Here is a 57,671-nt window from a genome sequence, read left to right on the forward strand (position 1 = left end):
ACCACTTCGCGCGCAATAACATCCGCGTCGATAATGGGTACGCCAAGCGCCGCAAAAGCATTGGCGATGGTGCTCTTTCCACTGCCGATTCCACCGGTCAGCGCCACGGTATAAGGCATATCACTCTCTCAGGCGCGCTACACAGCCAGGCAAGCCGAAGCGCAGAACTGTGTGCGCGATCACAATGAAAATTCTCAGCTAAATTTATGGGATTGTAGCTTAAATAAAGTGAAATTCGCAGTCTTGTCGGCAGGCGTATGGCGCGTATGATTATGCCACTGGAGCCGTGCGCGCTACCCGAACTGCGGTTCGTTGCCACTTACCAGGACATTTTTTATGCGTATTGAAGAAGATTTAAAGCTGGGTTTTAAAGATGTACTGATCCGTCCTAAACGCTCCACGCTGAAAAGCCGCTCTGAAGTCGAACTGGAACGTCAATTTACCTTTAAGCATTCCGGGCTGAGCTGGAGCGGCGTACCCGTGATCGCGGCGAACATGGACACCGTCGGTACTTTCAGCATGGCGGAAGCGCTGGCGAGCTTTGATATTCTTACGGCTGTGCACAAGCACTACAGCGTCGAAGAGTGGCGCGCCTTTATTCAGCGCTCGTCTGTTGCAGTGCTGAACCACGTTATGGTGTCGACGGGCACCTCCGATGCCGATTTGCAAAAGCTGACCGCCATTCTGGCGCTCTCCGCCGATCTTAAATTCATCTGTATTGACGTGGCTAACGGCTATTCCGAGCACTTTGTCACCTTCCTGCAGCGCGCGCGTGAAATCTTCCCGGATCGCACCATTTGCGCAGGCAATGTGGTCACTGGCGAGATGGTGGAAGAGCTTATCCTTTCCGGCGCGGATATCGTTAAGGTGGGCATTGGTCCAGGCTCAGTGTGCACAACGCGCGTCAAAACGGGCGTCGGCTATCCTCAGCTCTCCGCCGTTATCGAATGTGCGGATGCGGCGCACGGCTTGGGTGGTCAGATTGTCAGCGACGGCGGCTGCGCGGTGCCGGGTGATATCGCCAAGGCATTCGGCGGCGGTGCCGATTTCGTAATGCTGGGCGGCATGCTCGCCGCGCATGATGAGTGCGAGGGAACGGTGATCGACGAGAACGGCGAGCAGTTTATGCTGTTCTATGGCATGAGCTCTGAATCGGCGATGAAGCGTCACGTTGGCGGCGTCGCGCAGTATCGTGCAGCGGAAGGCAAAACGGTGAAGCTGCCGCTGCGTGGTCCGGTTGCCGAAACGGCGCGCGATATTCTTGGCGGTTTGCGCTCAGCCTGTACCTATGTCGGCGCTGAGCGGCTCAAGGAGCTGACCAAGCGAACCACCTTTATTCGCGTTGCCGAGCAGGAAAACCGCGTTTTCAACCGTTAACGGTGTCTATGCATTAGGGTGCCGCGCGCACCCTAATGCATCACGTTTCCCAGTCCAAATACCGGCAGATACATCGCGATCACCAGCGTGCCGACAATAGCGCCGATAATCACCATCATTACTGGCTCCAGCGAGGCGGCGAGCGCATCGGCAAGCGCCAGCGTTCGGGCCTCATGCCACTCCGCTAGCTGCGCCAGCATGGTATCCAGCGCACCAGCCTCTTCCCCGACCAGCACCAGCTGCATACAGAGCGGCGTAAACAGCGGATGCGCCCGCATCGCCTGATGCAGCGGCTCTCCCCGCGTAATATGCTGCTGAAGCGCAATGACGGCGTCGCGCCATAACCGCGTCGTCAGCGTCGCTTCAGCCGCCTGTAAACCCTGCAGCAGCGTAATGCCTGCCTGTTGCGTCAGCTGCAGAATGGCGTAAATCTGGCTGAGCTGGCTGCCGCGCCACAGATCTGAGAAAAGCGGCAGGCGCAGCATCAGACGCTGTTCCCACCGTTGCCATGCTGACGAGCGTTGTTGTAGCGCTCGCCAGCCCGCTGCGGCGAACAGCAGCGCGACCGCGAGCCAGCCGCCCCAGCGCTGCAGGCCCACTGAGAACGCCAACACCGCCGCCGTAAAGGCGGGGAGCGGCGCGTTGAACGAGGCGTAGACCGAGACGAACTCCGGCAGCACAAACAGCAGCATGCCGCCGCTTACCGCGACTGCCACCATTAAAATAAAGAGTGGGTAGCGCAGCGCCTTGATGACTTTATTCCTCAGATGTTGCTGACGTGCCTGTTGATCGGCCAGCTGCGCGCAGCAGACGTCAAGCTGGCCGGTCAGTTCGCCCACCTGCATTATGGCGGCGAACAGGGGTGGAAAAATTTGCGGCCACTGGCTTAACGCCTGGGAGAAGGGGACGCCGCTTAAGACGCGCAGCCGCAGCGCATGCAATAGTAACCGCCAGCCAGGATGGGGATGACCTTGCGACAGCAGCTCCAGGCCTTGCGCCAGCGGCAGACCCGCTTTAAGCAAGGTTGCCAGTTGCCTGACAAGGTCTGTTTTGTGCTGCCACTTCCAGTCACGTGCCCGCCACACTTTACGACGCTGCCAGCTAACCGGTAGCAGATCCTGTTCGGCCAGCTGGCGCAGCAGGTTCTCTTCATCAACCGCCAGGCTCTGCCCCTCGTGCAGCTGCTGCTGGCTGTTGAGCGCTTGCCAGCGGTAGAGGCTAAGCCTGGACATCTTCCAGACCGGTAACGCGCTGCATCTCCTCCAGCGAGGTTTCGCCGCGGCTGACCGCCTCCAGGCCAGCGCTGAACAGGGTGCGCATACCCTGCTTTTTTGCCAGCGCCAGCACACTGTCGAGCGGCATCTCGGCGGCGATGGCATTTTGCAGTTTGTTGCCGACCGGCAGGATTTCAAACAGCGCCAGCCGCCCGAAATAGCCGGAAAAACAGTGGTCGCAGCCGGGCGCGCGCCAGGTTTGCAGCGTGCCGGGCCAGATGTCGGGCGGGAAGTGCGCTATCGCCTGCGCCGGCTGTCGACAGTGGGGGCAGAGGCGGCGCACCAGCCGCTGCGCCACAATCAGCCGTAACGCCGGGCCGAGCAGATAGCCAGGAATGCCCATCTGCCGCAGCCGCGTCAGGGTCTCCGCCGTTGAGTTGGTATGCAGCGTCGATAAGACCAGATGGCCGGTCTGCGCCGCTTTGACCGCAATTTCTGCCGTTTCCGCATCGCGTATCTCGCCCACCATAATGACGTCCGGGTCCTGGCGCAGCAGGGCACGCAGCACCCGGTTAAAATCGAGGCCGCATTTCGGGTTGATCTGCGTCTGGTTAATGCCGGCCAGTGGAATTTCGACCGGATCCTCTACGCTGCTGACGTTCATTTCCGGTCGGTTCAGCGTGCTCAGGCAGCTGTAGAGCGTAAAGGTTTTTCCGCTGCCGGTGGGGCCAGTCACCAGAATTAGCCCCTGCGGCTGCGCCAGCGCGGCATCCAGCAGACGCCGCTGCGCAGCGGGCAGGCCGAGCTTATCCAGCGCCAGGGCGCTATCCTCGCTTTGCAGCAGACGAATGACCGCTTTTTCACCGTACTGCACACCGGCAGCGTCGCCAGGCGGAAAGCGGCGGGCTTGCCCTCCAGCGTCAGAGTAAACTGACCATCCTGCGGCAGTCGTCGCTCGGCAATATCCAGACCGCCCAGAATTTTCAACCTGGCGAGCAGCGCGGCGGGCGGCGCTTCGCTCAGGAGCGTCAGCGGCTGCAGCACGCCGTCTATGCGCAGCCGTATCCGCACGCCGTCCCGCTGCGGTTCAATATGAATATCGGACGCCCGTCGCCGCAGCGCCTGCTGCAACATCTGGTTAACGGCCTCGATAGCCGACTCCGGCAGGGCGTCGCGCGGCGCATCCGTAGCGGCACTGCCGTGCTGGTGAAGCTCAAGGCGCGCCAGAGGCCAGCACTCAACTTCAACCTGGCACTGGCTGGCGAAGGAGAGCGCCTCGCTTAAGCCCTCCGGCACCTGTTCCGCAACGGCGACGCGCAGCAGCGTCGCATCATGATGCAGTAAGACGGCGCGATAGCGCTGGCACAGCGCGCGAATAGCGGAATCAGCCATTGCCATCGCTGGCTCCTTTGTCATCGAAGCGGAACTGTTCCAGACAGTTATCACGCAGGCTGTCGCTGGTGCTGGTACAGCTACGCTGCCACCTCAGGCTGCCTTCCGCACTGTCCCATACCGGCGTCATCTCGACACTCAGTCCAGTCAGGCTCTCCTGACCGGTTAAGGTGATCGCGCCGTTTACGACGCTGAGCGTCGAAACGTAACGTGAGCCTTTTGCCGCCGGTATGCCTTTTTCGCCCGCCTGGCACTGCGCAGGGCCGCCTCGCTCCATAGCGCATAGCTCAACGGCCGTTTTGTAGGGCACCATCGTTTGCAGCATGTCGGTGAGCGCTGCGCGTTGCAGGTAGTTTTGATAGGCTGGTAAGCCGATAGCGCTAAGGATCGCCACGATCCCCACCACAATCATCAGCTCGACCAGGGTAAAACCCTGTTGATGAGTCATTACATCGCCTCCTGAGTAGATTAAGAGGCGGCAGAATAAAAAAGCGCAGGCGTTAAACCCAGCCGCGGATTTTCAGGCCGGGAAAGGGAACGCAATAAAGCGACGGAGTTGCAGCGTTCTGAACAACGAAGCGGAAGCGGGCGCGCAAAAAAGCCGTGTGCAGCGCCACGGCATAGTTGGTTTACAGGGAAGTGAAGCGCATCGAGAGATCGAGCGCACGGACATGCTTGGTGAGCGCGCCGACAGAGACGTAGTCGACGCCGGTCTGCGCAATTTGCGGCAGCGTCGTCTCCGTGACGTTGCCCGAAACCTCAAGCTGCGCGCGCCCCTGCGTGCGCGCGACGGCCTCTCGCATCTCGTCGAGGGTGAAATTATCCAGCATGATAATGTCAGCCCCCGCCGCAAGCGCCTGTTCCAGCTCATCCAGCGATTCCACTTCCACCTCTACCGGCACATCCGGATGCATCCAGAACGCTTTTTCCACCGCCTGCTGAATCGAACCGCTGGCGATAATATGGTTCTCTTTAATCAGGAAGGCGTCAGAAAGGCCGAGACGGTGATTTGCGCCGCCGCCGCACAGCACGGCATATTTCAGCGCCGTGCGCAGGCCCGGCAGAGTTTTGCGCGTATCCAGCAGCTGCGTGTCGCTGCCTGCAAGCAGTTGCACATAACGGCGCGTTTCGGTTGCCACGCCTGACAGCGTTTGAACGAAATTGAGAGCGGTGCGTTCAGCGGTCAGCAGGCGACGAGAAGGGCCGCTCAGGGTAAACAGCTGCTGGTCAGGCGTCACGTTGTCGCCATCTTCGACCTGCCAGCTCAGCGTCACATGACCGCCAAGCTGATTAAACACCTCTTCCACCCAGCGTTTACCACAGAAAACACCCGCTTCCCGCGTGATCACCTGGGCTTGTGCCTGGCTCTCTTCGGGAAGCAGCTGGGCGGTGATGTCACGGTCGGCATCGATCTCGCCGCCCAAATCCTCCTGCAAAGCGCGCGCGACCGTGGCGGGAATATCCTGTTCAATACGGGCGATCAGCGCCTGTCGGCGGCTATCGGCATTATAACGGCGGGTTGGCATAACGAATTCGCTCCTGATGACCTGAAACAGTGAGGCAGCCACAATAGATCGAAAAGGCCAAATTCACCAGCCGAAGTCTGAGTTTTGTTTAGTATACTTAACATGGTTGCGTCACCGCCGTAGCGCAGCACCTTTAGGCTGCCGAAAATCAGTGGAAATCATGCTATTCTCAGCCCGACTCTGCTAAGGAAAAACCGGCATGAAACTGGAACAGGGCTGGCTGACCGACATTCGTCAGGTGCCGTCGCCGCATTTTAATCAACGTCCCAACGACGAGGCGCCCTCGCTGTTGGTCATCCACAATATCAGCCTGCCGCCGGGCGAATTCGGTGGGCCGTGGATCGATCGGCTGTTCACCGGCACTTTGCCGCCCGACGCCCATCCCTATTTTGCCGATATCGCCCACCTGCAGGTCGCCGCGCATTGCCTGATTCGTCGCGACGGTGAAATCGTGCAGTATGTCTCTTTCGAAAATCGCGCCTGGCACGCCGGGGTTTCCTGCTATCAGGGCCGCGAAAACTGCAACGATTTTTCTATCGGCATCGAGCTGGAAGGCACCGACGATCTGCCTTATACCGATGCGCAGTACCAGGCGCTGGCCGCAGTGACGCGACTACTGCTGCAGCACTATCCTTTGACGCCTTCGCGCATTACCGGACACAGTGATATTGCCCCGACACGTAAGACCGATCCGGGTCCTGCTTTTGACTGGGCGCAGTATCAGCGACTGTTGGCGCAGACTTCTTGTTGATTTTCCCGGAGTGGGTATGACGTTGTTTTCCTTGTTACTGGTTTTAGGTTGGGAACGCCTGTTTAAGCTGGGTGAGCACTGGCAACTCGACCATCGGCTGGAGCCTCTCTTCCGCCGTCGCCGTCATTTTTCGCTGCTGCGCACGCTGGGCATGACCCTGCTGGCGATGGCGCTAACGGCGCTGGCGATCTGGTGCGTAAAAGGCCTGCTGTTCGGCGTCGTGCAGCTGCTTTTCTGGATCCTGGTCGGTCTGCTCTGCATCGGCGCCGGCTCGGCACGCCTGCACTATCACGCCTATCTGAAGGCGGCGAGCCACGACCATGTGGCGGCCCATCAGATGATGGCCGCCGAACTGACGATGATCCACGGCGTGCCGGTGGAGTGCAGCGAGCGTGAGTTTCTGCGCGAGCTGCAAAACGCGCTGATCTGGATTAATTTCCGCTTCTATCTGGCGCCGATGTTCTGGTTTGTGGCGGGCGGCCCCTATGGGCCGGTGCTGCTGGTGGGATATGCTTTCCTGCGCGCATGGCAGAGCTGGCTGGCGAAGCATAAGTCACCCCTTGAGCGCGCGCAGTCAGGCGTTGACGGCCTGCTGCACGTTATCGACTGGATCCCGGCGCGGCTGGCTGGCGTCGCCTACGCGTTGCTGGGGCACGGCGAGAAGGCATTGCCCGCCTGGTTCGCCGCGCTGACCGACTTCCATCGTTCGCAATATCAGGTGCTGACCAGTCTGGCGCAATTTTCGCTGGAGCGCGATCCGCACATGGATAAAGTCGAAACGCCGCGCATCGCTGTTGCCCTGGCGAAACGCATTTCGCTGGTGCTGGTGGTCGTGGTGGCGTTGCTGACCATCTACGGCACGCTGGTCTGATCCGCAGGCGGCACGCCGAAATCGGGCGTGCCGTCGTCGCGCCAGTGAAAATTCTTCAGCCGCGTATGACGATTGGGGTCCCACAGCGGATCCCCTTCAATTTCCGTATAGTTGCGTGCGTGATAGACCAGCACATCCTCGCCGTTCTCATCCTGAGTGAAACAGTTATGGCCTGGTCCATACTGATGGTTATCCCAGTTTGAGGTGAAAACCGGCCGCGCCGACTTATGCCAGTTGGCGGGGTTAAGCAAATCCTGCTCGCTGTCGATCGACAGCAGTCCCAGGCAGTAGTTTTCATCCGTCGCGCTCGCGGAGTAGGTGACGAAGAGCCGGTCGCCGTGCTTAATCATCGCCGGCCCCTCATTCACGCTGAATCCCGCGCACTCCCACTCATATTCAGGTCGACTCAGCATCGTTGGCGCGCCTGTCAGCGTCCAGGGATTAAGCAGTTCCGCCAGATAGAGGTTAGAGTTGCCGGGAATCGCCGGATCCTTCTGCGCCCACAGATACCAGTTTTTGCCTTGATGCACGAAGTGCGTGGCGTCCAGCGCAAAGGTGTCGAACTGGCTAAAGACCCGACGCGGCGCCTGCCAGCGTCCGCTCAGCGGATCGGCGTCGTCGCTCACCAGCGCATACATGCGGTGCTGAAACAGGCCCTCTTTAATATCGCGCGTCGGCGCGGCGGCGAAATAGATCACCCACTGGTTGTCGATGCGGTGCAGCTCCGGCGCCCAGATTAGCTCGCTGCACGGACCGCTCTCCGGTTTGCGCCAGACTACTACCGGTTCGGCGTCGCGCAATCCCAGCAGCGTGCTGGCACGACGCAGTTCCAGCCGGTCATAGGCGGGTACGGAGGCGATAAAGTAGTAGTGCTGCTCATGGCGCAGAATAAAAGGGTCGGCCCGTTGTTCAATAAAAGGATTCGGCCAGTGTAGGGTCATTTCACTTCTCCTGGTTGGGTGACGGCGCCGTCGCGCTGACGCAGTTCATGCAGTTCGCGGAAGTTGGCGCGGCGCAGCGCGAGATCGTCCTGAATAGTGCGCATGAGCGCGCGGTCGACCTTCAGCAGACGGACAACGCCTGCGGTAATCAGATAGCCCACGCCGGGGATGACGGTGAACAGCAGCATAATGCCGTTTACCGCCTGCGAAGACTGCTGTTTCGCACCTGCGTCGTAGCCGTAAATTGAGAGAAGAAAGCCGACCATCGCGCCCGCCACCGCCAGCCCAACCTTAAGGAAAAACAGGTTGCCGGAGAAGCTGATGCCGGTGATGCGCTTGCCGGTTTTCCACTCACCGTAATCATCGACGTCGGCCATCAGCGACCAGTGCAGCGGCGACGGGATTTGATGCAGCACGTTCAGCAGGAAGTAGGCGATCACTATCGCGACGGTGGCGTGCGGATCGATCCAGTAAAAGCCGCAGGAGAAGAACGCCAGCGCGATATTGGTCCAGAAAAAGACTTTCAGTTTACACCAGCGGTCAGTAAGCAGCTTCGCCAGCGTACTGCCGAACATCATGCCCACGACGCCGAGGCTGATAAACAGCGTAGCGAAGTGGGTCGACTGGCCCATTACCCAGGTAACGTAGTACATGGTGGCGGCCATACGGATAAAGCCGGGACAGACGTTGCAAAAGGTAAGCAGCAGGATGCGCACCCACTGGTCGTTTTTCCAGACGTCGCGCAGATCGTTTTTCAAATCGTCATGGGTCGGCACCGCCGGGCGAATACGCTCGCGCACTGTGGCGAAGCAGAACAGAAACATCCCCAGCCCAATCAGCGCCAGTACGCTCATCGCCAGCTGATAGCCGCGCGCCTTGTCATCGCCGCCGAACCATTCCGCCATGGGCAACAGCGACAGAGAGAGGATCAGCGTCGCGATGCCGACCATAACAAAGCGGTAAGACTGGCAAGAGACGCGTTCGCCAGGATCGTTGGTGATAACGCCGCCCAGCGAGCAGTAGGGGATATTGATGGCGGTGTAGGTCAGAGACATGAAAAAGTAAGTAACGAAGGCCCAGATAACTTTGTTTTCGTAGCTCCAGTCTGGCGTGGTGAACATCAGCACGCTGAACAGCACGTAGGGCACTGAGACCCACAGCAGCCAGGGGCGAAAACGGCCCCAGCGGCTTTGCGTACGATCGGCGATGGCGCCCATAATCGGGTCGGTAACGGCATCAAGCACGCGCACCGAGAGCAACAGCGTACCCACCAGCGCAGGCGCCAGGCCAAAGACATCGGTATAGAAGTAATTAAGAAACAGCATGATGGCGCCGCCAATCATATTGCAGCCCGCATCGCCCATGCCGTAACCCAACTTTTCGCGAAAAGAGAGGGCGGAATCCTTCATGGTTATTATCCTGCGCATTTGGTATGAGCAGAGAAGTATCGTTGCTGAGTCAGCAGGATGGCTGGGAGCAAATAGTCAGTAAGATGGACAAAACAGGCGCGGCGGGAAAAATGTGAGCTGGATCCAGAGGAAAAGAGCCCGCCGACCTGAATCGGCGGGATGAAGATCGCATCAGGCGCGCTGCGTTCTGTTTTTAACGGTGTAGCCAATGGCGAGGATGACCAGCCAGACCGGGATCAGCCAGACGGAGATCGCCATGCCGGGGGTCATCAGCATAATCACCAGGATAGCCACCATAAACGCCAGGCAGAGCCAGTTGCCGAAGGGATAGAGCAGGGCTTTAAAGCGCGTGGTGACGCCCTGCTGATCTTTCTTACGGCGGAACTTCAGATGCGCCATGCTAATCATTGCCCAGTTGATCACCAGCGCGGAGACCACCAGCGACATCAGCAGGCCAAAGGCTTCGCCCGGCATCAGATAGTTGATTAGCACGCAGAGCGCGGTCGCCACGGCAGAGACCAGAATCGTAGCCACCGGCACGCCGCGGCGGTCTACCTTCAGCAGCGCTTTCGGCGCGTTGCCCTGTTGCGCCAGGCCGAACAGCATGCGGCTGTTGCAGTAGACGCAGCTGTTATAGACCGACAGCGCCGCGGTCAGGATGACCACATTCAGCGCGTTCGCCACCAGCGCGTCGCCCAGATCGTGGAAAATCAGCACAAAAGGGCTGGTGTCTGCGGTCACGCGCGTCCAGGGCATCAGCGACAGCAGCACCGCCAGCGAACCGATATAGAAGATCAGGATGCGGTAGATAACCTGATTGGTGGCTTTGGGGATGCTCTGCTCCGGATTATCAGCTTCCGCAGCGGTAATGCCCACCAGCTCCAGACCGCCGAAGGAGAACATAATTATCGCCATCATCATCACCAGCCCGCTGAAGCCGTGCGGCAGAAAACCGCCCTGCGCCCAGAGATTGCTGACGCTGGCCTGCGGGCCGCCTGTGCCGCTGAACAGCAGCCAGCCGCCGAACAGGATCATGCCGATGACCGCAACCACTTTTATGATAGAGAACCAGAACTCCATTTCACCGTAGACTTTTACATTGGTCAGGTTAATGGCGTTGATCAGCACAAAGAATACCGCGGCGGTAATCCAGGTCGGCACATCTGGCCACCAGAACTGAATATATTTGCCCACGGCGGTCAGCTCGGCCATGGCTACCAGCACATAGAGCACCCAGTAGTTCCAGCCTGACGCGAAGCCGGCAAAGTTGCCCCAGTATTTGTAGGCGAAGTGGCTAAAGCTGCCGGCAACCGGCTCCTCGACCACCATCTCTCCCAACTGACGCATAATCAGAAAAGCGATAAAGCCAGCAATGGCGTAGCCCAGAATAACACCCGGACCGGCAGCCTGAATGACCGATGCGCTGCCCAGAAACAGGCCGGTACCCACCGCCCCGCCCAGCGCGATCAACTGAATATGACGGTTTTTCAGGCCGCGCTTCAGCGTATCGCCGTGCTGTTGTTCCATACAAACCTCGTGTTGTTTTAATTCTTCTTTTGCAGCGCGCGATGGCTGTCAGGAAGTGGTTACAATAACGTACTGTTTTATTTACGGTATCAGGCGCCTTCTCTGTAAGCGGATGCTACCCTGGCGACAAGAATAGTGATATGCGGTGCGCTTTGCACCTGCTTTCTCTTTTCGTGCTGGGAGTTAACTGAAAATCATCGTTGCCATCACACTGCCGCCTGCGTCTGTTCTGCCACGAACGAGCGGCAAAGACGAATAAGGTTGTCTTATGACCCGACGGAAAATTGTCCTTAACGCTGTGTAAGGTTTGGTAAAAATCCCGGCATCTCACTTTTTTCGTACAGCGCCGTTTCTGGTTTTCCGGCGGTAACTTAACCCTGTGCAGCCTGTTGTCTGGCAAGGATTGTGACGGGCGTCATATAGACACAAGGTGAATACTTTGTTACTTTACGGCCAACTTTTTGGAATTGGTATTACCAATTTACTCCGGACGACGGCTTGATAAGAAGGGAAGATGGCTTACAGTAAGATTCGCCAACCCAAGCTCTCTGATGCCATTGAGCAGCAGCTGGAATCTCTGATTATGGAAGGGACGCTACGTCCTGGCGAGAAGCTGTTGCCCGAGCGCGAACTCGCCAAACAATTCGATGTCTCACGTCCATCCCTTCGCGAAGCCATACAGCGTCTGGAAGCGAAAGGTCTGCTGCTGCGCCGTCAGGGCGGCGGCACCTTCGTCCAGCAGAATCTCTGGCAAAGCCTGAGCGATCCGCTCGTCAGCCTGATCACTAAACATCCAGAATCTCAGTTCGATTTACTGGAAACGCGCCATGCGCTGGAAGGGATCGCCGCCTACTATGCGGCGCTGCGTGGCACCGAAGAGGATATCGAGCGTATCCGCCACTGCCACGTACAGATTCAGCAGGCTCAGGAGAGCGGTGACCTCGACGCGGAAGCGGATGCGGTGATGCAGTATCAGATCGCTGTCACAGAAGCCGCCCATAATGTGGTGCTTTTGCATTTGCTGCGGTCGATGGGCCCTATGCTGGAACAAAACGTTCGACAGAATTTTGAATTGCTCTACTCGCGCCGGGAAATGCTGGCGAAAGTGAGCGGTCACCGCGCCAGTATTTTCGAGGCGATTGTGGCTCGCGAGCCAGAACAGGCACGCGAGGCCTCGCATCGTCACCTGGCGTTCATAGAGGAAATCTTGCTGGACAGAAGTCGGGAGCAGACTCGTCGTGAACGCTCCCTGCGTCGTTTACAGCAACGTAAGGAATAACGCGCGACAAAGAACGCGCGACATCAACGACGGGCCTGTCTCCTTGTGCTCTGGCAAATGAAGCAAGCAGAGCACATGGAGACAGGCTCCAGACAATTCAACGTATTAGACACAGATAAGGAATACCCCCCATGTCAGAACGTTTACAGAATGACGTGGATCCGATCGAAACTCGTGACTGGCTACAGGCGATCGAATCGGTCATCCGTGAAGAAGGTGTTGAGCGTGCGCAGTATCTGATCGATCAGGTGCTGAGCGCAGCCCGCAAAGGCGGCGTAAAAGTGGCGGCAGGTGGTAACGCCGTCAGCAACTATATCAACTCTATTGCCGTTGAAGACGAGCCGGAGTATCCGGGCAACACGTCTCTGGAGCGTCGTATCCGTTCCGCAATTCGCTGGAACGCCATCGTAGCGGTGCTGCGCGCCTCGAAGAAAGATCTGGAGCTGGGCGGCCATCTCTCCTCATTCCAGTCTTCTGCGACCATCTATGAAGTGTGCTTTAACCACTTCTTCCGCGCGCGCAGCGACAAGGACGGCGGCGATCTGGTTTACTTCCAGGGTCATATCTCGCCGGGTATCTACTCGCGCGCGTTCCTTGAAGGCCGTCTGACCGAAGAGCAGATGAATAACTTCCGTCAGGAAGTGCACGGCAACGGTCTGTCATCTTACCCGCACCCGAAACTGATGCCGGACTTCTGGCAGTTCCCGACCGTTTCTATGGGCCTGGGGCCGTTGAACGCTATTTATCAGGCGAAGTTCCTGAAATATCTGGAACACCGCGGCCTGAAAGATACCTCTAACCAGACCGTTTACGCCTTCCTCGGCGATGGCGAGATGGACGAGCCGGAATCCAAAGGCGCGATCACCATCGCGACCCGCGAGAAGCTGGACAACCTGGTGTTCATCATCAACTGTAACCTGCAGCGTCTGGACGGCCCGGTTACCGGCAACGGCAAGATCATCAACGAACTGGAAGGCATCTTCGCAGGCGCCGGCTGGAACGTGATCAAAGTCATCTGGGGCGGTCGCTGGGATGAGCTGCTGCAGAAAGACACCAGCGGTAAACTGATCCAGCTGATGAATGAAACCGTCGACGGCGACTACCAGACCTTTAAATCCCGCGACGGCGCCTATGTGCGCGAACACTTCTTCGGTAAATACCCGGAGACGGCGGCGCTGGTTAAAGACTGGTCAGACGAAGAGATCTTCGCCCTGAACCGCGGCGGCCACGATCCGAAGAAAATCTACGCGGCACTGAAGAAAGCACAGGAGACCAAAGGTCAACCGACGCTGATTCTGGCGCATACCATTAAAGGCTATGGTATGGGCGACACCGCTGAAGGTAAAAACATCGCGCACCAGGTCAAGAAGATGAACATGGATGGCGTTCGCTACATCCGCGATCGCTTCAATGTGCCGGTTGCCGACGACAAGATCGAAGAGCTGCCGTACGTGACCTTTGAGAAAGGTTCCGAAGAGTACAACTACCTGCACGGCCAGCGCGAGAAGCTGGGTGGCTACCTGCCGTCCCGTCAGGCGGAGTTTACTGAAAAACTGGACATGCCGAAGCTGGAAGAGTTCAAAGCGCTGCTGGAAGAGCAGAGCAAAGAGATCTCAACCACCATCGCCTTCGTGCGCGCCCTGAACGTGATGCTGAAGAACAAGTCGATCAAAGATCGTCTGGTGCCGATCCTGGCGGACGAGGCCCGTACCTTCGGTATGGAAGGTCTGTTCCGTCAGATTGGTATCTACAGCCCGAACGGCCAGCAGTACACGCCGCAGGACCGCGAGCAGGTTGCTTACTACAAAGAAGATGAGAAAGGCCAGATTCTGCAGGAAGGGATCAACGAGCTGGGCGCAGGTTCATCCTGGCTGGCAGCGGCGACCTCTTACAGCACCAACAACCTGCCGATGATCCCGTTCTATATCTACTACTCCATGTTCGGTTTCCAGCGTATCGGCGATCTGATGTGGCTGGCGGGCGACCAGCAGGCGCGCGGCTTCCTGATCGGCGGCACTTCCGGTCGTACCACGCTGAACGGCGAAGGTCTGCAGCACGAAGATGGTCACAGCCACATTCAGGCGCTGACTATCCCGAACTGTATCTCTTACGATCCGGCGTATGCGTATGAAGTAGCGGTCATCATGCATGACGGCCTGGTACGTATGTACGGCGAAGCGCAGGAGAACGTTTACTATTACATCACCACGCTGAACGAAAACTACCACATGCCAGCGATGCCGGAAGGCGCCGAAGAGGGTATCCGTAAGGGTATCTACAAGCTGGAAACCGTGGAAGGCAGCAAAGGCAAAGTGCAGCTGCTGGGTTCAGGCTCTATCCTGCGTCACGTGCGTGACGCGGCGCAGATCCTGGCGAAAGAGTACGGCATCGGTTCCGACGTCTACAGCGTGACCTCGTTCACCGAACTGGCGCGCGACGGCCAGGACTGCGAACGCTGGAACATGCTGCATCCGACCGAGGAAGCGCGCGTGCCTTACATCGCTCAGGTGATGAACGACGCGCCGGCGGTGGCATCGACCGATTACATGAAGCTGTTCGCTGAACAGGTTCGCAGCTACATTCCGGCCAGCGATTACCGCGTGCTGGGCACCGACGGCTTTGGCCGTTCTGACAGCCGCGAAAACCTGCGTCACCACTTTGAAGTGGACGCCTCCTACGTGGTGGTGGCTGCGCTGGGCGAGCTGGCTAAACGTGGCGAAATCGACAAGAAAGTGGTGGCGGACGCGATCGCTAAGTTCGACATCGATGCCGATAAAGTTAACCCGCGTCTGGCTTAAGAGGTAAGAGAGTAATGGCTACTGAAATTAAGGTACCGGATATCGGGTCTGATGAAGTTGAAGTCACCGAGATCCTGGTGAAGGTTGGCGACAAGGTGGAAGCCGAGCAGTCGCTGATCACCGTAGAAGGCGACAAAGCCTCTATGGAAGTTCCCTCGCCGCAGGCGGGCGTAGTGAAAGAGATCAAAATCGCGACCGGCGACAAAGTCGAAACCGGCTCGCTGATTATGATTTTTGACGCAGAAGGCGCGGCGGCAGACGCGGCGCCAGCGGCGGAAGAGAAGAAAGCCGAAGCCGCTCCGGCGCCGGCTGCTGCCGCCACCGCAGCAAAAGACGTCAATGTGCCCGATATCGGCGGCGACGAAGTGGAAGTCACCGAGATCCTGGTGAAAGTCGGCGACAAAGTTGAAGCCGAACAGTCGCTGATCGTCGTTGAAGGCGATAAAGCCTCAATGGAAGTGCCTGCGCCGTTCGCGGGTACCGTGAAAGAGATCAAAATCGAAACCGGCGCGAAAGTCAGCACCGGCTCGCTGATCATGGTCTTCGAAGCAGAAGGCGCGGCGCCGGCAGCGGCGGCGAAGCCGGAAGTGAAAGAAGCGGCGACCTCCGCACCTGCGGCTACCGCTGGCGCGAAAGAGGTCAAGGTGCCGGATATCGGCGGCGACGAAGTGGAAGTCACCGAAGTGCTGGTGAAGGTCGGCGATAAAGTGGAAGCCGAACAGTCGCTGATTGTTGTTGAAGGCGACAAGGCTTCAATGGAAGTGCCTGCGCCGTTCGCTGGCACCGTCAAAGAGCTGAAAGTCTCAACCGGCGATAAAGTGAGCACCGGCTCGCTGATCATGATCTTCGAAGTAGAAGGCGCGGCGAAAGCCGAAGCGCCGAAGCAGGAAGCTGCGCCCGCACAGGCTCCGGCGAAAGCCGCTGCGCCTGCCGCACCGGCCGCGCCTAAAGCTGACGCGAAGAGCGACTTTGCCGAAAATGACGCCTATGTGCACGCGACCCCGGTTATCCGTCGTCTGGCGCGCGAATTTGGCGTGAACCTGGCGAAGGTGAAAGGTACCGGCCGTAAAGGCCGTATCCTGAAAGAAGACGTTCAGAGCTACGTGAAAGACGCGGTGAAACGCGCTGAGGCGGCTCCGGCTGCCGCCAGCGGCGGAAGCCTGCCAGGCCTGCTGCCGTGGCCGAAAGTGGACTTCAGCAAGTTCGGCGAAGTTGAAGAAGTGGAGCTGGGTCGCATCCAGAAAATCTCTGGCGCTAACCTGAGCCGTAACTGGGTAGTTATCCCGCACGTTACGCACTTCGATAAAACTGATATCACCGATCTGGAAGCGTTCCGTAAACAGCAGAACGCGGAAGCCGAGAAGCGTAAGCTGGATGTGAAATACACCCCGGTGGTGTTTATCATGAAAGCGGTCGCTGCCGCGCTGGAACAGATGCCGCGCTTCAACAGCTCGCTGTCTGAAGACGCGCAGCGCCTGACGCTGAAAAAGTACATCAACATCGGTGTGGCGGTCGATACGCCGAACGGCCTGGTGGTTCCGGTCTTTAAAGACGTGAACAAGAAAGGCATCACCGAGCTCTCTCGCGAGCTGATGGCGACCTCGAAGAAAGCGCGCGACGGCAAGCTGACCGCGAGCGACATGCAGGGCGGATGCTTCACCATCTCCAGCCTTGGCGGTCTTGGCACCACGCACTTCGCGCCGATCGTCAACGCGCCGGAAGTGGCTATCCTCGGCGTGTCTAAATCGGCGATGGAGCCGGTCTGGAACGGTAAAGAGTTTGTGCCGCGTCTGATGATGCCGATCTCGCTTTCCTTCGATCACCGCGTGATTGACGGCGCTGATGGTGCGCGTTTCATCACCATCATCGGCAATATGTTGTCCGACATCCGCCGTCTGGTGATGTAAGTACAATCAAGGCCGGCAATCGCCGGCCTTGTTGTAAAGATTCGTGGCATCGCGGTTTGCAGTTTGTTAACAATTCTGTAAACTCTTGCGGTGAAAAATGTCCCGGTGGAGCAAAGGACATCGTGAGCCTGTTTCGTCAGGCGTACCTGGCGCAGTCAGTTGTTGACGCCCAGCGCGCAGAACCTGCAGCGTACTTAAGATACGCAAGGCGTCGCGCACTGCCCGGATGCAAGTGGCCTCCCAGCCTGATGAAAAACGCTCTACGTCTGACCCGCCGGATCACAACTAAGAGGTCATGATGAGTACAGAGATTAAAACCCAGGTCGTGGTACTTGGGGCTGGTCCTGCAGGTTACTCTGCAGCCTTCCGTTGCGCTGATTTAGGTCTGGAAACCGTACTGGTAGAGCGTTACAGCACCCTGGGCGGTGTCTGTCTGAACGTGGGCTGTATCCCGTCAAAAGCGCTGCTGCACGTTGCTAAAGTGATCGAAGAGGCGAAAGCCCTGGAAGAGCACGGCATTGTGTTTGGTCAGCCCTCTACGGACATCAACAAAGTCCGCACCTGGAAAGAGAAAGTCATTAACCAGCTGACCGGTGGTCTGGCTGGCATGGCGAAAGGCCGTAAAGTCAAAGTCGTTAACGGCCTGGGCAAATTCACCGGTGCAAATACTCTGGTTGTGGAAGGAGAAGGCGGCGCGACCACCATCAACTTCGACAACGCTATTATCGCGGCCGGTTCTCGTCCGATCACGCTGCCGTTTATTCCGCATGACGACCCGCGCGTATGGGACTCTACCGATGCGCTGGAGCTGAAAGAAGTGCCGGAGCGTATGCTGGTTATGGGCGGCGGTATTATCGGTCTCGAGATGGGTACCGTTTACCATGCGCTGGGTTCGCAGATTGACGTGGTTGAGATGTTCGACCAGGTTATCCCGGCTGCCGACAAAGATGTGGTGAAAGTGTTCACCAAGCGCATCGCTAAGCAGTTCAACCTGATGCTGGAAACCAAAGTCACCGCGGTTGAAGCGAAAGAAGACGGCATCTACGTTACGATGGAAGGCAAGAAAGCGCCGGCCGAACCGCAGCGTTACGACGCGGTGCTGGTCGCGATCGGCCGTGTGCCGAACGGTAAAGGTCTGGATGCAGGTAAAGCGGGCGTGGAAGTGGACGATCGCGGTTTTATCCGCGTCGACAAGCAGATGCGCACCAACGTTCCGCACATCTATGCTATCGGCGATATCGTCGGTCAGCCGATGCTGGCGCATAAAGGCGTGCACGAAGGCCACGTAGCGGCCGAAGTTATCGCTGGCATGAAGCACTACTTCGATCCGAAAGTGATCCCGTCTATCGCTTACACCGAGCCGGAAGTTGCATGGGTCGGCCTGACTGAGAAAGAAGCGAAAGAGAAGGGCATCAGCTACGAAGTCTCTACCTTCCCGTGGGCCGCCTCAGGCCGCGCTATCGCGTCTGACTGCGCAGACGGCATGACCAAGCTGATTTTCGACAAAGAGACGCATCGCGTTATCGGCGGCGCGGTTGTCGGCACCAACGGCGGCGAGCTGCTGGGCGAAATCGGTCTGGCGATCGAGATGGGTTGCGATGCAGAAGATATCGCGCTGACTATCCACGCGCACCCGACGCTGCACGAGTCGGTTGGCCTGGCGGCAGAGATCTTCGAAGGCAGCATCACCGACCTGCCAAACCCGAAAGCGAAGAAAAAGTAATTTTCTCTGCTGATAAAGAGAAGCTCCCGCAAGGGGGCTTTTTTTTGCGCCCGATCCACGATGAGCGTCGCGGGCAAAACAGAGGCGCCAGACGCCTTTATTCATAACCCAGAAGTGCATCAATACGGAAAAAGTTGGTGTAAAAGTTATACCTGCCTCCTGAATGCCGCCGTGCCGCTTCACCAGATAGCCGCCTGACGAAAGCACATTTTGCAAACAACCTCTGACGCCACGCCGTTCCCCGCCAGCTAGCCCAAAAATTCAAAAAGCGCACTTTTTTACCCTGTTAATTATGTTGTGTTTTTGTAAACAGATTAACAAACAGCCTGAACCCTGCTATGCTGCCCCACGCGGAACCGGGCACCTTACCCTACTCATGGAATGCTTTGTCACCAGGGTGCACCGGAAACCCATACAATGTGAGCGAGGAGAACGTCGTGCTAGTAGAATACCGTAAGCACGTTGCTGAGCGTGCAGCCCAGGGGATCGTACCTAAGCCGTTAGATGCTTCCCAGATGGCCGCGCTGGTTGAACTGCTGAAAAACCCGCCAGCGGGTGAAGAAGAATTCCTGACCGATCTGTTGGTCAACCGTGTCCCACCCGGCGTTGATGAAGCCGCCTACGTTAAAGCGGGTTTCCTTGCCGCGGTGGCTAAAGGCGAAACGACCTCTCCTCTGGTATCCCCCGAAAAAGCGATTGAACTGCTGGGCACCATGCAAGGCGGTTACAACATCCATCCGCTGATTGACGCGCTGGATGACGCGAAGCTGGCACCGATTGCCGCGAAAGCGCTGTCGCACACGCTGCTGATGTTTGACAGCTTTTACGACGTTGAAGAGAAAGCGAAAGCGGGCAATCCCCATGCGCAGCAGGTGATGCAATCCTGGGCAGATGCTGAGTGGTACCTGTCACGCCCTGAGCTGGCAGAAAAAATTACCGTCACCGTGTTCAAAGTGACCGGCGAAACCAATACCGACGACCTCTCTCCGGCGCCGGATGCATGGTCACGTCCGGATATTCCACTGCACGCGCTGGCGATGCTGAAAAACGCTCGTGAAGGCATCAACCCGGATGAGCCTGGCAACGTCGGCCCGATCAAGCAGATTGAAGCGCTGCAGGCTAAAGGCTATCCGCTGGCTTATGTCGGCGACGTCGTTGGCACCGGCTCTTCTCGTAAATCAGCGACCAACTCCGTTCTGTGGTTCATGGGCGACGATATCCCGAACGTCCCGAACAAAAAAGGCGGCGGTCTGGTGCTGGGCAGCAAAATCGCGCCGATCTTCTTCAACACCATGGAAGATGCGGGCGCGCTGCCGATCGAAGTGGACGTTGGCGAGCTGAATATGGGCGACGTGATTGACGTCTATCCCTATAAAGGCGAAGTACGCAACCACGAAACCGGCGAGCTGCTTGCCAGCTTTACGCTGAAAACCGACGTGCTGATCGACGAAGTGCGCGCGGGCGGTCGTATTCCGCTGATTATCGGCCGCGGCCTGACCAGCAAAGCGCGCGAATCGCTGGGTCTGCCGCACAGCGACGTGTTCCGCCAGGCGAAAGACGTTGCTGAAAGCACGCGCGGCTACTCGCTGGCGCAGAAAATGGTCGGTCGCGCCTGCGGCCTCGACGGCGTCCGTCCAGGCGCCTACTGCGAACCGAAGATGACCTCGGTAGGTTCTCAGGACACCACCGGTCCAATGACGCGCGACGAGCTGAAAGATCTGGCGTGCCTCGGCTTCTCCGCCGATCTGGTGATGCAGTCATTCTGCCACACCGCCGCCTATCCGAAGCCGGTTGACGTCAATACGCACCATACGCTGCCCGACTTCATTATGAACCGCGGCGGCGTATCGCTGCGTCCGGGCGACGGCGTGATCCACTCCTGGCTGAACCGCATGCTGCTGCCTGACACCGTCGGCACCGGCGGCGACTCGCATACCCGCTTCCCGATCGGCATCTCGTTCCCGGCAGGCTCTGGCCTGGTGGCCTTTGCCGCCGCGACCGGCGTGATGCCGCTCGATATGCCGGAATCGGTGCTGGTGCGCTTTAAAGGCAAAATGCAGCCGGGCATCACGCTGCGCGATCTGGTGCATGCGATCCCGCTGTACGCGATCAAACAGGGTCTGCTGACCGTTGAGAAGAAAGGCAAAAAGAACATCTTCTCTGGCCGTATCCTGGAAATCGAAGGTCTGCCGGATCTGAAAGTTGAGCAGGCGTTTGAGCTTACCGATGCCTCGGCTGAGCGCTCGGCGGCGGGCTGTACGATCAAGCTGGATAAAGCGCCGATTATCGAATACCTCAACTCCAACATCGTGCTGCTGAAGTGGATGATCGCAGAAGGCTACGGCGATCGCCGCACGCTGGAGCGTCGTATTCAGGGTATGGAAAAATGGCTGGCGGATCCGCAGCTGCTGGAAGCGGACGCCGATGCCGAATACGCTGCGGTAATCGAGATCGACCTGGCTGATATCAAAGAGCCGATTCTGTGCGCGCCGAACGATCCGGACGACGCGCGTCTGCTCTCTGACGTACAGGGCGAGAAGATCGACGAAGTCTTTATCGGTTCGTGCATGACCAACATCGGTCACTTCCGTGCGGCAGGTAAACTGCTCGACAGCCATAAAGGCCAGCTGCCGACCCGCCTGTGGGTTGCGCCGCCGACCAAAATGGATGCGGCTCAGCTGACTGAAGAGGGCTACTACAGCGTCTTCGGCAAAAGCGGCGCGCGTATCGAGATCCCGGGCTGCTCGCTCTGCATGGGTAACCAGGCGCGCGTGCAGGACGGCGCGACGGTGGTCTCCACCTCAACCCGTAACTTCCCGAACCGTCTTGGCACTGGCGCGAACGTCTACCTGGCATCGGCTGAACTGGCTGCGGTCTCTTCGCTGCTTGGCAAACTGCCGACGCCGGAAGAGTATCAGCAGTTTATGGTGCAGGTGGATAAAACCGCCAGCGACACCTACCGCTATCTCAACTTTGATCAGCTGAATCAATACACCGATAAAGCGGACAATGTGATTTTCCAGACTGCGGTCTGAGTGACTCACTAAAATACAAAGGGGCGATAATCGCCCCTTTTTCTTTTGCCTTTTCCTCGCAATAATGTCGCCCCGATCTCACTTTAGCGTTGATGATGCGCACACTCTATTTTGGTGCGGATTACTCGCGTCATTAACCAAAGGGTTAGCCCATGGAATACGAATTTTTACGCGATCTCACCGGGCAGGTGAAAGTACGCATGTCGATGGATCACGAGGCGGTGGGCCACTGGTTCAACGATGAGGTCAAAGAGGATCTGGCGCTACTCGATGAAGTAGAAGCCGCCATGCGCGCTATCAAGGGCAGCGAGCGCCAGTGGCAGCGCATCGGCCATGAATATACGCTGTGGATGGATGACGAAGAGGTCATGATCCGCGCCAACCATCTCGCATTAGAGGATGACGGGCTGGAAGAGGGGATGAATTATTACGATGAAGAGAGCCTGTCGTTCTGCGGCGTTGAAGACTTTCTGGCCGTTATAAATGCCTACCGTCAGTTTTTGCAGGGACGCTGAGTCAGCGCGCCCATGCCCAGGGTTAACCCGCTGCGCGCCCATAAATTAAGGACGACCCTCATGTTTTCTCTGTTAAAACTTACCGCTGTTTCCCTGCTGCTTAGCGCTGTGGCCGCTCACGCCTCGATAAATGACGACGCCGCGCTGGCGACCGTCGCGAAGCAGGAGGAGCAGGCGCTGAAGGCGCGTATCGGCATCGCCGTAATCGATACCGCCACAGGAAGCGTCGCGCGCTATCGCGGCGATGAGCGCTTCCCGCTCAACAGTACGCATAAAGCGCTGCTGTGCGGCGCGCTGCTTAGCCAACAGGATAAGGGCAGGCTGATGCTTTCGGAACGTACGCAGTTCGATCGCGCTGCGCTGGTCACCTGGTCACCGGTGACTGAAAAATCTGTCGCGCCCGCCACCATGAGCTGGCAGCAGCTCTGCCATGCAGCCATCGCTTACAGCGATAATACGGCGGCGAATCTGATTGCGAAAAAGCTGGGCGGTCAGGCGGCGGTTACCCGCTTTTTCGCTGATCTTGGCGACAAGGTGACGCGACTGGACCGCTTTGAGCCAGAGCTAAACAGCGCCATACCCGGCGATATGCGCGATACCACGACGCCGGTCGCCGTCAGCGAGACGCTGCAAAAGCTGACGCTGGGAGAGGCGCTGAAGCCCGCCTCGCGCGCGCAGCTGGTGCAATGGATGCGCGACGATCGGGTCGCAGGGGCCTTGCTACGTTCGGTTTTACCGGCGGGCTGGTCAATTGCTGACAAAACCGGGGCGGGGGAATATGGCTCGCGGTCGATTATCAGCGTGGTCTGGTCGGAAAACGGCAAGCCGGTGATTATCGCTATCTATGTGACGCAAACAGAGGCGACGCTCGCGCAGAGCAATGCGGCTATCGCCCGTATCGGCAAAGCGATTTTCGCCGTGGCGCGCTAGTTTGATGCAAAACGAGAAAAGGCTCTGAACATGGTCAGAGCCTTTTTTGCAGGCCACCCTCAGACGCCGCTGGTGACCGCCCGAGGCTGATGAGCCTTCTCTTCATCGACGATAGGCTCAACCTTGCCCATCAGGAACAGGTAGTTGATGATCCCGATCACCACCAGCACGGCGGAAAAGACCAGCGCCCAGGTAAAGTTGCCGGTCGCGCCGACAATCGCGCCGGTAATAATTGGGCCGACCGCACCGCCCATATTCGACACCGTATTCTGCAAACCAGCGACGATAGAGACGCTGTTCTTCGGCGCGACGTCGCCCGGCAGCGCCCAGACCTGCGAGGCGGCCACGGTGGTGCCTGACTTGGCGATACAGAGCAGCAGCACGGTCATAAACACCGAGTCGGTAAAGGGCGCGAAGCCGATGCACAGCGCCATTAGCAGACCGATGGTAAGGAACAGCTTGCGTGTGGCGGTCAGCGACAGCACCTTTTTATGCACCATACGATCCGACGCCCAGCCCGCCAGCACCTCAATCAGCATGCCGCAGATCAACGGCAGCGCGGCGACAAAGCCCATCTTCAGGAAATCCATACCCTTATCTTTCACCAGATAGGTCGGCAGCCAGGTAATAAAAAAGTAAGAGGTGTAGTTAATGGTGAAAAAGCCGATGCACATCGCCCAGATATTGCGGTAGCGCAGCAGTCGGTACCACCTCATCGGGCGCACCCCTTTTTCGCCATGATTTTGCGCCTGGCCGTCGCGGATCAGGCGAACTTCACTTTGATCGATCTTTTTATGATCTTCCGGATTCTCGGCATAAACAAAATACCAGGCGATCACCCAGAACAGGCCGATCGCGCCGATCGCCAGGAAGGTGATGCGCCAGTCCACCATGGCGATCATCCAGACAATGAGCGGCATCGCCACTGCGCCGCCGAACTTCGAGGCGCTGTCGAACAGGCCCGACACGGTGGCGCGCTCGCGATCCGGGAACCAGCGCGCGGCGATACCCGCATTGCTGGGGTAGGCGGCCGCTTCGCCGACGCCCAGCGCCAGACGCAACGCCAGCAGCGACTTGAAGCCGGTCGCCAGTCCCATCGCCATGGTGGCGATCGACCACCAGCCGACCGCGATGCCGAGGCCTTTTTTCTGGCCGAAGCGGTCGGCGAACCAGCCCGCAGGAATTTGCAGCAGCGCATAAGACCAGAAGAAGGCGGCCATAATCAGGCCCATCATTTCTGGATCGATCTCCAGTTCGGTGATCAGGTGCGGTGCGGCGGCAGAAAGAACGGTTCGGTCAATATAGTTAATAGCGACCGCCAGCCACATCAGGCCAGCGATCCACCAGCGGATCCTGGTCGAGCGCGTCGTAGGGTTCATTGTTGTTTTCCACTCGAATCGGTTTGCAGATCAAGGCGGCGCTTACGCCAGCCCGTTCATTACGTTTACTGGCCGCTCTTCCTGCCTGACGCACTGCACAATCTGCGCCACGCAGCGTTCGCCAATGGCGCTGATAGCGCCATCGGTATAACCGGCGATATGCGAGGTCGGGATAAAACTGGGCAGGCTAAAGAGCGGGTGCGTCGTCAGCGGCTCCTGCACAAACACATCAGCCGCCGCTCCGGCGATCGTCTGGTCCTGTAGCGCATGGAACAGATCCGCTTCATTCACTACGCCGCCGCGCGAGACATTGATCAGAAAGGCGCTTTTCTTCATGCGGCGCAGGCGCGCGGCGTCGAACAGATCGCGCGTCTCGTTGGTCAGTGGCGTATGCAGCGTGATGAAATCGCTCTCCTCCGTCAGCCGATCGAGGCTGACAAAAGTAACGCCCTGTTCGGCGGCAAAGGTCTCGTCAGGGTAGAAATCAAAGGCGATGACGCGCATGTTGAAGCCTTTCGCGCGCAGCGCCACCTGCTTGCCGATATTGCCCAGCCCGATAATGCCCAGCGTTTTGCCGTAAACGTCGGTGGCGAAAATGCGTGGCCAGCCGCCCGCGCGCGTTTCTGTCGCTGCCTGCGTCACCTGACGCGCACTGTTGAGGATCAGCGCAAAGGCGAAATCGGCGACGGCATGCTTGTTGGCGTCCGGCACGTTAGTGACATAAATTCCACGCGCGCGCGTGGCGTCAAGATCGATATTGTCGACGCCGACGCCGTGCTTGCAGACAATTTTTAACCCTGGCGCCTGGTTAAGCAGCGCTTCGTTCACCTCGGTGAAGGCGACAATCATCGCCACGGTCTCCGGCAGATGCGGAGCCAGTGCTTCCGGCGGCGCGTCGGCGGGCAGGGATATCAGTTCAAAGCCGTGCTGTTTCAGGGTTTCAATCGGCGTCGTGTCATATCTGGCGAACGACGGCGAGGTGCAGATTACTTTCATCACGTTTCCCGGTGCTTAAGTGATACAGGCAAGGGCAGCAACGGCCGCCCTGACGGCCTTACTTCAGGTACTGATTGACGACCTGACGAATTTTTTGCTCTTCGTCGGCGCTGAAACGCACCGCATAGCGGCTTTCGCCAACGTCGTAGCCAAGCAGAGAGACCGCTTTCTTCACCGCGGCCGGTGAGAAGCCGATGCTGTAGAGGTCGGTACGCAGGCCGGTCACGTTTTCCTGCGCCGCGCGCGAACCGTCAATGTCGCCTGCGCTGAAGCGCGCCCAGATCGCGTTGATCTCTTTCGGCGCGGCGTTGGCCAGGCCGGAGATACAGGCGGAACAGCCATCAACGAAGCCCTGATGGATCAGCGAGTCCGGGCCGTTGAGGACGTTAAAGTTATCGATGCCTTCCGCTGCTTTAATAAAGCCGCTCAGGCTTTCATAGCTGCCCGCCGAATCTTTAATGCCGATAATATTGGGATGCGACGCCAGGGTGCGTACGGTTTCGGGCTGCAGGGTATTGCCGGTGCGCGCCGGGATGTTATAGAGGAACAGCGGCACGTCGAGCGCGTCAGCCACGGTCTGATAGTGATAAATCAGCTCTTCCTGCCTGAGCGGCACGAAGTAAGGGGTGATCGCCGATACCGCATCCACGCCCAGCTTTGCAATCTGTTTGCCGAGGCGGATGGTTTCGCGCGTCGAGATTTCGCCGATATGCGCCACCACCGGCGCGCGGCCGTTGACCTCATCGACGCAGGTCTCCGTGACCGCGATTTTTTCCTGCTCGTTCAGCACAAAGAATTCGCCGTTGGTGCCGCCGCAGAAGATGCCGTTGCCTGCCGCCAGCTGACGCTTAATCTGCTCGCGCTGTGCGGTGGGATTCAGGGCGCCTTCCTGATCAAAGCAGGTGACGATAGCGGTCAATACGCCGGTTATTTTCTGACTCATACAATCCTCTTTATTCCTGGTGTGACGGGAACAGCGTCAGGTAGACGTCACGGACGTCGCTGGCGCTGACGGCAGCGGGCACGTTCTTCATCAGACGTTGAACGTCGAGCGCGGCCTCCACTAAGTAGGGCAGGTGATCCGGGCCGATGCCAAGCTCTTCAAGGCTGGCTGGCAGCTTCAGACGTTTAACCAGCGCGATGAAATAGTCCACCAGCGCGTGCGATTTGGCCTCGTCATCCAGCGCCGGATTGGCATCGGGCAGCAGATCGTAGGCCTGCGCAAATTTGCTCACCGCGGCAGGGCGCACAAAAGCCATGCAGGGCGCCAGCAGAATGGCGTTGGCGACGCCGTGCGGCAGGTGATATTTGCCACCCAGCGGATAGGACATGGCGTGCACCAGGTGCGTGCCCGCATGGGCGATCGCCGCGCCGCCGTAATAAGAGGCCCAGAGCATATCCAGGCGTGCACGCAGGTTATGCGGCTCTGCAACGGCGGTTTCGAGGCTGGCGAACAGCTTTTTCATACCAATCAGCGCGTAGTTGTCGCTTACCGGATTCGAAACCGTGGCGGTGAAGCATTCGATAAGATGACAAAGCGCATCGATACCGGTTGAAGAGGCGATATGCGCCGGCATGCTGGTGGTCAGTTCCGGCACCAGCGCCACGAAATCGGGTAGCATCACCGGCGAGATAATACCGACTTTCGTTTCGCGCTCCGGGATCGCCAGAATCGCATTCGGCGTCGCTTCTGAACCGGTGCCTGCGGTGGTCGGGATTAACAGTGAGGTGGTGCGCGTGGTCGGCTTTTCGCCCGCCAGCAGCGCCTCCAGAGATGGCGCGTTAACCACGCACAGTACCGACAGCAGCTTGGCGACATCCAGCACGCTGCCGCCGCCGACGCCAATCACCAGATCCACCTCACGCATGGGCAGCGCCGCCAGAATCGCCGCGACATCGTGCTGGCTCGGCTCCGGCGGCACGCTGTTGATCACGCTCACGCTGGCGATATGCTGTTTCAGCTGGGCGATTAGCGCCTGCACAGCCGGAATGGTTTCAATGTTCTTGTCAGTGACCAGCAGCGCGCTGGCTTTTCCTTTCAGCAAATAGCTAATGTCGTTCAGCGCCTGATAGCCGCTAATTACCGTGCTGTTGATCGTCATTTCACACCCTTATTACTGCGAAGTCGGACTGAATGATTGTTTTTGCTCACTACAGTGCGATATCTGTCACTTACTGTGCCTCAATTTATAGGGCATATCGATTTCAATTAATTTGATCTTGCTCACATATAATCAATCGTGATTGAATATAATCATACACAGCGGCATGCAGCCGAATCAGGAGAGAAGATGACGCAAAGGTCATGGAAAACGCCGGTGCTGGTTATCGCCGACGATTTCACCGGCGCTAACGACGCGGGCAGCGGCCTGGCGCAGGCGGGCGCACGCGTCCATGTGCTGTTCAGCAGCGAGACGCCGCTGGATGCCGCCGCCGCCGACGTCTGGGTGATCAGCACTGACAGCCGCGCCATCAGCGCACAGGATGCGGCGGCACGCACTGAGGCTGTAGTGCATCGGCACCAGGCATTTATTACGCAGGGCTGGCTGTTTAAAAAGATCGATTCCACGCTGCGCGGCAATGTCGGCGCTGAAGTGCGCGCCGCGCTGGCCGCCAGCGGTAAAAAACGCGCGCTGATTGTGCCCGCCGTGCCCCGACTGGGACGCGTTACGCGCAACGGCGAGGTGCAGGTAAACGGCGTGCCGCTGACCGAGACCGAATACGCCAGCGATCCAAAAACGCCGGTGGTCAGCGCCCACGTATTAACGCAGCTGGGGATCGACGGCAGCGAGATCGATCTCGCCACGCTGCGCAGCGATCGCTTTGCTGCGCTGCTGGCCGAACAGCAGGGCGCAGTGGTGATCGATGCGGAGCAAGAGAGCGATATTGCACGCATCCTGGCCGCCGCCGCGCAGCTGGACGAAACGCCGCTGCTGGTCGGCGCCGCCGGACTGAGCGATGCGCTCGGCGCGCAGCTTGCCGCACGCGCCGCCGCGCCGGTTCTGGCGGTGATCGGCTCGATGAGCACCAGCGCGCAGCAGCAGATCGCCCGGCTGGCAGCACAGCGCGATATTGCGCTGGTGGATGTCGATATTCGTCAGCTGTTTGCGCAACCTCGCTGGCCGGAGAGCCCACACTGGGCGGCGCAGGCGCTTGCCGCGCTGCGTGCGGGTCGGCATACGGTGATTCGGACCTGCCAGCGCGCCGATCAGCGCCACGAGATTGACGCGCTCTGTCTGCAGCATCAGCTAACGCGCCAGCAACTCGGCGAGGCGATTTGCCACTTTTTAGGCGAGCTGACCCTGACGCTCTGCCGCACGCAGCGGCCCGCCGGGCTCTATCTTTCCGGCGGCGACGTGGCGATTGCGGTGGCGCAGGCGCTGGGCGCCAGCGGTTTTCAGATTCAGGGCATCGTGGCGGGCTGTGTGCCGCACGGCGTCCTGCTTAACAGTGAATTTACCCTGCCGGTGATGACCAAAGCGGGCGGTTTTGGCGACGAAAACACCCTGGTAGCAGCCATTCGTTTTATTGAGGAGAAGTCGAGTGAGTAAAATTATTGCGGTGACCATGGGCGATCCGGCGGGCATCAGCCCGGAGATCATCATCAAAGCGCTGGCGGAAGGGGACCTTAACGGCGCGCCGGCGGTGGTGGTGGGATGCGCGGCGACGCTGCGTCGCATTCTTGCCCTGAATATTACGCCGCAGGTGGAGCTGCGCGTGCTGGATAGCGTAAAAGAGGCGCACTTCGCGCCGGGCATCGTCAACGTTATTGACGAGCCGCTGGCCGAGCCGGATGCGCTGAAGCCAGGCGTGGTGCAAAAGCAGGCGGGCGATCTTGCCTGGCGCTGCGTAAAGCGCGCCACCGAGCTGGCGCTGGCGGGCGAGGTACAGGCTATCGCCACCGCGCCGCTGAATAAAGAGGCGCTGCACTCGGCAGGCCATCTCTATCCTGGCCATACCGAACTGCTGGCGCATCTCACCAACACCAAAGATTACGCGATGGTGCTCTATACCGATAAGCTAAAGGTCATTCACGTCACTACCCATATCGCGCTGCGCAAGTTCCTCGACACGCTGAACCGTACGCGTATCGAAACGGTGATTGGCATGGCAGATACCTTTTTGCGCCGCGTCGGCTTTGAAAAGCCGCGCATCGCGGTGGCGGGCGTCAATCCGCATGCCGGAGAGAACGGCCTGTTCGGCGACGAGGAGATCACCACCGTCGCGCCTGCGGTGAAGGCGATGAAGGCGCAGGGCATTGAGGTTTTTGGTCCCTGTCCGCCTGATACGGTTTTCCTGCAGTGTCAGGAAGGACAGTACGACATCGTGGTGGCGATGTACCACGATCAGGGACATATCCCGTTGAAACTGCTTGGCTTTTATGACGGCGTTAATATCACGGCCGGTCTGCCGTTTATCCGCACGTCTGCGGACCACGGCACCGCTTTTGATATCGCATGGACAGGTAAAGCGAAGTCTGAGAGCATGGCGATCTCCATTAAACTCGCGATGCAGCTGGCATAGGGAAATATGAAGGGACAAAGTCGCCTTGACCAGATTATGGACTATCTGAAAAGCCATAATCTGGTGACTGTTGATCAGCTGGTGAGCGCTATCTCCGCCTCGCCAGCAACCATTCGACGTGATTTGATTAAGCTGGATAAAGAAGGGGTGATTAGCCGCAGCCACGGCGGCGTCACGCTGAACCGTTTTATTCCGGCGCAGCCCACTACGCTGGAGAAGATGCAGCGTAACCTGGCGGAGAAGCAGGCAATCGCCCATCACGCCGCTACGTTTGTGCAGTCGGGCGATGCGGTGGTGCTGGACGCTGGCACCACCATGCTGGAACTGGCGCGGCAGCTGACGCATTTGCCGCTGCGCGTCATCACGGCCGATCTGCATATCGCGCTGTTTCTCTCTGAATTCAAACAGATTGAAGTGACTATTATCGGCGGCCGTATCGACGACTCCAGCCAGTCATGCGTCGGCGAACACGGGCGTCGTCTGCTGCGCAGCATCAATCCTGATATCGCTTTCGTCAGCTGTAACTCCTGGAGCCTTGAGCGCGGCATTACTACGCCGACGGAGGAGAAGGCGGGGCTGAAGCGGGATCTGCTGGCGAATGCGCGACGCCGCATCCTGCTGGCGGACAGCAGCAAATATGGCTCCTGGTCGCTGTTCTGCGCCGCGGCGATAGACGATTTGACCGATGTGGTAACCGACAGCCGCTTAGACGACGACGTATGCCGCACGCTGCGCGAGCGCGGCATTGCGCTGGCGCTGACGGAGTAGAGGTAGGCAGTTTAGATGGAACGCGCTGCGTTCGCTTCTTGCGCCTGGAATAAAAAGAGATAAACGAGTCCGCCGCGCGGGTTGATTCATCATGGGTAGAATTTACGGGTTTGGCTGTTAAGTGTAATTCTGCCTTTTCACCAGAAAGCCGCGGGCATTGCTTCTCCAGGCTTTAGAAAGACGCTTCGCTGGAATTCTTCCCCCTGGCTTTCATCTCCTGTCTCTCCTTCGAGAACTTCCGTTTACCCTTTTTTCTGCATGAAATATAACTCATTGAAAAATAATAGGTTGTGTTAAGGGTAAATAAAAGGGTTAAAAGGTTCATATTGCTGTTTTTGTTTGGCAAATGAGTTGGTTAGTTTGATAAGGTAACGGTGCACTGCCGTGCAGGCAGCTTAGAAATGATGGGGCGTCGTGCTGGCTGCATGTTGTGGGTGCACTGCCGTGCAGGCAGCTTAGAAAAGATACTTAATTACGAAGAGGGCTATCGCGAGGTGCACTGCCGTACAGGCAGCTTAGTAACGGAGAGAGAAAGCGCAGGCGAAGGGAGAGAGGTGCACTGCCGTACAGGCAGCCTAAAAGTGTTATGCGTGATTTTTTACTCGTCATTAGTTGTACTGCCGCACAGGTAATCTCAAGCACCTTGAGCTTCCTCTGCGACATCCATGCAGCCAGGCCCAACATGCAAAACCCTAAAACGAAACGGCGCGCGCCTGGTACCCTTGCCAGTGCCGCGCGCCCAATCGCTAAAACGTCTTCAACCCCACCGCCGGAATATTGCGGCCGTAGTAAATCTCGCGCATCTCCTTCCACAGCAGGTCGGTAATACGCTTATGTTCCGCCGGGCTGAGATCTTCAGGACGGGTATTAAACAGATAGTGTTTCAGGTCGAACTCTTTCAGCAACATCTTGGTGTGAAAGATATTTTCCTGATAAACGTTTACGTCCACCATGTCATACATCGCCTTCATATCTTCCGACATAAAGTTCTGGATCGAGTTAATTTCATGGTCGATAAAGTGCTTCACGCCGTTCACATCGCGGGTAAAGCCGCGCACGCGGTAGTCGACGGTGACGATATCGGATTCCAGCTGGTGGATCAGGTAGTTCAGCGCCTTCAGCGGGGAAATCACGCCGCAGGTTGAGACTTCAATATCGGCGCGGAAAGTGCAGAGTCCCCCTTCAGGGTGGCTTTCCGGGTAGGTGTGCACGCAGATATGGCTTTTATCCAGGTGCGCGACGACGGCGTTCGGCAGCGGGCCGGGATGTTCCGAGTTGTCGATATCTTTAGGATCGATCGGCTCTTCGCTCACCAGAATGGTGACGCTGGCGCCCTGTGGCTCATAGTCCTGGCGCGCGATATTCAGCACGTTCGCCCCGATGATCGCACAGGTTTCCGTCAGGATTTCGGTCAGACGGTTGGCGTTGTACTGCTCGTCGATATAGGCGATATAGCCATCGCGCTCGGCTTCAGTATTCGCATAACAAATATCGTAAATACAAAAACTCAGGCTTTTGGTCAGGTTGTTGAAGCCATGCAGTTTAAGCTTTTGCAATTTGGTTCACCTCCTTATACAGGCTGTTCAGCGGACAGAGCGTTAAGCAGATATTGCGGCAGCGCGAAACTACCAGCATGGATAGCCGGATTATAGTAGCGGCACGTCAGGCCAGCCGCAGCGAAACGCGCTTGAAGCGTGGCGACATCAAGCTGACGCAGCGCCGGATTATCGCTTGCCCAGGCGAAGGTCATGATCCCGCCGTAATAGGTGGGGATCGCCGCCTGGTAAAAACTGACGTCGGCGAAATAGTGGCTGAGTTTGCGATGGCTGTTGACCGCTTCCTCTTGTTGCAGAAAACAGACACCGTTCTGCGCCACGAAAATGCCGCCAGGATTCAGCGCGTTTTTGCAGCCAGCGTAAAATTCCGAGGTGAACAGACTCTCGCCCGGACCGACAGGATCGGTGCAGTCGGAAATGATCACGTCGAATTTTTCCTGGGTCTGGTTAACGAAGTTTACGCCGTCGTCGATCACCAGATTGAGACGCGGATCGTTATAAGCGCCCTGGCTATGTTCAGGAAGATATTGCTGGCAGAAGGTCACCACGCCGGCGTCAATCTCGACCATGGTAATGCTTTCCAGCTGGGCGTGACGCGACACCTCGCGCAGCATCGCGCCGTCGCCGCCGCCGATAATCAGCACGCGCTTCGCCGCGCCGTGCGCCAGCAGCGGCACATGCGTCATCATTTCGTGATAGATGAATTCGTCGCGCTCGGTGGTCTGCACCACGCCGTCCAGCGCCATTACGCGGCCCATCTGCGCGTTTTCGAAGATAATTAAATCCTGATGCGCGGTCTTTTCCCGGTAAAGCGTTTTGTCGACCGTGAAATATTGTCCGAAACCGGCATGAAGGGTTTCATACCACATCTCTTTTTGCGCCATGGTGGGCTCCTCTCTGATGACTTCGCCATGAAAAGAGCGGCACATGATAACCAGGAGTGACCGTGCATGCACGGTCAAATGATCGGCAGAAGGCGGATAGCGACTTATTTAACGTAGGCGAGCAGGCTGAGAGAATCGCGCGCCAGCGACTTGCACTTCTTGTCGTTGGTGATGGCGATGCCGCTCAGATCTTTGTAGCTCGCTTCGCCAAGCGCTTTCATATTGTAAGTGGCGTAATTGCTTAAATCCCAGCGGTTCTGCTGGGCGAAAAACACCAGAGCCTTGCGGATTTGCGCATCAGGGAGATCCTGATAGCCGCAATCGTTTTTCAGATAAACGAATACGGCGGTAAGATCGGCCAGATCTTCTGCTTCGGATTCGCTCAGGGCAAAACTGGTGGAGGAGAAGCCAAAGAGTCCTGCCAGTAACAGGATCCTGATGCTTTTCTTCATAGTGGTTCTCATTCATTGATCATCATGTGACGATAGCACAGTGACTGGCAGGATTCCGATTATTTTGCCGTGGAGAGCCCGCGCCAGCACTTTTTTCAGGCGTTTCCGCTATCAAGACTTGACCCTCCCGCAGGGGAAGGGTTTAGGCTGTGGTTCCCTTACCACACGGATGAATAAGCTATGCATCGTCGCCATTTTCTTAAACTGACCGCAGCGCTGAGCGCAGCCGGGGCGCTGCCGATCTGGAGCCGCTCCCTGATGGCGGCCAGTCGCCCGCTGCTGCCGGTTCCTTCAAGGCTGGAGCCCGATCCGCGCGGCCAGATCCAGATCACCGCCATGACCGGCACCAGCCAGTGGCAGGGCAAGGATGTGGCGACATGGGGCTACAACGGCAGTTTGCTGGGGCCGGCCATCGTGCTGCGGCGCGGCAAAACGGCGACGGTCAATATCAATAACCAGCTGCCGGAAGCTACGACGCTGCACTGGCACGGACTGGCGATCCCCGGCGACGTCGACGGCGGGCCGATGGCGCGTATCGAACCCGGCGCGACGCGGCAGGTCAGCTTTACGCCCGATCAGCCCGCCGCGACCTGCTGGTTCCATCCACATCTGCATGGCAAAACCGGCCATCAGGTGGCGCAAGGCCTGGCGGGATTGATCCTGCTGCAGGACGATGAGACCGACAGGCTGCGTCTGCCAACGCAGTGGGGCTCGGACGATGTGCCGCTGATCTTCCAGGACAAGCGGCTCACTCAGGACGGCAGCCGCATCGACTACCAGCTCGATATCATGAGCGCCGCGGTCGGCTGGTTCGGCGATATGATGCTGACTAACGGCGTACAGTATCCGCAGCAGGCGGTGCCGCGCGGCTGGCTGCGCCTGCGCCTGCTGAACGGCTGCAATGCACGCTCTCTGCATATCGCCGCCAGCGATAACCGGCCGCTCTATGTTATCGGCAGCGACGGCGGACTACTGGCGGAGCCGGTGAAAGTGGCGTCGTTGCCGCTGCTGCCGGGCGAACGTTTCGAGGTGATGGTCGATACCTCCGACGGCAAAAGTTTCGATATCGTGACGCTGCCGGTGGAGCAGATGGGCATGACGCTGGCGCCGTTCGATCAGCCGCTGCCGCTGGTGCAGATCCTGCCGCTGCGCGTGATGGCGAGCGCCACGCTGCCCGACACGCTGGTGCAGCTGCCGCCGGTTCCCTCCGCGGAAGGCGCCAACGCGCGCTGGCTGCAGCTGATGATGGATCCGCAGCTCGATCAGCAGGGCATGGCGGCGCTGATGCAGCGCTACGGCGATAAAGCGATGGGCAATATGGGCGGGCATCATGCTATGTCATCGAAGAGCGAAAGCCACGACCAGATGGCGATGGGCGATCATGATATGTCGGCGATGAGCGGCCATGATATGTCGATGCCCAAGGCGCACGGCGCTAAAGCGGCCTACGACTTCCATAACGGCAATAAGATCAACGGCCAGGCCTTTAATATGACGAAGCCGATGTTCAACGTTACGCCTGGCCAGCTGGAGAAGTGGACCATCTCCGGCGAAGGGGACAAGATGCTGCATCCCTTCCATATTCACGGCACGCAGTTCCGCATTCTTTCAGAAAACGGTAAGCCGCCTGCACCGCACCGCCAGGGATGGAAGGATATGGTCAATGTCAACGGCTGGCGCAGCGAAGTGCTGGTGCGCTTTGACCACCGCGCCGCCGCCGAACACGCCTATATGGCGCACTGTCATCTGCTGGAGCATGAGGATACCGGCATGATGCTGGGCTTCAGCGTCGGCTGATCAGGCTTTCTCCAGCGCCAGACGAATATCTTCCACCAGATCGCCGGCGTTCTCGATGCCAATTGAGAGGCGAATGGTGGCGTCGCTGATGCCGATACGCTGCCTGACCGCTTCCGGCACGCCGGAGTGCGTGGTGCTGCCGGGATGGCTGGCAAGCGACTCGGTGCCGCCGAGACTCACCGCCTGCTTAAACAGCGCCAGCGCGTTAAGAAAGCGGAACGCAGCGGGCTGTCCGCCGACGATATCAAACGAGAAGGTCGAACCGGCGCCGCTGCACTGCTGGCGGAAGGTGCGGCCTTCGGCGCTGTTCTCATCGAGATAGGGCAGCCACTGCAGCTTCGCCACCTTTTCATGGCTGCGTAAAAAGGCCGCCACCGCCTCGGCGTTCTGCCAGGCTTTCTCCATGCGCAGCGACAGCGTCTCCAGCGAACGGCCGATCATCCAGCTGGAGTGCGGATCGAGCTGGGTGCCAATGGCGCTGCGCAGCGCGCGTATTTGGGTAATCAGCGCCTTGCTGCCCATTGCCGCCCCGGCGATCAGATCGGAGTGGCCGCCGACATATTTGGTTAACGAATAGAGCGACAGATCGGCGCCAAAATTCAGCGGGCGCTGAAACAGAGGACCGAGCAGCGTATTGTCGCAGGCGACAACCGGACGCGATCCCTGCTGCTGACCGATCTCATCAGCGATACGCGCAATCAGCGCAATATCAACCAGGCTGTTGGTGGGGTTGGCAGGCGTTTCAATCAGGATCAGCGCTACGCGCCCCAGGCTCAGCGCCTGCTGCGCGGCGGCGCGTACTTTTTCTTCATCGGTGCCGTCGCTGAAGCCCACCGGCTCAATATTGAGGTTGTGCAGGGTCTTGCTCAGCAGCGTCTCGGTGCCGCCGTAAAGCGGCTGCGAGTGGAGGATTACGTCGCCGGGACGCGCAAAGGTCAGCAGGGTAGTGGAGATGGCCGACATGCCGGATGAGAACAGGGCGCAGCTCTCCGCCTCTTCATAGATCGCCAGACGATCTTCAACGATTTCACTGTTGGGATGATTAAAGCGCGAATAGACCAGGCCGCCGCTTTTGCCTGCCGGCGGCTCGCGCCGTCCCGCCACGTAATCAAAGAAATCGCGTCCCTCTTCGGCGCTGTTAAAGACAAAAGTTGACGTCAGGAATACCGGCGGTTTGACCGCGCCTTCCGACAGCCGCGGATCGTAGCCGTAGTTGAGCATCTGGGTTTCCGGATGCAGCTTGCGCTCGCCGATATGGGTTTTTTTACTGGAGTGGTCAGACATGGGATCTCCTGCTCAGCGCAGATGTAATATAACGATATGTTGACCACAGGCTATCATGTAGCGATTTGTTCTGTTAAAGGCCGGAAAGTTCTAAGTTTATATCCTCTGCTCATCAGGAAGCCGCCAGCGGTACGGCGCTGCATCTCGCCGCGTCTGGCAAGCTGTGATACTCTCCTGCGAATCGCTACCCGCTCAGGTCTGAGCGGGTTCTCTCTGTTCATCCGCTGCTGAGGATGGACGATCCCTTTAAAATCAACGAGAAGTACAGGTTTTGAAACATACTGTTGAAGTGATGATTTCCGAAGAGGCGATCGCAACGCGCATTGCCGAACTGGGTAAAGAGATTTCCGAGCGCTATCGCGACAGCGGCAGCGAGATGGTGCTGGTCGGGCTGCTGCGCGGCTCCTTTATGTTTATGGCCGATCTCTGCCGCGCCGTCGAGGTGCCCCATGAAGTCGATTTTATGACCGCCTCCAGCTACGGCAGTGGCATGTCCAGCTCGCGTGACGTGAAAATCCTGAAGGATCTCGACGAAGATATTCGCGGCAAAGATGTGCTGATTGTGGAAGATATCATCGACTCCGGCAACACGCTGAGCAAGGTGCGCGAGATCCTGCGTCTGCGCGAGCCGAAATCCCTCGCCATCTGCACGCTGCTGGATAAGCCCGAGCGTCGTGAAGTCGACGTGAAGGTAGAATATGTCGGCTTCGCCATTCCTGACGAGTTCGTGGTCGGCTTCGGTATCGACTACGCCCAGCGCTATCGTCATCTGCCCTATATCGGCAAAGTGGTGCCGCTCGAATCCTGAGCCTGACCGCACAATCTTCCAAGGCTGACTGCGTCGGCCTGGTGTAGGCTGTGCTCCGGTTCAGGAGTTCAGCCTTCACCTCCGCAAAAAAGTGTCCATCCAGGAAGATTTTACGCTCAGGGTGGCTCATCATAAGTAGCAACGTTGCGGCGACATCGCGTCAGCCAGCGACTCGCTATGTCCATCGCGACACACCGACATTAAAACAGGATATGGATTCGGAATGACTTATGCACTGGAACTTTCCCGGCTGACCAAGACCTATTCCGGCGGCGTACAGGCGCTGAAAGGCATAGATCTTAACGTCGAAGCCGGCGATTTTTATGCGCTGCTGGGGCCAAACGGCGCAGGTAAATCCACCACTATCGGCATTATCAGTTCGCTGGTAAACAAATCAGGCGGCAGCGTGCGCGTGTTCGGTTACGACCTTGAGAAAGACGTCGTCAATGCCAAACGCCAGCTCGGCCTGGTGCCGCAGGAGTTTAACTTCAACCCCTTTGAGACCGTGCTGCAGATAGTGGTCAACCAGGCGGGCTATTATGGCGTTGAGCGCCGCGAGGCGCAGCAGCGCGCGGAGAAGTATCTGACGCAGCTCGATCTCTGGGGTAAACGCAACGAGCGCGCACGGATGCTCTCCGGCGGTATGAAGCGCCGTCTGATGATCGCGCGCGCGCTGATGCACGAGCCGAAACTGCTGATCCTCGACGAACCGACGGCGGGTGTGGATATTGAGCTTCGTCGCTCTATGTGGACCTTCCTCAAGGAGCTGAATGAAAAGGGCACCACTATTATTCTGACGACGCACTATCTTGAAGAGGCGGAAATGCTGTGTCGCAACATCGGCATTATCCAGAGCGGCGAGCTGGTAGAGAACACCTCAATGAAAGGGCTGCTGGCCAAACTGCAGTCGGAAACCTTTATTCTCGATCTCGCGCCGGGCAGCGCGCCGCCGACGCTGGAAGGGTTTCAGTATCGTCTGGTGGATGCCTCGACGCTGGAAGTCGAAGTGATGCGCGAGCAGGGTCTGAACAGCGTTTTCGGTCAGCTCAGCGCGCAGGGCGTGCAGGTACTGAGCATGCGTAATAAAGCGAACCGTCTGGAAGAGCTGTTTGTCAGCCTGGTGCAGGGCAAAGGAGTGAAAGCATGACACATTTGTACTGGGTGGCGCTGAAGAGTATCTGGGCCAAGGAGATCAACCGTTTTGCCCGCATCTGGATCCAGACGCTGGTGCCGCCGGTGATCACCATGACGCTCTATTTTATTATTTTCGGCAACCTGATCGGTTCGCGCATCGGCGATATGCACGGCTTCAGCTATATGCAGTTTATCGTGCCGGGCCTGATTATGATGGCGGTGATCACCAACGCCTACGCTAACGTCGCCTCGTCGTTCTTCAGCGCCAAGTTTCAGCGCAATATTGAAGAGCTGCTGGTGGCGCCGGTGCCGACGCATATTATCATCGCCGGTTATGTCGGCGGCGGTGTGGCGCGCGGTCTCTGCGTTGGGATACTGGTCACGGCGATTTCGCTGTTTTTCGTGCCGTTCCACGTCCACTCCTGGTCGATGGTGGCGCTGACGCTGCTGCTGACGGCGATTCTTTTTTCGCTGGCCGGTCTGCTGAATGCGGTGTTTGCACGTACCTTTGACGATATCAGCCTGATCCCGACTTTCGTGCTGACGCCGCTGACCTATCTGGGCGGGGTGTTCTATTCGCTGACGCTGCTGCCGCCCTTCTGGCAGGCGGTATCGAAGCTCAACCCTGTAGTCTATATGATCAGCGGTTTCCGCTTCGGCTTCCTCGGCATTAATGATGTGCCGCTGGTCTTTACCCTGTCGGTGCTGATCGCCTTTATCCTGGTGTTTTATATTCTGGTCTACACGCTGATCCAGCGCGGACGCGGCCTGCGCACCTGATAAGCAAAGAAGCAGCCAGAGGGCTGCTTCAGTTTAGCGCTGGGAGATGGCGCGGGTAACAGGGCCCAATCGCAAAGTCGCTCAAGGCATCCTTGCTCGCTCGTCCCGCGCTGTCCATGGCGCGGGGCGCTTTGCTCTTCGGCCCCGGTTACCCACGCTTCAGCATTGAGACGTCTGGAATAGCGTCTTTGCGAGCGGGCCATGCCGCTCGCGCAGGCGCCATGTCCAACCGTGCTTTCCGCTACGCGCGTTAAACTCAGGCAACCTGCACCGGCAGCGCTTTCGCCAGACGCTTCATCTCATTCTCGCCTTCGAAATAGGCGACTTTCGGCTGCCACTGGCGCGCTTCCGCATCCTCAACCTGCACGTAAGAACAGATAATCAGGATATCGCCTTCGCAGGCGCAGCGCGCCGCCGCGCCGTTCACCGAAATAATTTTCGAGCCGCGTTCGGCGGCGATAGCGTAGGTGGAAAAACGCTGCCCGTTGGTGACGTTATAGATATCAATGGCTTCATATTGCAGGATGCCAGACGCGTCGAGAAAATCCTGATCGATGGCGCAGGAACCTTCATAGTGCAAATCCGCCTGGGTCACTTTCACGCGGTGCAGCTTGCCCTGTAAAACGGTACGAATCATAACCGAAAGACCTTATTGTTCTGCCTGAAAACGACCTCGCTTACTGCGTAAGGTCGACCTGTTGATTATCAATAAGACGCGCTTTGCCCAGCCATGCCGCCATCAGGATCACCGCGCGTCGGCTCTCTACCGTCAGCGGCTCCAGCGTGTCGGCGTCGCAAATCGCAAGCCCGTCCGGGCGCAACCCTTTCTCGCTGAGTTCCGCTTCGGCGGCCTCGATAATCTCTTCGATATGGCGTTCGCCATTGGCGAGGCGCGCCGCCATGCCGTTCATCACCTGCGCCAGCGCAGGCGCGAGCTGACGCTCGTCGGCGCTGAGATAGCCATTGCGCGAGCTGAGCGCCAGGCCGTCTTTGGCGCGCACCGTTGGCACGCCGACAATCTCAATGTCAAAGCCCATATCCGCGACCATCTTGCGGATAATTGCCAGCTGCTGAAAATCCTTCTCGCCGAAACAGGCGATATCGGGCTGCACCAGATTAAACAGCTTGCTGACGATAGTGGCGACGCCGCGAAAATGGCCGGGACGGCTTGCGCCTTCCAGCAGCGACGAGAGGCCGGGCACCTCGACGAAGGTCTGATTCTCCAGCCCATGAGGATAAACTTCCGCGGGCGCAGGCGCGAACACCACATCGACGCTGCGGCGGTTAAGCTTCTCGCAGTCCTCCTGCAGCGTACGGGGATAGCGCGCCAGATCGTCGGCGCGATCGAACTGCATCGGGTTGACGAAAATCGAGACCACCACGATATCGCCGCGCTCGCGCGCTTCATCGACCAGCGTCAGATGACCGTCATGCAGATTGCCCATGGTCGGCACCAGCGCGATGCGTTTTCCTTCCTGCCGCCAGCGGCGAATTTCACGACGCAACATCGGCAGCGTTTCAATGATCAGCACGGTAAGGCTCCTGAATTACTGGAAACTGTGTTCAGCCGCAGGATAGGTTCCCGCTTCGACTTCGGCGATATAGTGACGGATAGCAGCGCGCATGTCGCCCGCCTCAGCGAGAAAGTTTTTCGCAAATTTCGGGATATGGCCGCCGGTAATGCCGAAGGCGTCATGCATCACCAGAATCTGGCCGTCAGTGACGTTGCCCGCGCCGATGCCAATGACCGGGATGGACAGCGCCTGGGTAATGCGCTGCGCCAGCGAGACCGGCACGCACTCCAGCACCATCAGCTGCGCGCCTGCGGCTTCCAGCGCCAGCGCGTCGGCCAGCAGCCGTTCGGCGGCCGCCTCGTCGCGGCCCTGCACCTTATAGCCGCCGAAGATATTCACCGACTGCGGCGTCAGGCCGAGATGGCCGCACACCGGAACCGCGCGTTCGGTCAGCATACGCACCGTCTCCGCCAGCCATTCGCCGCCCTCCAGCTTCACCATATTGGCGCCGGCGCGCATCAGCTGTGCTGCGCTGTCAAAGGTTTGCTGCGGCGTGGCGTAACTCATAAAGGGCAGGTCAGCCATGACCAGCGCCTGCGGCGCACCGCGGCGTACGGCGGCGGTGTGGTAGGCGATATCGGCGACGGTCACCGGCAGCGTGGAGTCATGGCCCTGAACGGTCATGCCGAGCGAATCGCCGATCAGCATCACCTGAATGCCTTCATCGGCGAACAGGCGGGCAAAGCTGAAATCGTAGGCGGTCAGGGTGGCGAACTTACGTCCGCTCGCTTTCCACTGACGCAGATGAGAAATAGTGGTGGGTTTCATTGCGCTCTCAACTCAGGTATTTCAGATGGGCGCAGTGTACTGGATAGCAGGGGAGAGCGGAATCTCCCGCGATCAATCTGTGCGGCGGTCAGCCGTGCCAGAAGCGAATGGCGCTGGTGTCGAGCCCGGTCAGCAGGTCGCGCAGCGGGCGCCCGTCCGGTAGCGCCGCGTCGGGCGCAATCTCCAGCAGCGGTACCAGCATAAAGGCGCGGTTGTGCATATCATAGTGCGGCACGATCAGGCGCGGCGTATGCAGGCGCTGCTGGCCGAAGAGCAGAATATCGATATCGAGGGTGCGCGGCCCCCAGCGTTCCGCTTTGCGCACGCGGCCGTGCTCAAGCTCGATACGCTGGGTATGATCCAGCAGGGCTTCCGGCGCGAGAGCAGTCTCCAGCGCAACCGCCGCGTTCAGGTAATCCGGCTGATCCGGCGGACCGTAAGGCGGCGTGCGGTAGAGAGAAGAGGTGGCGACGCGCGTGGTATCGGGCAGCCCGTCCAGCGCGCGCAGCGCCGCGTCGACCTGATTCAGGGGATCGGCAAGATTGCTGCCGAGCGCCAGGTAGACGCGGGTCACGAGGCGTTCTGACTGTCGCGGCGCGGCGCAGTGGGACGACGGCGCGGACGACGCGTTTTGCGGCGCGGCGCCGGATCGTCGCCCAGCGTATTGAGCATGGTTTTCTGCTGCGTCGGCGCGGCGGCCTGGAACTCGCCCCACCAGTGGCTAAGGCGGATCAGCTCCGGGTTGTTCTCGACTTCGGCGCGCAGCGCCAGCAGATCGTAGGCGGCGCGGAACTTCGGATGCTCCATCAGCTTCCAGGCGCGTTTGCCGTGGCGGCGCGACATGCGCAGCTGCAGCTGCCAGATATCCCGGATCAGCGTCGTGATGCGTTTCGGGATCGCCAGCGCGCGGCAGGCTTCATCCAGCGTATCGTTCATCGCCATCGCAAAGGCGTCGAAATAGGTCAGGCCACTTTCCTGAGCGATGCGCTGTGCGGCTTCGAGCTGCGGATACCAGAACATCGCCGCAAACAGGAAGGCTGGATTAACGCGCATATCGTTATGGATGCGGTTGTCGGTGTTTTTCAGCACCTGCGCCACCATACGCTCCATATAACTGTCGCCTTCGTCGGTGAAGTTACGCGTAATGGTCGGGAACAGTGGCTGGAACAGCTGGAATTCACGCAGCTTGACATAGGTGCTGTAGCCGTAGCCCGCCTGCAGCAGCTTCAGCGACTCTTCGAACAGACGCGCCGGCGGAATATCGCGCAGCAGCGTGGCGAGACGCGGGATCGGCTCGGCGGTTTCCGCCGCAATCGACATATCCAGTTTGGCGGCGAAGCGCACCACGCGCAGCATGCGCACCGGATCTTCGCGGTAGCGCGTCTCTGGATCGCCAATCAGGCGAATAATGCCCTGCTGCAGATCCTGCAGGCCGCCTACGTAGTCGCGCACCGTAAAATCGGCGACGTTGTAATAGAGGCTGTTGATCGTCAGGTCGCGACGCTGCGCATCGTCTTCGATGCTGCCGAAGATATTGTCGCGCAGCAGCATGCCGCTCTGGGCGCGCTGCGACAGATTGCGATCCTCTTCGACATCCTCTTCGGCCTGATGATGGCCGCGGAAAGTCGCGACTTCAATCACTTCGGGACCGAACATGACGTGCGCCAGACGGAAGCGACGCCCGACCAGACGACAGTTGCGGAACAGCTTGCGCATCTGCTCTGGTGTGGCGTTGGTGGTGATGTCAAAGTCCTTGGGCTTTTTACCCAGCAGCAGGTCGCGAACGCCACCGCCCACCAGATAGGCTTCATAGCCCGCTTTATTCAGGCGGTAGAGCACCTTCAGGGCATTTTCGCTAATGTCTTTGCGCGAGATGTTATGGCTCTCACGAGGGATAATGGTCATCTGATGACGCTCAGTTTCAACCTCGACGGGCGCCTCCTCATCACGCATGAGGACTTTCCGGCAAAAATTAGCAACTCGGGTAAAAATGGGACACCTCGACAGCGACGTAAAGTGGTGTAAATAAAATCAGCGGCTAATCATAGCCTGTTGCGATTCATTTAGGAATGGTGTTGTCGGCTCAGCCGGTTTCAGGGCGTTCTCATGGGGTATCAAAGCGATATTCCACTGTGAGACCGCGCTTTCCAGCAGTTTCTCCTGCGTTTCGTCGCGCCATTCCGCCGCCACAGGCTGTCCCAGAAAGCGAAGCGCCTGCACCAGCAGCGGTCGCGGGTCGCCTGCGGGCAGCGAAGGCGCATGATTCTGCTTCGACAGTTTATTGCCGTCGGGATTGATCGCCAGCGGCAAATGCAGCCAGTCAGGCGTCGGCCAGCCGAACTGCTGATAAAGCGCTATCTGCCGCACCGTGGGCTCAATTAAATCCGCGCCGCGCACGATCTCCGTTACGCCCTGAAAATGGTCATCGACCACCACGGCAAGGTTGTAGGCGAACAGGCCATCGCGCCGATGAATAATAAAATCTTCCTGGGCCAGACGCGCATCCACGTTCACGATGCCGCGCAGCCGATCGTCAAAGCTGAAAACCGGCGCGTGCTGACGTAAACGCAGCGCGGCGTTTTCCGGCCCCAGATGGCGATCGCGGCAGTGACCGTCGTAAAACCCGCCGATCTGCTGGATGCGGCGACGCGTACAGGTGCAGTAATAACTCTGACGATGCGTCTGCAGCCACGCCAGCGCTTCGCGATAGGCTTCATGGCGCTGCGACTGCCACAGCACCTCGCCGTCCCAGTGCAGGCCGTAATGCTCCAGCTGATGCAGAATGCGCGTGGCGGCGCCTGCGACTTCGCGTGGCGGATCGATATCTTCGATGCGTACCAGCCAGCGGCCTTTTTGCGCGCGCGCGCTGAGATAGCTGCCAAGCGCGGCAATCAGCGAGCCGAAATGAAGATCGCCAGAAGGAGAGGGAGCGAAACGCCCGATACAGGGAAGCGTGGACATAGGCATTAAAAGTCACCGCACAGCGGAACAACAGCGTGCTCTTCCGCAGTGCGGTGATAGAGGCATGGCATTAGCCAGCCATCTGTTTCTCGCGGATTTCAGCCAGCGTCTTGCAGTCGATGCAAAGATCGGCGGTCGGACGCGCTTCCAGACGGCGGATGCCGATCTCCACGCCGCAGGACTCGCAGTAGCCGAAGTCGTCATCTTCGACTTTCTTCAGCGTCTTCTCGATCTTTTTGATCAGCTTACGCTCGCGGTCGCGGTTACGCAGTTCAAGGCTGAATTCCTCTTCCTGCGCGGCACGGTCAACCGGATCCGGGAAGTTCGCCGCTTCGTCCTGCATATGCGAGACGGTACGGTCAACTTCATCACGCAGCTGATTGCGCCAGGCTTCCAGAATCTTGCGAAAATGTTGCAGCTGGGCTTCATTCATATACTCTTCGCCCGGCTTCTCCTGGTATGGCTCCACCCCAGCGATGGCGAGAATACTCAGGGACGATGTTTTACGGTTTTGCCCTTCTTGCATGTTGTTTCTCCTGGATAACACGCACTATACCTTTTGTGGTTCAGCGCCAGCGATTAGGCGTCAGGCGGTTGAGTGTAGTCATTACGCTACATTTTGCCTGCCGGGTTTCGCCGCGTTGCCGCAAACGGGTACATCGATCCCCCTACGGGGAAAAACAGGCCGCTATAAATAACAGAAGCAGTCAAGGTTGGCAATTATTCATGATCGCACCTTGACAAGCCTGTGAGGAACAGCGTATTTGGCGCCGCGCGTTAAACATTCATAACACAACAATTTGCAAAAGATATTACAAGCTTACGGCAACCGGCTTTTTCAGAAACACGCCTGCCGGTGATAAATCTGCGCGATACGCCAAAATCTCTACGCCATCCTGCTGCGCCTGGACCAGTTGGTCTGCGTAACGTGCGTCAATGTGACGCGCGGGGGAGACGTCCTCAATCCCCGAGTGCAGAACCGCAAACAACAAAACAGCCCGATGACCGGCAGCCGCGACGGCGCTTAGCTCGCGCAGATGCTTCTGGCCTCGGACCGTCACCGCATCCGGAAAATAGCCTTTTCCTTGATGTAAAAGGGTCACGGACTTGACTTCAATATAGCAGTTGCGTCTGCCGCCTGCCTGAAGCAGGAAGTCGATTCGGCTCTTTTCCGCACCATATTTGACTTCAGCCTGGCAGGCGTCGTAGCCAGACAAGGGCGCAATGACGTCTGCCGCCAGCGCCTCTTTCACCAGCTGGTTGGCGCGCAGTGTGTTAACGCAGATCCAGTGGCCCTGCTGCGTTTCGGTCAGCTCCCAGCTGTGCGGGTATTTGCGCGTCAGGCTGTCGGAGGTGGAGTACCACACTCTGTCGCCTGGCGTGGCGCAGCCGGTCATCGCGCCGGTATTGGCGCAGTGAATGGTCAGGGTTTCCCCTTCCGGCGTCACCACGTCGGCAAGAAAACGCTTATAGCGGGCGATCAGTCGGGCGGGCTTTAACGGCGGTGAAAACAGCATAGCGCTCCAGAATCAGGTCAGCGGCCAGCTCGCCAGCGCCTGGTAGCGCGTGCGGCCCCGCGCGTACTGCGACGAAAACAGCGAAAAATGGTCGACGCGAAAGCGCCAGTGAAAGCCGCGCGGCGGCAGCGCAATGCGCGAGGCCGCGTCGCGCAGCAGCGTAACGTGCGGGTGAAAAGGTTGGGCGCTCTGCGCGCAGCCGTGGCGCGCCGCCTGGGCCCGCAGCAGATCGGCCAGTTGCAGCAGACCGCGTGGCGGCCGCTGACAGCCGAGCCACACCACGCGGGGACGCGGCCAGTGACCGGCGTCGTCCAGATCGAGATCGAAGGCGGGCTGCTGAATGCGCGCGGCCAGCTGTTGCAGCTTTTGCGCGGTCTCGCTTTTCACCTCGCCGAGAAAGGCGAGCGTCAGGTGCAGGTTGGCCGCAACAACAGGGCGGCCGGCGTCGTCGGCGAAGTTATCGGCGCGCCAGCGCACCAGCTGCTGCTGCAGCGCGTCAGGCAGCCCGATGCCAAAAAACAGGCGTTGCGTCTCCATGGCGGTCTCCGGCAATCCTCACGGATGAATGCTACAATGCGCGCCATCTTAACACAGGCTGAACGGGAGTTTGCCGTGAGTGATTTACCGGTCAGCGCCGTGCTGCCCGACCTGCTGCAGGCGCTCGACGCGGCGCCGCAAATTCTGCTGGCGGCCCCAACCGGCGCGGGCAAGTCGACCTGGCTGCCGCTGCAGCTGCTGCAGCGGGCGAATCTGTCGGGCCGCATTATTATGCTGGAGCCGCGTCGGCTGGCGGCGCGCAACGTGGCGCAACGTCTGGCGGAGCAGCTTGGCGAGCAGCCCGGCGAAACCGTCGGCTACCGCATGCGCGGCGAAAACTGCGTCGGCCCGGCCACCCGACTGGAAGTGGTGACGGAGGGCATTCTGACGCGCATGCTGCAGCGCGATCCTGAACTCAGCGGCGTGTCGCTGGTGATCCTCGATGAGTTCCACGAGCGCAGCCTGCAGGCGGATCTGGCGCTGGCGCTGCTGCTCGACGTACAGCAAGGGCTGCGCGACGATCTGAAAATCCTGCTGATGTCGGCGACGCTGGATAACGCGCGCCTCTCGGCGCTGCTGCCCGATGCGCCGCTGATCGTCTCCGAAGGGCGCAGTTTCCCGGTGACGCGCCGTTTTGCCTCGCTCAGCGCAACGCTGCGCTTTGAAGAGGCGGTGGCGCGCGAAACGGCGCAGCTGCTGCGCGAAGAGAGCGGCTCGCTGCTCCTGTTCCTGCCCGGCGTGGCGGAGATTGAGCGGGTTAAACGCGAGCTGGAATCGCGCGTGGCGGAGGATGTCGACCTCACGCCGCTCTATGGCGCGCTGCCGCTGGCGGCACAGCGCCGCGCAATTCTGCCTGCGCCGCCCGGCCGCCGCAAAGTGGTGCTCGCCACCAATATCGCTGAAACCAGTCTTACTATCGAAGGCATCCGTCTGGTGGTGGATAGCGCGCTGGAGCGCACGGCGCAGTTTGACGCGCGCAGCGGCGTGACGCGGCTGCTGACCCAGCGTATCAGCCAGGCGTCGATGACGCAGCGCGCCGGCCGCGCCGGTCGTCTGATGCCCGGCATCTGTCTGCATCTGATCGCCGAAGAACAGGCGTCGCGCGCCGCTGCGCAGAGCGAGCCGGAGATCGCGCATAGCGACCTCGCCGCGCTCTGGATGGAGCTGTTGCAGTGGGGCTGCAACCAGCCGGACCAGCTTACCTGGCTCGACCTGCCACCAGAAAAACATCTGCGCGCGGCGCGGCAGCTGCTTGCCCGCCTTGGCGCGCTGGATGAGAACGGCAAGCTGAGCGCGCAGGGACGACGCATGGCGCAGCTCGGCGGCGAGCCGCGTCTGAGCGCGATGCTGTGCGCCGCCGGGCAGGATCCTGATGCGGCCGCCAGCGCCGCGCTGCTGGTGGCGGTTCTTGAGGATCCGCCGCGCAGCGGCACGCCCGATCTGCGTGACGCGCTGCACCGTCCGCAGCCGCAATGGCAGCGGCGCGCAAAGCAGTGGCAGTCACGGCTCGGCGTCAGCGGCGGCCGCGTCGATGAAGACCGCTTTCCTGCGCTGCTGGCGGCGGGCTTCGGCGATCGGCTGGCGCGACGTCGCGATAACGGCGGCCGCTATCAGCTCGCCAACGGCCTGGGGGCGATGCTCGATTCGCAAGAGGGGCTGAACCGCTACGAATGGCTGATCGCACCCGCTTTGCTGCAGGGCAGCGCGACGCCGGACGCACGCATGCTGCTGGCGCTGCCGGTTGATATCGACGCGCTGCGCCAGGCGCGCCCGGAGCTGGTGGAAGTGCGCACCGAAGTCGAATGGGACGAAGAGAAAGGCACGCTGCGCGCGCTGCGTCGCGAACAGGCTGGCGTGCTGGTGTTAAAGGCGCAGCCGATGGCGCGTCCGCAGCCTGAGGTGCTGCACGCGGCGATGCTGCGCTGGGTCGCGCAAAAGGGTCTGGCAGTGCTGGGCTGGAGCGAGGCAGCGGAACAGCTGCGCGTGCGGCTGCAGTGCGCGGCGCAGTGGTTGCCGGAGGAGACATGGCCCGCCGTAGATGATGAAACGCTGCTGGCGACGCTCGATGTGTGGCTACTGCCGGAGATGGGCGCGGTGCGCGATCTGAAATCGTTGCAGGCGGTTAACCTTGTCAGCGCGCTATTACATTTGCTCACATGGTCACAACGCCAGCGGCTGGATAGTGCGCTGCCAACTCATTACACTGTGCCGACCGGAAGCCGACTGCCCATTCGCTACCATGCCGACAAACCGCCCGCGCTGGCGGTGCGCATTCAGGAGATGTTTGGCGAGGCGAGCAATCCCGCCGTGGCGGAAGGGCGCGTGCCGCTGGTGCTGGAGCTGTTATCGCCCGCGCAGCGTCCGTTGCAGATAACCCGCGACCTGGCCGCCTTCTGGCGCGGCGCGTATCCGGAGGTGCAAAAAGAGATGAAAGGGCGCTATCCCCGACATCCCTGGCCCGACGATCCGGCCAGCGCCTTGCCCACAAGGCGCACCAAAAAATATTCCCCGCAAGGTTGAGCCAGCTGGATCGATTTCAGAGGGTTCCGCCATGCGGAAGAGGTAAAAGCCGCTAGAGTATCGGCGCAGCCAACGTAATGCCTGGAGAATGAAACCAATGTCTGGGAACGATCGCGAACCCATTGGGCGCAAAGGAAAACAGCCCAAGCCGCCGCGTAACGCTACGCGCCGGGGTCGCCGCAGGGATGAAGACGATTTTGATAATGATGATTTTGATGATGAGGTTGAGGAGAAAGCGCCTGTGCCGCGTAAAAGTAAAGGAAAGCGTCCGCCGCGCGGGAAGCGTCGCTGGTTAAGCTGGCTTATCAGGCTGTTCCTTGTGTTTGTGGTCGTCATGGCCGTCTGGGGTGTTTACCTCGACTCTGAGATCCGCGCCCGCATCGACGGAAAAGTGTGGCAGCTACCCGCGACCGTTTATGGCCGCATGGTCAGCCTGGAACCAGGCATGGCCTACAACAAAAAAGAGATGATTGCGCTGCTGGAAGGCACGCAGTATCGCGAGGTGTCGCGTATTACGCGTCCCGGCGAGTTCTCGGTAAAAGGCAACACCATCGATCTGCTGCGCCGTCCGTTTGATTTCCCGGACAGCAAAGAGGGGCAGGTGCACGCGCAAATGGTGTTCGACGGCGATGAGCTGGGCGAAATTAAAAATATCGATTCCGGTCGTGATTTTGGTTTCTTCCGCCTCGATCCGCGCCTGATCACCATGTTGCAGTCGCCGAACGGCGAACAGCGCCTGTTTGTGCCGCGCGCCGGTTTCCCGGATCTGCTGGTCGACACGCTGATCGCCACCGAAGATCGTCATTTCTACGAGCATGACGGCATCAGCCCTTATTCTATCGGCCGCGCCTTCCTCGCCAATATCACCGCCGGGAAAGCGGTGCAGGGCGGCAGTACGCTGACGCAGCAGCTGGTGAAAAACCTGTTCCTGACCAACGAGCGCTCGCTGTGGCGTAAAGCGCGTGAAGCCTATATGGCGGTCATTATGGATGCGCGCTACAGCAAGGATCGCATTCTGGAGCTCTACCTGAACGAGGTCTATCTCGGCCAGGCGGGCAACGACCAGATCCGCGGCTTCCCGCTGGCGAGCCTCTACTATTTTGGCCGTCCGGTCGACGAACTGAGCCTCGATCAGCAGGCGATGCTGGTGGGCATGGTGAAAGGCGCCTCGCTCTATAACCCGTGGCGTAATCCGAAACTGGCGCTGGAGCGACGCAATCTGGTGCTGCGTCTGCTGCAGCAGCAGAAGGTGATCGATCAGGAGCTGTACGACATGCTTTCGGCGCGTCCGCTCGGCGTACAGCCGAAGGGCGGCGTGATCACGCCGCAGCCCGCCTTTATGCAGATGGTGCGCAACGAGCTGCAGGCGAAGCTGGGCGATAAGGTGAAGGATCTCTCGGGCGTGAAGATCTTCACCACGCTCGATCCGGTATCGCAGGACGCAGCGGAAAAAGCGGTGCTTGATGGTATCCCGGCGCTGAAAAAACAGCGTGGCCTGAAAGATCTGGAAACCGCGATGGTGGTAGTCGACCGCTTCAGCGGTGAAGTGCGCGCCATGGTAGGCGGCGCGGATCCGCAGTTCGCCGGCTACAACCGCGCGCTGCAGGCGCGTCGCTCTATCGGCTCGCTGGCGAAACCGGCCACCTATCTGACCGCGCTCAGCCAGCCGAACACCTATCGTCTTAACAGCTGGATCGCCGATGAACCTATCGCGCTGAAACAGCCGAACGGCAGCGTCTGGAAACCGATGAACGACGATCGTCGCTTCAGCGGCAAGGTGATGCTGGTGGATGCGCTGACCAACTCCATGAACGTGCCGACGGTAAACCTCGGTATGACGCTGGGGCTGGACGCGGTGGTGGATACCTGGACCAAACTGGGCGTGCCGAAAGATCAGCTTAACCCGGTGCCAGCGATGCTGCTCGGCGCGCTGAACCTGACGCCGATTGAAGTGGCGCAGGCGTTCCAGTCGATCGCCAGCGGCGGCAACCGCGCGCCGCTCTCGGCGGTGCGTTCCGTTATCGCGGAAGACGGCACCGTGCTCTATCAGAGCTTCCCGCAGGCGCAGCGCGTAGAGCCAGCGCAGGCTGCCTATCTGACGCTCTACACGATGCAGCAGGTAGCCGATCACGGTACGGCGCGGGCGCTGGGCGCGCGTTATCCCAAAGCGCATCTGGCGGGCAAAACCGGCACCACTAACGACCTGATCGACAGTTGGTTTGCTGGTGTTGACGGCAAAGAGGTCGCCATTACCTGGGTGGGCCGCGACAATAACCAGCCGAGCAAGCTGTACGGCGCAAGCGGCGCGATGCAGATCTATCGTCGCTACCTGGACAACCAGGCGCCAATGCCGCTGGTGCTGACGCCGCCGGAAGATGTCTCCATGATGAGCATCGACTCAGCGGGTAATTTCGTTTGCGGCAACGGCAGCAGCACCTGGCGTTCGCTGCCGGTGTGGGCGCTCGATCCCGACGCGCTCTGCCAGCAGCAGCAACAGCTGTTCCAGCAGCAGCAACAGCAGTTGCAGGAGCAGCAGAACCAGCAGCAAAATCAACAGCAGATGCAGCAGCAGCAACAACAGCCGCAGCAGCAGAAAGAGAGCGACGGCGTCGCCGGCTGGATTAAAGATATGTTCGGCGGTAACTAAAACGTCGGTTAAAAAGGGCGCTACGGCGCCCTTTTTTTGTGCGTGATCAATACTGCGCGAATGCCCGCCAGACGGCGCTGCGCGCGGGATTATCCCTTGCAGAGAAGTAAGAGTTTCGCCTAAAATCCATTCGGCATAATAATCATTCTCGTTTCCATTCGCCTGCCCACTATATTATTCAAGAGACACTACTATGAATGCGCGAACGACTTTTCCTTGTTACCTGCGCGGCGCGCTTGCTCGCCGTCCGCTGGCTTTGAGCATTGCCGTCATTTTGGGTTCAGTAAGCGCTTCCGCGCTGGCTGAGGAGACGCTGGTGGTTTCGTCGGATGGTGCTTCTGCCGCGGCGCAGGAGAGCGCATGGGGTCCGGCGCCGACCATCGCTGCCAGACAGAGCGCCACCGGCACCAAAACCGATACGCCGATTGAGAAAAACCCGCAGTCGGTTTCGGTGGTGACGCGCGAAGAGATGGAAAAGCGTCAGGTAACATCGGTAAAAGAGGCGTTCAATTACACGCCGGGCGTCCTGACCGGCAACCGCGGCAGCTCGCAGGTGATCGATGCGCTGTCGATTCGCGGCTTTAGCGAAACCAACACCAACCAGTATCTTGACGGCCTGAAGCTGCAGGGCGACAACTATTCCGAATTCGCTATCGATCCTTACTTCCTGGAGCGCGCCGAGCTGCTACGCGGCCCGGTTTCAGTGCTCTACGGCAAGAGCAATCCCGGCGGCGTAGTGGCGCTGGTGAGCAAGCGTCCGACACAGGAAACGCTGCGCGAAGTGCAGTTCCAGATGGGCAGCGACAACCTTTTCTCTACCGGGTTCGATTTCGGCGGCTCGCTGGATGACGATGGCGTCTACAGCTACCGCCTGACTGGCCTTGCGCGCAGCGCCGACGCGCAGCAGGAGCGGAATAAAGAGAAACGCTACACCATTGCGCCCTCGTTCAGCTGGCGTCCGGACGAAAATACCCGCTTCGACCTGCTGACCTATTTCCAGAACGAGCCGGAAACCGGCTATTACGGCTGGCTGCCGCGTCAGGGCACGGTGGTGCCAATCAGACGCGCGGACGGCAGCGAATACAAGCTGCCGACTAATTTTGATGAAGGCGAAGAGAGCAACAAAATCTCGCGCAACACCAAAATGGTGGGTTACAACTTCGAGCACAGCTTCAACGAGACCTGGACGGTACGTCAGAACCTGCGCTACGCCGATTTGCGCACCGACTATCGCAGCATTTACGGCAACGGCTTTGATGCCGCTACCCAGTCGATTACGCGTGGTTCGGCGGTCTCTGAGGAAGAGCTGAATCAGTTCGCCGTCGATACCCAGGCGCAGGCTAAATTCGCCACCGGCGCGCTGGACCATACGCTGCTGCTGGGCGTGGATTTCCAGCGCACGCGTAACGATATCAATGCGCAATTTGGCACCGCCAGCAGCCTGAACGCCGTTAACCCGCACTATGGCGATGAGAGCGTTACGCCGTTCGCTCCTTTCCAGCACCTTAATAAACAGCGTCAGACCGGCCTTTATGCGCAGGATCAGATGGCGTGGAACCGCTGGGTACTGACGCTGGGTGGCCGCTACGATTACGCCATGGCGTCAGTATACGATCGCTATAACGGAACCTTCGATCGCCAGAACGATCAGGCCTTTACCTGGCGTGGCGGTCTGAACTATGTGTTCGATAACGGTATCGCGCCCTACTTCAGCTACAGCGAAGCCTTTATTCCCAACTCTGGTTCTACCTACGCAGGTCAGGCCTTTGATCCTTCACGCGCAAAACAGTATGAAGCGGGCGTGAAATATGTGCCGAAAGATCGCCCGATCACCATGACCGCTGCGGTTTATCAGCTGACCAAAACTAAAAATCTGACGGCCGATCCCGACACGGTAAACCATCCGAACGGCAGCGTGCAGAGCGGCGAAATTCGCTCGCGCGGCGTAGAGCTGGAGGCGAAAGCGGCAGTTAACGCTAATATCGACCTGACGGCTGCCTACACCTACACCGACGCGGAATATACCCACGACACGCAGCTGAAAGGCCGCACGCCGGTGCAGGTGCCAAAGCATATGGCGTCGCTGTGGGCGGATTATACCTTCCATGAGACCGCGCTCTCCGGCGTCACTGTCGGTGCAGGCGTGCGTTACGTCGGCGAAAGCAAAGGCCTTTACAGTAGCGGTACGCAAAACAACCAGAACTTCGATGTCGCTGGCTACACCACGGTCGATGCGACGCTGAAATATGATCTGGGTCGTTTCGGTCTGCCGGGCTCGTCAGTGGGCGTCAACGTGAAAAACCTGTTTGACCGCGACTATGTGGCCAGCTGTTACCGCGACTACGCCTGCTACTGGGGCGCAGAGCGACAAATCATCGGCACCGCCACTTTCCGTTTCTGATGCAACCGGGCGCCGCGGCGCCCGTTTAACCTGGGATGACCATGCAGCCTCCGCACGACGCAGCCACTTTTACGCTGGATAATGTCAGCTTTCACGTGCCCGGCCGCACGCTGCTGCATCCGCTCTCATTAACCTTTCCGCCTGGCAAAGTCACCGCGCTTATCGGCCATAACGGCTCCGGCAAATCCACGCTGTTAAAAATGCTGGGACGGCACCAGACCGCCAGCGAGGGACGCGTACTGCTCAACGGTACGCCGGTCGAAGCCTGGAACAGTAAAGCCTTTGCGCGCGAGGTCGCCTATCTGCCGCAGCAGCTGCCCGCCGCCGAAGGCATGACGGTGCGCGAGCTGGTGGCGATTGGCCGCTACCCGTGGCATGGCGCGCTGGGCCGTTTTCGCCAGGAAGATCGCGTTCGGGTGGAGGAGGCGATCGCGCAGGTCGGGCTGAAGCCGCTCGCTGCTCGCCTGGTGGACAGCCTCTCCGGCGGCGAGCGTCAGCGCGCCTGGCTGGCGATGCTGGTGGCGCAGAACAGCCGCTGTCTGCTGCTGGATGAACCGACGTCGGCGCTGGACATCGCCCATCAGGTCGAGGTGCTGGCGCTGATCCAGCGTCTCAGCCGCGAACGCGGCCTGACGGTCATCGCCGTACTACACGATATCAACATGGCCGCGCGCTACTGCGACCATCTGGTCGCGCTGCGCGGCGGCAAAATTATCGCTGAAGGCGCGCCGGAGGCCATTATGCAGCCCGACGTGCTGGGCGCAATTTACGGTATTCCTATGGGCATTCTGCCGCACCCCCAGGGCGGGGCGGCGGTTAGTTTTGTCTACTGAGGGGGTCAGCATGGAGATCACGCGTCGTCGCCTGCTGGCGGCACTGGCTGTCTCGCCCTGGCTGAGCGCCTTGCCGCTGCGCGCCACGACCCTGCCTGAGCAGCGCATTATTGCGCTGGAGTGGCTGCCGACCGAGCTGCTGCTGGCACTCGGCGTCGCGCCGCTGGCCGTCGCCGATACCCGCAACTACAACATCTGGGTCGGCCAGCCGCCGCTGCCGCCGCATACGGTGGACGTAGGGCTGCGCACCGAACCTAATCTGGAGCTGATGACTCAGCTGCAGCCGTCGCTAATCCTCTGTTCAAACGGCTACGGACCGTCGCCGGAAAAACTCCAGCGCATCGCGCCGATCATGGGCTTCGATCTTAACCGCGGCGACGGCAAACCGCTCTCTGCCGCGCGCGATTCGCTGCGCGCGCTGGCGGCGCGTATCGGCCGTGAAGCGGAGGCGGAGGCGCATCTGCAGCAGCTGGATCAAACGCTGGCCGCCGCGCGTCAGCGGCTTGCGTCCCATGCGAAGCGCCCGGTGTTGCTGATGTCGCTGATGGACAGCCGTCATGCGCTGGTCTTCGGCAAAAACAGCCTGTTTCTGGAAGTGATGGAGCAGCTTGGACTGACCAACGCGTGGCAGGGCGAAACCAACTTCTGGGGCAGTGCGGTCACGGGCATCGAACGGCTGGCGTATTTGCGTGACGCAGAGGCCATCTGCTTCGATCATGATAACGACGGCGATATGGTGCAGCTCGGCCGCAGCCCGCTGTGGCAGGCGCTGCCGTTTGTTCGTGCCGGACGCTTTCAGCGGGTTCCGGCGGTGTGGTACTACGGCGCGACGCTGTCGGCGCTGCATTTTGTTCGCGTGCTGGAACGCGCGCTGGAGACGCGCTGATGCGCCATCGTTATTTTCCTGCCGCGCTGCTGAGTCTGCTGTTTGTGCTGGCGCTGCTGCTGAGCATTATTAATCTGCGCGCGGCGCTGCCGTCGGCGCAATGGTCGCAGGGTCTGCTGTCGCCGGATCAGAACAACATCGAGCAGATGCTGTTTCACTATAGCCTGCTGCCGCGGCTCGGGCTGGCGCTGCTGGTCGGCGCCGGGCTGGGGCTGGCGGGGCTGCTGTTTCAGCAGGCGCTGCGCAACCCGCTGGCGGAGCCGACGACGCTGGGCGTCTCGTCCGGTGCGCAGCTCGGCATTACCGTCGCCACGCTGTGGCAGCTGCCGGGCGGCGCGGCGACGTCGCAGCTGGCGGCGCTGATCGGCGCGCTGGCGGTGGGCGCGGTGGTGTTCGGCGTCGCCTGGGGCAAACGGCTGTCGCCGGTCACGCTGATCCTCTCCGGGCTGGTGCTGAGCCTCTACAGCGGCGCGGTGAACCAGATCTTCGCCATATTCAATCACGACCAGCTGCAGAATATGTTCCTGTGGAGTACCGGCACGCTGAACCAGATGGGCTGGGAGAACGTCAGCCTGCTCTGGCCGCGTCTGCTGCTCGCCTTTGTGCTGGCGCTGGCGCTGCTGCGTCCGCTGACGCTGATGGGGCTGGATGACGGCGTAGCGAAGAACCTCGGCCTGGCGCTGGCAATGGCGCGCGTCGGCACGCTGGCGCTGGCGATCCTGCTCAGTGCGCAGCTGGTGAGCGTGGCGGGCATTATCGGCTTTATCGGCCTGTTCGCGCCGCTGCTGGCGAAGCTGCTGGGGGCGCGTCGATTGTTAAGCCGCATGCTGCTGGCGCCGCTGATCGGCGCGCTGCTGCTGTGGCTGGCGGATGCCTGCGTGCTGTGGCTCACCGCGCACTGGCGCGAACTCTCCACCGGCACGCTGACCGCCCTGACGGGCGTGCCGCTGCTGCTCTGGCTGCTGCCGCGCCTGCGCACCGGCTCGGTGCCGCCCGCGCTCGACAGCGGTGATAAGGTGCCGGCTGAACGCCACGCGGTGCTGCGCTGGGCGCTACTCGGTCTGGCGCTGCTTGCGCTGCTGGCGTGGGCCGCGCTCGCCTTCGGTCGCGATGCGCACGGCTGGCTATGGTCGAGCGACGAGCTTTTCCACCAGCTGCTGCCGTGGCGCGCGCCGCGTCTGCTGGCGGCGCTGGCGGTGGGGCTGATGCTCGGCGTGGCGGGCAGTCTGATCCAGCGCCTGACCGGCAATCCAATGGCGAGCCCGGAAGTGCTGGGTATCAGCTCCGGCGCGGCGTTCGGCGTGGTAGTGATGCTGTTTTTCGTGCCGGGCGACGCGCTGGCGTTTTTGCTGCCGGCGGGCGCGCTGGGCGCTGCGGGAACGCTGCTGCTGATTATGCTGGTGGCGAGTCGCGGCGGCTTTTCGCCGGAGCGTATGCTGCTGGCGGGGATGGCTCTTAACAGCGCCTTCG

Annotated in this window: 47 protein-coding genes and 1 pseudogene (2 of these 48 only partly in view); 23 read left to right on the plus strand and 25 right to left on the minus strand. The window is 59.5% G+C overall.

Annotated features, from left to right (window positions below):
- Positions 1-119, minus strand: partial view of a dephospho-CoA kinase gene (gene coaE / locus D7S44_RS13840; protein WP_120455738.1) — the 5' end (the start) only. Its footprint begins 490 nt before the window's first position; only the first 119 of its 609 coding nucleotides appear in the window; the start codon lies at positions 117-119; the stop codon falls past the left edge of the window.
- Between the two features lie 217 nt (positions 120-336).
- On the opposite strand from coaE, the gene D7S44_RS13845 reads away from it, so the two are divergent.
- A complete protein-coding gene (locus D7S44_RS13845) occupies positions 337-1,377 on the plus strand; it encodes a GMP reductase (protein ID WP_120455740.1) in 1,041 nt (346 codons plus the stop codon).
- A 32-nt stretch (positions 1,378-1,409) separates the two neighbouring features.
- On the opposite strand, the gene hofC is transcribed toward D7S44_RS13845, so the two are convergent.
- The 4 genes and pseudogenes from hofC to nadC all read right to left on the minus strand — a co-directional run bounded on the left by hofC (position 1,410) and on the right by nadC (position 5,509).
- Positions 1,410-2,609, minus strand: coding sequence for a protein transport protein HofC (gene hofC / locus D7S44_RS13850; RefSeq protein ID WP_120455742.1), 1,200 nt, complete (start codon positions 2,607-2,609; stop codon positions 1,410-1,412).
- Positions 2,596-3,989, minus strand: a pseudogene (gspE, locus tag D7S44_RS13855) (type II secretion system protein GspE). Before gspE ends, hofC begins: the two are co-directional and overlap by 14 nt.
- Entirely contained in the window at positions 3,976-4,431 is a 456-nt protein-coding gene (ppdD, locus tag D7S44_RS13860) for a prepilin peptidase-dependent pilin (RefSeq protein WP_120455744.1), read from the minus strand. Before ppdD ends, gspE begins: the two are co-directional and overlap by 14 nt.
- A 181-nt stretch (positions 4,432-4,612) precedes the next feature.
- Positions 4,613-5,509 carry a carboxylating nicotinate-nucleotide diphosphorylase gene (gene nadC, locus D7S44_RS13865; protein WP_120455746.1) on the minus strand — a complete coding sequence of 299 codons (897 nt, stop codon included), beginning with the start codon at positions 5,507-5,509 and terminating at the stop codon, positions 4,613-4,615.
- 199 nt (positions 5,510-5,708) lie between these two features.
- Here nadC and ampD point away from each other — a divergent pair, with 199 nt between their 5' ends.
- Both ampD and ampE read left to right on the plus strand, forming a co-directional pair.
- Positions 5,709-6,260: a 1,6-anhydro-N-acetylmuramyl-L-alanine amidase AmpD gene (gene ampD / locus D7S44_RS13870; protein WP_120455748.1), complete on the plus strand. Its 552-nt coding sequence runs from the start codon at positions 5,709-5,711 to the stop codon at positions 6,258-6,260.
- Between the two features lie 16 nt (positions 6,261-6,276).
- Positions 6,277-7,131: a beta-lactamase regulator AmpE gene (gene ampE / locus D7S44_RS13875; protein ID WP_120455749.1), complete on the plus strand. Its 855-nt coding sequence runs from the start codon at positions 6,277-6,279 to the stop codon at positions 7,129-7,131.
- On the opposite strand, the gene D7S44_RS13880 is transcribed toward ampE, so the two are convergent.
- From D7S44_RS13880 to aroP, 3 genes are all read right to left on the minus strand, one after another.
- A complete protein-coding gene (locus D7S44_RS13880) occupies positions 7,113-8,072 on the minus strand; it encodes a glycoside hydrolase family 43 protein (RefSeq protein WP_120455751.1) in 960 nt (319 codons plus the stop codon). The genes ampE and D7S44_RS13880 overlap by 19 nt on opposite strands.
- On the minus strand, positions 8,069-9,481 hold the full coding sequence (locus D7S44_RS13885) for a glycoside-pentoside-hexuronide (GPH):cation symporter (RefSeq protein WP_120455753.1): 1,413 nt from the start codon (positions 9,479-9,481) through the stop codon (positions 8,069-8,071). Before D7S44_RS13885 ends, D7S44_RS13880 begins: the two co-directional genes overlap by 4 nt.
- Before the next feature lie 171 nt (positions 9,482-9,652).
- On the minus strand, positions 9,653-11,008 hold the full coding sequence (gene aroP / locus D7S44_RS13890) for an aromatic amino acid transporter AroP (protein WP_120455755.1): 1,356 nt from the start codon (positions 11,006-11,008) through the stop codon (positions 9,653-9,655).
- A 514-nt stretch (positions 11,009-11,522) separates the two neighbouring features.
- Here aroP and pdhR point away from each other — a divergent pair.
- The 7 genes from pdhR to bla all read left to right on the plus strand — a co-directional run bounded on the left by pdhR (position 11,523) and on the right by bla (position 23,195).
- Positions 11,523-12,287, plus strand: coding sequence for a pyruvate dehydrogenase complex transcriptional repressor PdhR (gene pdhR, locus D7S44_RS13895; protein ID WP_120455757.1), 765 nt, complete (start codon positions 11,523-11,525; stop codon positions 12,285-12,287).
- Positions 12,288-12,418: 131 nt separating this feature from the next.
- Complete coding sequence (aceE, locus tag D7S44_RS13900) at positions 12,419-15,085, plus strand: pyruvate dehydrogenase (acetyl-transferring), homodimeric type (RefSeq protein WP_120455759.1); 2,667 nt, start codon at positions 12,419-12,421, stop codon at positions 15,083-15,085.
- Positions 15,086-15,099: 14 nt separating this feature from the next.
- Positions 15,100-16,992 carry a pyruvate dehydrogenase complex dihydrolipoyllysine-residue acetyltransferase gene (gene aceF / locus D7S44_RS13905; RefSeq protein WP_120455761.1) on the plus strand — a complete coding sequence of 631 codons (1,893 nt, stop codon included), beginning with the start codon at positions 15,100-15,102 and terminating at the stop codon, positions 16,990-16,992.
- Between the two features lie 298 nt (positions 16,993-17,290).
- Entirely contained in the window at positions 17,291-18,715 is a 1,425-nt protein-coding gene (lpdA, locus tag D7S44_RS13910) for a dihydrolipoyl dehydrogenase (protein ID WP_120455910.1), read from the plus strand.
- Between the two features lie 437 nt (positions 18,716-19,152).
- Entirely contained in the window at positions 19,153-21,750 is a 2,598-nt protein-coding gene (gene acnB / locus D7S44_RS13915; RefSeq protein WP_120455763.1) for a bifunctional aconitate hydratase 2/2-methylisocitrate dehydratase, read from the plus strand.
- Positions 21,751-21,902: 152 nt separating this feature from the next.
- Positions 21,903-22,265, plus strand: a complete 363-nt coding sequence (gene yacL / locus D7S44_RS13920) for a protein YacL (RefSeq protein ID WP_120455764.1) — start codon at positions 21,903-21,905, stop codon at positions 22,263-22,265.
- A 60-nt stretch (positions 22,266-22,325) separates the two neighbouring features.
- A complete protein-coding gene (gene bla, locus D7S44_RS13925; protein ID WP_120455766.1) occupies positions 22,326-23,195 on the plus strand; it encodes a class A beta-lactamase in 870 nt (289 codons plus the stop codon).
- Positions 23,196-23,254: 59 nt separating this feature from the next.
- Here the strand turns inward: bla and D7S44_RS13930 are convergent, their stop codons facing one another.
- Genes D7S44_RS13930 through D7S44_RS13945 form a run of 4 tightly spaced genes read right to left on the minus strand, consistent with a single transcriptional unit; the run spans position 23,255 to position 27,672 of the window.
- Positions 23,255-24,574 carry an MFS transporter gene (locus D7S44_RS13930; RefSeq protein ID WP_120455768.1) on the minus strand — a complete coding sequence of 440 codons (1,320 nt, stop codon included), beginning with the start codon at positions 24,572-24,574 and terminating at the stop codon, positions 23,255-23,257.
- Positions 24,575-24,616: 42 nt separating this feature from the next.
- The gene (locus tag D7S44_RS13935) at positions 24,617-25,570 is read right to left on the minus strand and encodes a phosphoglycerate dehydrogenase (protein ID WP_120455770.1); all 954 of its coding nucleotides are present in this window, start codon (positions 25,568-25,570) and stop codon (positions 24,617-24,619) included.
- Between the two features lie 58 nt (positions 25,571-25,628).
- Positions 25,629-26,513: a dihydrodipicolinate synthase family protein gene (locus D7S44_RS13940; RefSeq protein WP_120455771.1), complete on the minus strand. Its 885-nt coding sequence runs from the start codon at positions 26,511-26,513 to the stop codon at positions 25,629-25,631.
- A 10-nt stretch (positions 26,514-26,523) separates the two neighbouring features.
- Positions 26,524-27,672, minus strand: coding sequence for an iron-containing alcohol dehydrogenase (locus D7S44_RS13945; protein ID WP_120455773.1), 1,149 nt, complete (start codon positions 27,670-27,672; stop codon positions 26,524-26,526).
- A 189-nt stretch (positions 27,673-27,861) separates the two neighbouring features.
- Between D7S44_RS13945 and dtnK the strand changes: the two genes are divergently transcribed.
- Genes dtnK through D7S44_RS13960 form a run of 3 tightly spaced genes read left to right on the plus strand, consistent with a single transcriptional unit; the run spans position 27,862 to position 30,862 of the window.
- Positions 27,862-29,121, plus strand: a complete 1,260-nt coding sequence (dtnK, locus tag D7S44_RS13950) for a D-threonate kinase (RefSeq protein WP_120455775.1) — start codon at positions 27,862-27,864, stop codon at positions 29,119-29,121.
- Positions 29,114-30,094, plus strand: a complete 981-nt coding sequence (locus D7S44_RS13955) for a D-threonate 4-phosphate dehydrogenase (RefSeq protein WP_120455777.1) — start codon at positions 29,114-29,116, stop codon at positions 30,092-30,094. The genes dtnK and D7S44_RS13955 overlap by 8 nt, the downstream gene beginning before the upstream one ends.
- Before the next feature lie 6 nt (positions 30,095-30,100).
- Positions 30,101-30,862: a DeoR/GlpR family DNA-binding transcription regulator gene (locus D7S44_RS13960; RefSeq protein WP_120455779.1), complete on the plus strand. Its 762-nt coding sequence runs from the start codon at positions 30,101-30,103 to the stop codon at positions 30,860-30,862.
- A 746-nt stretch (positions 30,863-31,608) separates the two neighbouring features.
- Here D7S44_RS13960 and speD read toward each other — a convergent pair.
- The 3 genes from speD to D7S44_RS13975 form a co-directional block, all read right to left on the minus strand.
- On the minus strand, positions 31,609-32,418 hold the full coding sequence (gene speD, locus D7S44_RS13965; protein ID WP_120455781.1) for an adenosylmethionine decarboxylase: 810 nt from the start codon (positions 32,416-32,418) through the stop codon (positions 31,609-31,611).
- 14 nt (positions 32,419-32,432) lie between these two features.
- Positions 32,433-33,302: a polyamine aminopropyltransferase gene (gene speE / locus D7S44_RS13970; RefSeq protein ID WP_120455783.1), complete on the minus strand. Its 870-nt coding sequence runs from the start codon at positions 33,300-33,302 to the stop codon at positions 32,433-32,435.
- Between the two features lie 104 nt (positions 33,303-33,406).
- Positions 33,407-33,754, minus strand: a complete 348-nt coding sequence (locus D7S44_RS13975; RefSeq protein WP_081138496.1) for a YacC family pilotin-like protein — start codon at positions 33,752-33,754, stop codon at positions 33,407-33,409.
- Positions 33,755-33,934: 180 nt separating this feature from the next.
- Here D7S44_RS13975 and cueO point away from each other — a divergent pair, with 180 nt between their 5' ends.
- Positions 33,935-35,551: a multicopper oxidase CueO gene (gene cueO, locus D7S44_RS13980; RefSeq protein WP_120455785.1), complete on the plus strand. Its 1,617-nt coding sequence runs from the start codon at positions 33,935-33,937 to the stop codon at positions 35,549-35,551.
- On the opposite strand, the gene D7S44_RS13985 is transcribed toward cueO, so the two are convergent.
- Positions 35,552-36,835 (minus strand): cystathionine gamma-synthase family protein, encoded by a 1,284-nt coding sequence (locus D7S44_RS13985; protein WP_120455787.1) that lies wholly within the window; start codon positions 36,833-36,835, stop codon positions 35,552-35,554.
- Positions 36,836-37,106: 271 nt separating this feature from the next.
- Between D7S44_RS13985 and hpt the strand changes: the two genes are divergently transcribed.
- The 3 genes from hpt (at position 37,107) to D7S44_RS14000 (ending at position 39,557) form a co-directional block, all read left to right on the plus strand.
- A complete protein-coding gene (hpt, locus tag D7S44_RS13990) occupies positions 37,107-37,643 on the plus strand; it encodes a hypoxanthine phosphoribosyltransferase (RefSeq protein WP_120455789.1) in 537 nt (178 codons plus the stop codon).
- A 223-nt stretch (positions 37,644-37,866) separates the two neighbouring features.
- Complete coding sequence (locus tag D7S44_RS13995) at positions 37,867-38,790, plus strand: ABC transporter ATP-binding protein (RefSeq protein WP_120455790.1); 924 nt, start codon at positions 37,867-37,869, stop codon at positions 38,788-38,790.
- The gene (locus D7S44_RS14000) at positions 38,787-39,557 is read left to right on the plus strand and encodes an ABC transporter permease (protein ID WP_120455792.1); all 771 of its coding nucleotides are present in this window, start codon (positions 38,787-38,789) and stop codon (positions 39,555-39,557) included. The genes D7S44_RS13995 and D7S44_RS14000 overlap by 4 nt, the downstream gene beginning before the upstream one ends.
- Before the next feature lie 256 nt (positions 39,558-39,813).
- On the opposite strand, the gene panD is transcribed toward D7S44_RS14000, so the two are convergent.
- From panD to thpR, 9 genes are all read right to left on the minus strand, one after another.
- Positions 39,814-40,194: an aspartate 1-decarboxylase gene (panD, locus tag D7S44_RS14005; protein ID WP_120455794.1), complete on the minus strand. Its 381-nt coding sequence runs from the start codon at positions 40,192-40,194 to the stop codon at positions 39,814-39,816.
- Between the two features lie 40 nt (positions 40,195-40,234).
- On the minus strand, positions 40,235-41,089 hold the full coding sequence (gene panC, locus D7S44_RS14010) for a pantoate--beta-alanine ligase (protein WP_120455796.1): 855 nt from the start codon (positions 41,087-41,089) through the stop codon (positions 40,235-40,237).
- Positions 41,090-41,104: 15 nt separating this feature from the next.
- A complete protein-coding gene (panB, locus tag D7S44_RS14015) occupies positions 41,105-41,899 on the minus strand; it encodes a 3-methyl-2-oxobutanoate hydroxymethyltransferase (RefSeq protein ID WP_120455798.1) in 795 nt (264 codons plus the stop codon).
- 88 nt (positions 41,900-41,987) lie between these two features.
- Entirely contained in the window at positions 41,988-42,473 is a 486-nt protein-coding gene (gene folK / locus D7S44_RS14020) for a 2-amino-4-hydroxy-6-hydroxymethyldihydropteridine diphosphokinase (RefSeq protein WP_120455799.1), read from the minus strand.
- Complete coding sequence (gene pcnB, locus D7S44_RS14025) at positions 42,470-43,891, minus strand: polynucleotide adenylyltransferase PcnB (RefSeq protein WP_205685230.1); 1,422 nt, start codon at positions 43,889-43,891, stop codon at positions 42,470-42,472. Before pcnB ends, folK begins: the two co-directional genes overlap by 4 nt.
- A 39-nt stretch (positions 43,892-43,930) precedes the next feature.
- Positions 43,931-44,860 carry a tRNA glutamyl-Q(34) synthetase GluQRS gene (gluQRS, locus tag D7S44_RS14030; RefSeq protein ID WP_120455912.1) on the minus strand — a complete coding sequence of 310 codons (930 nt, stop codon included), beginning with the start codon at positions 44,858-44,860 and terminating at the stop codon, positions 43,931-43,933.
- A gap of 70 nt (positions 44,861-44,930) precedes the next feature.
- Complete coding sequence (gene dksA, locus D7S44_RS14035; protein WP_033749555.1) at positions 44,931-45,386, minus strand: RNA polymerase-binding protein DksA; 456 nt, start codon at positions 45,384-45,386, stop codon at positions 44,931-44,933.
- Positions 45,387-45,672: 286 nt separating this feature from the next.
- The gene (gene sfsA, locus D7S44_RS14040; protein ID WP_120455803.1) at positions 45,673-46,377 is read right to left on the minus strand and encodes a DNA/RNA nuclease SfsA; all 705 of its coding nucleotides are present in this window, start codon (positions 46,375-46,377) and stop codon (positions 45,673-45,675) included.
- 12 nt (positions 46,378-46,389) lie between these two features.
- Complete coding sequence (gene thpR, locus D7S44_RS14045) at positions 46,390-46,914, minus strand: RNA 2',3'-cyclic phosphodiesterase (RefSeq protein WP_120455805.1); 525 nt, start codon at positions 46,912-46,914, stop codon at positions 46,390-46,392.
- A gap of 36 nt (positions 46,915-46,950) precedes the next feature.
- Between thpR and hrpB the strand changes: the two genes are divergently transcribed.
- The 6 genes from hrpB to fhuB form a co-directional block, all read left to right on the plus strand.
- Complete coding sequence (gene hrpB, locus D7S44_RS14050) at positions 46,951-49,434, plus strand: ATP-dependent helicase HrpB (protein ID WP_120455807.1); 2,484 nt, start codon at positions 46,951-46,953, stop codon at positions 49,432-49,434.
- A 97-nt stretch (positions 49,435-49,531) separates the two neighbouring features.
- Positions 49,532-52,081, plus strand: a complete 2,550-nt coding sequence (gene mrcB, locus D7S44_RS14055) for a bifunctional glycosyl transferase/transpeptidase (protein ID WP_120455808.1) — start codon at positions 49,532-49,534, stop codon at positions 52,079-52,081.
- A 193-nt stretch (positions 52,082-52,274) separates the two neighbouring features.
- Entirely contained in the window at positions 52,275-54,482 is a 2,208-nt protein-coding gene (fhuA, locus tag D7S44_RS14060; protein WP_120455810.1) for a ferrichrome porin FhuA, read from the plus strand.
- A 35-nt stretch (positions 54,483-54,517) separates the two neighbouring features.
- On the plus strand, positions 54,518-55,315 hold the full coding sequence (gene fhuC / locus D7S44_RS14065) for a Fe3+-hydroxamate ABC transporter ATP-binding protein FhuC (protein WP_371315470.1): 798 nt from the start codon (positions 54,518-54,520) through the stop codon (positions 55,313-55,315).
- A gap of 10 nt (positions 55,316-55,325) precedes the next feature.
- A complete protein-coding gene (gene fhuD, locus D7S44_RS14070) occupies positions 55,326-56,201 on the plus strand; it encodes a Fe(3+)-hydroxamate ABC transporter substrate-binding protein FhuD (RefSeq protein ID WP_120455813.1) in 876 nt (291 codons plus the stop codon).
- On the plus strand, positions 56,201-57,671 hold the 5' portion of the coding sequence (fhuB, locus tag D7S44_RS14075) for a Fe(3+)-hydroxamate ABC transporter permease FhuB (protein WP_120455815.1). It continues 509 nt past the right edge of the window; 1,471 of the gene's 1,980 nt are visible here — the first part of the coding sequence; its start codon is at positions 56,201-56,203; its stop codon lies off the right edge, out of view. Before fhuD ends, fhuB begins: the two co-directional genes overlap by 1 nt.

It is taken from the genome of Pantoea piersonii (genome assembly GCF_003612015.1).
Lineage (GTDB): Bacteria > Pseudomonadota > Gammaproteobacteria > Enterobacterales > Enterobacteriaceae > Pantoea > Pantoea piersonii.

Coding starts and splice junctions, on each gene's coding strand:
- ampE (WP_120455749.1), top strand. CDS start 6,277: ATGACGTTGTTTTCCTTGTTACTGGTTTTAGGTTGGGAACGCCTGTTT.
- speE (WP_120455783.1), bottom strand. CDS start 33,302: ATGGCGCAAAAAGAGATGTGGTATGAAACCCTTCATGCCGGTTTCGGA.
- D7S44_RS13880 (WP_120455751.1), bottom strand. CDS start 8,072: ATGACCCTACACTGGCCGAATCCTTTTATTGAACAACGGGCCGACCCT.
- panB (WP_120455798.1), bottom strand. CDS start 41,899: ATGAAACCCACCACTATTTCTCATCTGCGTCAGTGGAAAGCGAGCGGA.
- panD (WP_120455794.1), bottom strand. CDS start 40,194: ATGATTCGTACCGTTTTACAGGGCAAGCTGCACCGCGTGAAAGTGACC.
- dksA (WP_033749555.1), bottom strand. CDS start 45,386: ATGCAAGAAGGGCAAAACCGTAAAACATCGTCCCTGAGTATTCTCGCC.
- nadC (WP_120455746.1), bottom strand. CDS start 5,509: ATGCCAACCCGCCGTTATAATGCCGATAGCCGCCGACAGGCGCTGATC.
- lpdA (WP_120455910.1), top strand. CDS start 17,291: ATGAGTACAGAGATTAAAACCCAGGTCGTGGTACTTGGGGCTGGTCCT.
- gluQRS (WP_120455912.1), bottom strand. CDS start 44,860: ATGTCCACGCTTCCCTGTATCGGGCGTTTCGCTCCCTCTCCTTCTGGC.
- D7S44_RS13845 (WP_120455740.1), top strand. CDS start 337: ATGCGTATTGAAGAAGATTTAAAGCTGGGTTTTAAAGATGTACTGATC.
- D7S44_RS13995 (WP_120455790.1), top strand. CDS start 37,867: ATGACTTATGCACTGGAACTTTCCCGGCTGACCAAGACCTATTCCGGC.
- mrcB (WP_120455808.1), top strand. CDS start 49,532: ATGTCTGGGAACGATCGCGAACCCATTGGGCGCAAAGGAAAACAGCCC.
- D7S44_RS13960 (WP_120455779.1), top strand. CDS start 30,101: ATGAAGGGACAAAGTCGCCTTGACCAGATTATGGACTATCTGAAAAGC.
- D7S44_RS14000 (WP_120455792.1), top strand. CDS start 38,787: ATGACACATTTGTACTGGGTGGCGCTGAAGAGTATCTGGGCCAAGGAG.
- dtnK (WP_120455775.1), top strand. CDS start 27,862: ATGACGCAAAGGTCATGGAAAACGCCGGTGCTGGTTATCGCCGACGAT.
- sfsA (WP_120455803.1), bottom strand. CDS start 46,377: ATGCTGTTTTCACCGCCGTTAAAGCCCGCCCGACTGATCGCCCGCTAT.
- D7S44_RS13885 (WP_120455753.1), bottom strand. CDS start 9,481: ATGAAGGATTCCGCCCTCTCTTTTCGCGAAAAGTTGGGTTACGGCATG.
- fhuC (WP_371315470.1), top strand. CDS start 54,518: ATGACCATGCAGCCTCCGCACGACGCAGCCACTTTTACGCTGGATAAT.
- D7S44_RS13975 (WP_081138496.1), bottom strand. CDS start 33,754: ATGAAGAAAAGCATCAGGATCCTGTTACTGGCAGGACTCTTTGGCTTC.
- D7S44_RS13985 (WP_120455787.1), bottom strand. CDS start 36,835: ATGTCTGACCACTCCAGTAAAAAAACCCATATCGGCGAGCGCAAGCTG.
- hrpB (WP_120455807.1), top strand. CDS start 46,951: ATGCGCGCCATCTTAACACAGGCTGAACGGGAGTTTGCCGTGAGTGAT.
- D7S44_RS13935 (WP_120455770.1), bottom strand. CDS start 25,570: ATGAAAGTAATCTGCACCTCGCCGTCGTTCGCCAGATATGACACGACG.
- aceE (WP_120455759.1), top strand. CDS start 12,419: ATGTCAGAACGTTTACAGAATGACGTGGATCCGATCGAAACTCGTGAC.
- ppdD (WP_120455744.1), bottom strand. CDS start 4,431: ATGACTCATCAACAGGGTTTTACCCTGGTCGAGCTGATGATTGTGGTG.
- bla (WP_120455766.1), top strand. CDS start 22,326: ATGTTTTCTCTGTTAAAACTTACCGCTGTTTCCCTGCTGCTTAGCGCT.
- cueO (WP_120455785.1), top strand. CDS start 33,935: ATGCATCGTCGCCATTTTCTTAAACTGACCGCAGCGCTGAGCGCAGCC.
- pdhR (WP_120455757.1), top strand. CDS start 11,523: ATGGCTTACAGTAAGATTCGCCAACCCAAGCTCTCTGATGCCATTGAG.
- aroP (WP_120455755.1), bottom strand. CDS start 11,008: ATGGAACAACAGCACGGCGATACGCTGAAGCGCGGCCTGAAAAACCGT.
- fhuD (WP_120455813.1), top strand. CDS start 55,326: ATGGAGATCACGCGTCGTCGCCTGCTGGCGGCACTGGCTGTCTCGCCC.
- hofC (WP_120455742.1), bottom strand. CDS start 2,609: ATGTCCAGGCTTAGCCTCTACCGCTGGCAAGCGCTCAACAGCCAGCAG.
- thpR (WP_120455805.1), bottom strand. CDS start 46,914: ATGGAGACGCAACGCCTGTTTTTTGGCATCGGGCTGCCTGACGCGCTG.
- ampD (WP_120455748.1), top strand. CDS start 5,709: ATGAAACTGGAACAGGGCTGGCTGACCGACATTCGTCAGGTGCCGTCG.
- aceF (WP_120455761.1), top strand. CDS start 15,100: ATGGCTACTGAAATTAAGGTACCGGATATCGGGTCTGATGAAGTTGAA.
- D7S44_RS13940 (WP_120455771.1), bottom strand. CDS start 26,513: ATGAGTCAGAAAATAACCGGCGTATTGACCGCTATCGTCACCTGCTTT.
- D7S44_RS13930 (WP_120455768.1), bottom strand. CDS start 24,574: ATGAACCCTACGACGCGCTCGACCAGGATCCGCTGGTGGATCGCTGGC.
- yacL (WP_120455764.1), top strand. CDS start 21,903: ATGGAATACGAATTTTTACGCGATCTCACCGGGCAGGTGAAAGTACGC.
- D7S44_RS13945 (WP_120455773.1), bottom strand. CDS start 27,672: ATGACGATCAACAGCACGGTAATTAGCGGCTATCAGGCGCTGAACGAC.
- fhuA (WP_120455810.1), top strand. CDS start 52,275: ATGAATGCGCGAACGACTTTTCCTTGTTACCTGCGCGGCGCGCTTGCT.